We start from the raw sequence: 54,973 nt of genomic DNA, 5'->3' as shown, positions 1-54,973 counted from the left end.
GGTTGAGCTTTTCATTATTATTTTCTTCGATGTTCTGTAAACCCAGAACTTCAAAGACAAATGCAGTCATCAGTTTTTTAAGTTCCTCAAGATCTTCAGCAGAAATACTTTCTTTTCTTTCTTTCAAACTGAAAATAAATTTAACTGCCTCAAAAAGATAAGAAATCAAAATCGGAGAATTGAAATCGTCCGTCAGGGCTTCATAACACTTCTCTTTCCAGTCATTTAGATTGAATACAGACGATTCAGCAGAAATGTTAGGTGAAAGACTGTTCAGAACTTTAACCGCTTCCATCAGGCGCTGAAATCCTTTTTCGCTTGCTGCCATGGCTTCACTGGAAATATCCAGAACGCTTCTGTAATGCGCCTGCAGAAAATTAAAACGTACCACACTCGGATGAAAAGGCTTTTCAAAAAAATCATTCTCACCGGAAACCAGCTCCATCGGGAGGATGTAATTTCCGGTGGATTTGCTCATTCTTTGTCCGTTCATCGTAAGCATGTTGGCGTGAAGCCAGTAATTGACCGGTTCGGTACCGTTGCAGGCCTTTCCCTGAGCTACTTCACATTCATGGTGCGGAAATTTTAAATCCATGCCACCGCCATGAATATCGAACTTTTCTCCAAGATATTTCGTGGACATTGCGGTACATTCCAGATGCCATCCCGGAAAACCTTCTCCCCACGGCGAATTCCACCGCATGATATGCGCCGGAGAAGCTGCTTTCCATAAAGCAAAATCCTGAGGATTCTTCTTTTCGTTCTGCCCGTCCAGATCTCTGGTATTTGCAAATAGTTCTTCGATGTTTCTGCGGGAAAGTTCACCATAATTCAGTCCGCGACTGTTGTATTCCAATACATCAAAATACACAGAACCGTTGCTTTCGTAAGCAAAACCTTTATCGATGAGTTTCTGGGCGAGTTCAATCTGCTCGAGGATATGACCGGTTGCAGTAGGCTCGATCGTAGGCGGAAGAAGATTGAAAGTCTCAAGGACTTTATGAAAATCTACAGTATATTTCTGTACAATCTCCATAGGTTCCAGTTTTTCCAGCCTCGACTGTTTAACGAAACGGTCGTTTTCAACATCGCCGTCGTCGGTCAGGTGACCAGCATCGGTAATGTTTCTGACGTACCTGACTTTATATCCCAAATGCATCAGTGTCCTGTAAATAAAATCAAAAGACATGAAAGTCCGCACGTTTCCGAGGTGCACATTGCTGTAAACCGTGGGTCCGCAAACATACAGCCCGACTGCGTTCTCGTGAATGGGTTTGAAGATTTCCTTTTCTCCGGAAAGTGAATTATATAATTTAAGCGGCATAATCTTTAGGCTTAGTACGGTTCAAATATTTTAGTAATGGAAAGGACCGGATTCAGAATCAGTCCAGTTTTGCATGGCTTCCCACGTAATGCAGGAATTCCTGTCTCGTTATGGGATTTGTTCTGAAGATTCCGCTGAGTTCAGCGGTAATCGTAGAACTTGCGGTATCTTTAATTCCGCGGCAGTTTACACATAAATGCTTTGCGTCAATAATGCAGGCAACATCTTTTGTTCCAAGTGCGGATTTCAGTGCATCCACGATCTGCATCGTTAACCTTTCCTGCACCTGCGGACGTTTCGCATAGTAATCTACAATCCGGTTGATCTTGGAAAGTCCGATAACTTCTCCGTTGGAGATATAGGCAACATGTGCCCTGCCGATGATCGGCAGGAAATGGTGTTCGCAGAACGAATAAACCGTTATATCTTTTTCTACCAGCATTTGCCGGTATTTATATTTGTTGGAAAAAGTGGAAATCCCGGGCTTGTTTTCCGGCAGCAGTCCGCCGAATATCTCATTCACAAACATCTTTGCGACTCTTTTCGGGGAGTCTTTCAGGGAATCATCGGTCATATCCATGCCTAAAGTCTCCATAATCTCATGGAAATGATGGCGGATGAGTTCAATTTTTTCTTCCGGTGATTTCTCGAACGCATCTTTCCGCAGCGGAGTGTGCTCCTTCCCGGTAAAGACATCGTCGTCGTTATCAATAAAATCTGTCATATTCCTTATTAATAATCCCCAAAATTAAGCAATTTTTATGAGTTCAGGGAAATGGATAGTGATCAGCGCGACTCTCATCATCCTTATTGAGATAATATCGGGTCTGCATCCGTTTTATTGAATATTCAGTCTTTTGCAACCCGTATTTTTATTATACATTTGAAATAAAAATAAGAGATTTTGAAAGTTATCCCAGTTAACACCCCTACCCTTGTTGATGAATTCCTAAACTTTCCGGACCGGCTCTATAACGATGATCCCCATTATATCCGTTTTTTAGATACCGATGTTGAAAGTGTTTTTGACCGGAAAAAGAATAAATTTTTCAAAACTGGTGTTTGTGAAAGGTTTCTTTTCACGAACGAAAAGAACGAAACGGTGGGTAAAGTTGCCGTATTTGTGAATGGGAAATACAAACAGAAACAGCCTACAGGCGGTTTCGGCTTTTTCGACTGTATCAACGATCAGAATACGGCGAACTATATCTTTGATTTCTGCAAAAGCTGGCTTCAGGAAAAAGGTATGGAAGCTATGGACGGCCCCATCAACTTCGGCGAAAGGGATAAATTCTGGGGACTTCTTACCGAAGGTTTTGCCGAACCTCTGTACGGAATGAACTATCATCCCCCCTACTATAGCGATCTCTTTAAAAACTATGGTTTCGAAGTATATTTTAACCAGATCTGTTACAGCAGACCTACCCACAGTAAAGTTTCCAGGGTTTTTACGCTGCTGCATGAAAAACACAAACGCAATCCTGCGATTTCTGCAAGAAGGATGACCAAAAGGAAACTTGATAAATTTGCCAAGGATTTCTCTGAGATTTACAACAAAGCCTGGGCAGATCATGGAGAGGGAAAACAGATTGATGAGGGAAAAGCACTCAGGATCTTTCAAAGCATGAAACCGGTGATCAATGAACACATCTCGTGGTTTGTATATGAAAATGAAAAGCCAATTGCCATGTGGATCAATATTCCGGATCTGAACCAATGGTTCAAGTATCTTAAAGGCAAGTTCGGATGGTGGCAGAAGATTAAATTCCTCTGGCTGAAAAAATTCACGAAGAATACAAAGATGGTGGGTCTTGTTTTCGGGGTGGTGCCGGAGTGGCAGAAGAAAGGAATCGAAGGGTATATGATCTGGGAAGGCACGAAACATTTGCGGAAACACACCGATTTTCAGGAAATCGAAATGCAGTGGATCGGCGACTTCAATCCCAAAATGCTGAAGATTGCCGAGAACTTAGATACAAAGGTCACGAGGAAACTGGCAACCTTCCGTTATCTTTTCGACCGGAAAAAAGAATTTGAAAGGCATCCTATCCTGTAGACTTTAAGATATTGCCCCGACATTCGCGGGAAATATTAATTTCATAATTTCGCACCTGAAATATGAATATGATGGCTGAGAAAGAAAGAATGCTCGATGACCAATGGAAGAAATGGGGACCTTATGTAAGCAACCGCCAATGGGGCACGGTGCGCGAGGATTACAGTACCAATGGTAATGCGTGGGACTATACCAACTATCACGGTGCCATCAGCCGGGCTTACCGCTGGAACGAAGACGGAATTGCCGGAATCTGCGACAGCAAACAGCGGCTCTGCTTCGCCTTTTCTTTCTGGAACCGCCGCGATCAAATCATAAAAGAACGTTTCTTCGGCTTAAGCAATCACGAGGGAAACCACGGAGAAGACATCAAGGAAATCTTTTACTACCTGGACAATACCCCAACTCATTCGTACATGAAGATGGTGTACAAGTATCCCATCAATGAGTTCCCTTATGAACAGCTTGTAAACGAGAACGCCGCACGCACAAAAAAAGAAGGGGAATTTGAACTTACTGATACCGGAATCTTTGAGAACAACGCCTATTTTGATATTTTCATCGAATACGCCAAGATCAATCATGACGACTTCCTGATCCGCGTCACGGCAGTAAACAGAAGCAGCACAAAGGCACCTCTCGTTATCCTCCCGACCGTTTGGTACCGCAATAACTGGACCTGGGGCTATGGCGCGTATGAACCTCAACTAAAGTCTTCGTTCAACGGAGTGATCGATATCGACCACAATACCATCTGCATGAAGAAATTCTATGCAAGAGACACTTCCGCTGAAACTTTATTCTGCAACAACGAAACAAATTCGGAGAAGATATTCGGAACTCCGTCCGAAGCAAAGTTCTTTAAAGATGGCATCAACAATTACCTCATCCACGGAACGGAAGATGCGGTGAACCCGGAAAAGTCCGGAACCAAAGCCAGCTTCTTCATTGACGCTGAACTGGAACCCGGCGAAAGCCGCAGTTTCGATTTCAGGCTCAGCCCGCATGAAATGGATGATGCGTTCTTTGATTTTGATGAAATCGTCGCACTCCGGAAACAGGAAGCGGAGGATTTTTATGCAGACATCCAGTGTGACCTGGCCGATGAGGAAGAGAAAAACATCCAGAGACAGGCTTTTGCCGGACTTTTATGGAACAAGCAGTTCTACTATTACAACGTCTCGAAATGGCTGAAAGGCGATCCCAGACAAGAAGCGCCACGCGACTTCAGTCGCCATGTCCGCAATACAGAATGGGAACACATGCAGAACAAAGACATCATTTCCATGCCCGACAAATGGGAATATCCATGGTTTGCGACGTGGGACCTCGCCTTCCACTGCGTACCTTTTGCCCTGCTTGATCCCGGATTTGCCAAGCATCAGCTTAAACTCCTTACCAAAGAATGGTACATTCACCCGAACGGCCAGTTGCCCGCCTACGAGTGGGACTTCAGCGACGTGAATCCGCCGGTGCATGCCTGGTCGACCTTCCGTGTATTTAAAATCGATGAAAAAGCCAATGGCAAGCCTGATCTCCCGTTTTTGGAAAGTGTATTTCAGAAACTGCTCCTGAACTTTACCTGGTGGGTGAACCGCAAGGACAAGAACGGGAACAATGTCTTCGGAGGAGGCTTCCTAGGTCTCGACAATATCGGTGCCTTCGACCGCAATATGGAGTTCAAGAACGGTGACCATCTGGAGCAGGCCGACGGTACCAGCTGGATGGCGATGTTTGCCCTGAACATGATGCGCATCTCCATGGAGCTCGCGCTCTACAACCCAGTTTATGAGGATATGGCCATCAAATTCTTCGAACATTACCTGTACATTGCCGAGGCGATGGAAAATATCGGCGGTGCCAAAGGAGGCCTCTGGAATGAGGAAGACGGCTTTTTCTACGATGTGCTTCAGCTGAATGACGGTGACTCTGTTTCTTTGAAACTCAGAAGCATCGTAGGCCTCATCCCGATGTTTGCAGTAGAGATTATCGACCATGAAATACTGGAGCAACTCCCCAATTTCACCTCGCGTATGCAGTGGATCCTCAAAAACAAACCGGAGCTCGCCAATCTCGTTTCGCATTGGGAGGTAGAGGGTGCCGGCGGAAAACACCTCATGAGCATCTTGCGCAAAACACGCCTGAAAAGAGTTTTGGAAAGAATGGTGGATGAAAAAGAATTTCTGTCCGATTACGGAATCCGCTCGATGTCGAAAATTTATGAAGATGAACCGTATCAGTTTACTGTAGACGGGCAGGAATTTTCGGTAAAATACACTCCGGCAGAGAGCGACAGCCGTATGTTCGGCGGAAACAGCAACTGGCGTGGCCCGATCTGGTTCCCGATCAACTTCCTGATCGTTGAGAGCCTTCAGCGCTTTCATTACTACTATGGCGACCGGATGCAGGTTGAATTCCCGACGAACAGCGGTGAGATGCGAAACCTGGAATATGTCGCCGACAACCTCAGCAGCCGTCTCTGCTCCATCTTCATGAAAGATGAAAACGGAGAGCGTGCCTTCAACGGCGGAAACCGAATGATGAACCATGATGAACACTTTAAAGATTACATTATGTTCAACGAGTACTTCAACGGAGATACCGGCATGGGCATTGGTGCCTCGCACCAGACGGGCTGGACAGCCACTGTAGCCAAACTCCTGAAACCGCGGGTCTCTTAAATAAAATTTGCAGGATCATAAAGTCACCTCTTCTGAGTGCCTTTAAAACTGGGCTTCGGGTGTTTCAGGAAAAGCAAGCTTGCTTTTCCCTAAATCGTCGAGAGGTTTTCCCCAAAAGCAAGCTTGCTTTTTACCAACTCGTCGAAAGGTTTTCAGGAAAAGCAAGCTTGCTTTTGGATAAGTCGTCGGAATTCTTTCCTTAGATGGTTGAGACGGCTTTCAGGAAGCCTTTTCGCCATTTACAAAGACCTCAAAACTGATGCTTACACCCGGTTCGAGGGTTTTGGAGACGGAACAGTATTTTTCGAACGACAGTTCCGCGGATCTCAGCGCCTTTTTCGGATCGATGGTCCCTTCCAGAAAGTATTTAACGAGAATGGTCTTAAAAGGCTTCGCTTCATCCACCTGCACCCTTTCCCCTTCCACTTCCGCAGAAAATCCGGTAATGTCCTGGCGCTGCTTTTTCAGGATCGAGACCATATCGATGCCGCTACAGGCTGCCGTGGCCATGAGCAGGCTTTCCATGGGTGATACGCCTTTGGCGTTGGGCTGTGAAGTATTGTCGAGCAGGATTTTATTGCCGGCAGCGTTGGTGCATTCGAAGAGGTACTCTTCATTGATGCGGTTAATGGATATTTTCATAAGGTGATTTGTTTATCCAAAAATAAGAATAATCAATTCAATTTATTTAATTAATTTTGTGTAAATCAGTTCGATATGCCGGAAATATACAGGTTCTACGGAATGGTAATTTATATGTTTTTCAATGAACAGCCGCCGCCGCATTTTAAAGTAAAATACAATAACTATGAGGCGAATATCCTACTTGAAAACGGACAAATCCTAAACGGCGATCTGCCCAGAAGCAAACTCAGACTCGTTCAGGACTGGATAGAAATTCACAAAACCGAGCTCCGGGAAATGTGGGAAAATAAGAATTTTCTCAATACCATCATCTACAGGGTGACAAAAATACTGGAGATAAAATCGACGGAGATCATATGTGAGATCAACGGTGAAGTAGTTTTCCAATTAGATATTCATCCGCTGCTTAACAAACACCATCATTTAGCAGGAATAGAAAAGCTGAAAAATCAAAAGGTATTTAAAACGGTAGAAATAGGGGAAATGGGTGAACTTCGGTGGAAAAATCTGATATTTCTGAACGGGGAATTCTGGAATTACGACATTTCTCCGGAATTTATTGTTCATCGGGGCAAACGTATTGCTTCCTATAAAACGTAGCTGTTTTTCTTTATAATATTCCTCTCGATTTAATTTCAAGATATTTGTTAATGACCTCAATGCTGAGGTTCTCGGGCAAGGTGTAAACGGTATAAATGCCGTATTTTCTGAGTTCCTGGATAATGAGTTTTTTCTCGAATTCAAACTTTTCAGCAATGATCTCGTCGTAAACTTCCTGCATGTTCTCAGGATTTTTATGGATGAGTTGCTGTAGCTCTGAGTTTCTAAAGAAGACGACAACCAGCAGGTGGTTCCGGGCGATTCCGCGGAGGTATTTCATCTGGCGGTTTACCGCATCGAGCGTTTCAAAATTGGTGAAGAGCAGAATGAGACTTCTTTGTCCAATGCTGAACTTCACATCCTGATACAGCCTGCTGAAATCGCTCTCGAAGAAATTTGTCTGAATATGGTATAAAGCCTCGGAAATCTTCTTCAGCTGACCCGATTTGTTATCGGCCGCTACTTTGTTTTCTGTTTTCTTGGCAAAGGTCATGATTCCGGCGCGGTCGCTTTTCTTCAGAATGATATGGCTCAAAGCCATGGTCGCGTTTACCGAATAATCGAGCAGACTCAGTCCTCCAAACGGCATCTGCATGGTCCTTCCTTTATCAATGACCATATAAATGCGCTGCGCTTTTTCGTCCTGAAATTGGTTCACCATCAGCTGATTCCTTTTGGAAGTGGCTTTCCAGTTGATGGTTCTTACATCGTCGCCAGGCACATATTCCTTGATCTGTTCAAACTCCATTGTATGGCCAATCTTGCGGATTTTCTTCATTCCGCCGAGAAGAAACTCATTCTGCAGTGCCGTGAGTTCATATTTCCTTAAATGGATGAAAGATGGATAACTGGGCAGTACCGCATCCTTTTGAAACGTAAACCTGCGGGACACCAAACCCAGTACCGACTCTACAAAGACGTTGAGGTTCCCGAAGCTGTAGGTTCCCCTTTCTTTTGGCTCCAGGATGTACTCGAACATTACATTCTTCTGTGGCTCTACCTTTCTCTCAATAAGGAAATCGCGCTTCTGGAACTGGAAAGGGATCTCATCAATCACTTTGGCCTGAATGCGGAACGGATAGTTGTTCTTCAGATCGATTTTCACAGAGTTTTGGTCGCCGTTGGAAAATTTTTCGGGCAGAATCCGCTGAGCCTGCAGTGCATTCTTCTGATTGAAAAGCAGAAGATAATCTACCATAATCGCGAGTACCGCCAAAATGAGCAGTCCGTGCGCAAAAACCATCAAGAAAGGAAAGAAAAAAGCCAGGATATAGAGCACTCCCACTCCGAAAAGAGTGAAGAAAAAACGGTTATTGATGTAGAGGTTTTTCATTTTCAGCGATGGCTAGTTGTAGGTTTTAAATTGGGGGAACCTGCTTTTATCTCGGAATCTCAATCGTCTCTAGAATCTGTCTGATGATTTCATCCGCAGTCAAGCCTTCCATTTCTCTTTCCGGAGAAACCATGACTCTGTGACGGAGTACTGCATAACTGGCTTCCTTGATATCTTCGGGCGTTACGAAATCCCTTCCGCGGAGTGCAGCAAAGGACTTGGAAGCCGTCAGCAACGCAAGGCTCGCCCTGGGCGAAGCGCCCAGATAAAGGAACTGATTCTCGCGGGTATTTACGGTGATTTGTGCGATGTATTCCAGAAGATGCGGCTCTACGACAATGCTTTTTACAATATGCTGATAATCTTTCAACTGGGCTGCGGTAATCACCTTCTGCACGGCATCGGTCTTATCCTCCAGTTTGCTCTCATGCTGGTTACGGATGATTTCCACTTCCTGAGAAAGGGTTGGGTAACCTACATTAATCTTGAACAGAAAACGGTCGAGTTGCGCTTCGGGGAGGCGGTAAGTTCCTTCGTGCTCAATAGGGTTCTGGGTAGCAACTACAAGAAAGGGTTCAACCATTTCGTACTGGGTTCCGTCCATGGTAATCTGGCGTTCTTCCATCACTTCAAACAGTGCCGACTGGGTTTTGGCAGGAGAACGGTTGATTTCATCGATGAGAATAAAACTCGAGAATATCGGTCCTTTCTTGAATTCGAATTCACTGTTTTTTACGTTGAATACCGATGTTCCCAAAATATCAGAGGGCATGAGGTCGGGCGTGAACTGTATTCTACTGAAATCCACCTCCACCGTTTTGGCGAGGAGTTTAGCAGTGATGGTCTTGGCAACGCCGGGAACTCCCTCAATCAATACATGACCGTTCGATAAAAGTGCAGCCAAAAGATGTTCAATCATGGATTCCTGACCCACAATCACTTTGCCTATTTCGGTTTTTACCTTCTCCAGGTTTTCCCGAAGTTCCGTCATTTCTATCCTTGAATGGAATTCAGGTTTGGTGTTTTCAGGGATTTCATTTTCAAAGTTTTCCATATTTTTTAGTTTAACGGTGCATCGGATTTTTCATCTCTTCGCTTTCTTCTGTCCTGATGCTGCCCTGTTGTTTTTTATTACTTTAATATTTCGTCCAGAAGCCTGTTCATTTTAATCAGATCTTCTTTCATCACACTGGCGTAAGGATCCTGACCTTTTTTTATCAGCACCACCGCTTCACGGATATTTTCCGGACTTTTTCCGGTTTTCAGATGAAGCAGTTTTTCGAAATGATCATCCAGATTTCGGGTATCAATAAGCAGATCCATCCGGATACGGTTCAGAAAATACTGGGCTTTCTTCGCCATCATATCATGAAAGTCGCCTTCCTGAAGGTATAAATTACCGATGCTTTTCACAAATTCCAACGATTTGTTGTTTAAAGGCTCAATAACAGGAACTATCCTCTGCTTCCGCTTTACATTAAAAACCACAAAAAGCAGTAATCCACCCAAAAGCAGCCACCACGCATAGCGAAGTGCAGGTTTTGAGAGAATAAAGCGCAGTGGCGACGTAGATTTCATGGAAATTTTATTCGCGCCCGAAAACCAAACGGTTTCCCGATCCGGGAGATAAGAGAAAACATGTTCTACATATTTTTCATTCCCCGGTTTCAGCAGATAATAATTGGTAAGGATGAGCGGCTCCGAATGCAGATAAATATGGCCTTTCCCGTGCGGTATTTTAATAAAATTGGCCTGGGCGCCATATCTTCCTTCACGGGTTGTACCCAAAATTTCGTGGTATTTTCCAATTGAAGCAAATCCTTTTCCTGATGGCAGTTTGTCTATAAGTAAAGAATCATTGCTCAGCTTTGTATCAGTAAGCCGGAGAGAATTACGTCCGCCATCATTTACGAATGAATGATCAAAACCGAGTGTATCGGCAATTTTTTTAAGATAAGAATCGGTGATGATGAGCGCATCGGAACCTTCATTCACTGTTTCCAGGATTTTATTGAAGGACTCCTCATCAATCTGCGACTGAATAATTAAAATATTGTGCGACCCTTTTTTCTGTTTTTTATAATAACTGTACGGTGAAAGTTCGGTCCTTGCCAATTTTGAATGGAGAAGTTTACCGGCTTCCTGGCTGAAAACAAAAAGGCCGAAAGGCGTCTTCTCATTCAGGTCAAAATTTTTACGCCAGTCGGTTACCGGCGTTTTATTGAGCTCAAGCAACGCCAGGACCAATAAAACAACGATGAAAATAATGCCGTATAAGCGAAAAGTCTTATTCACAGTTATATTTTAAAATTTTGGAACTGTTCCTTAAAATAATTGTAGTTCACTTCATCAATAACAAACTCGCCGTACCACACGTAATCGAAAATATACACCAGGTCGCGGAAATCATTCTTTATACGAATGTCTTTCAGTTCTTCGGCATAGTCCTTATTTGTTTTTTCGGGATTCCATGCAATGAGTTTTTTATCGGCAAGCATTTTCAGCACCGAAAGAAAACGGTAACGGACAGCGGATCGGTAATCTTTCTGCCTCTCGAATGAATCGATGGTTTCGGGGAAATTAATTTCGTGGATGTTTTCATGAAGGTCACGGTCATCAATTTTTATTTTCCCCTTCTTTTTCCTGAAAAAGTAATTGCCGTTTTTGCCGATTAAAAAACGCACTAAAAAATACAGCACAAAACCAATAATGATTACAGCGAAAAAACGGATGATGTTCTCGGTTAAGGACACCGTCTTTCCGGGATCGATGTTGCCAAATATCGCTTCAACAATTTTCCTGATGAATTTCTTAATTTTTTCAATGAAGGATTCCCTAGGCTTTATAGTCGTATAATCGAATTCGGCACCTCTGTATTGTGAACGGAATTTTTCCTTAAATTGTTTGGGGAAGACGGTATTTTCAGTTGTGGGATTTGCCTGCAGAATGGAGTCAGTTGAATATCCGTCCGGGGAATTGATCACCAGACTGTCGGTTCCATAAATCGGCGGCGGCGGGGATTCCTGAGAAAAACCGAATATGAAAAAAAAGCAGAAAAATAAAGGTATAATCTTATAATTCATGCTGTCCGATCGTGTCGATTTCTGTGAGATCCAGGGTTCTGTGCAAATCGGTTCTGCTGTCATAATACTGAAGTCCTGCATTCACATACATAATGTTCATCAGCAGAAAAGACATCAGGATGGAAACTCCGTATATCATAAAAATGAGAATGCCCATCGTTCCTTCAAAAGGATTCTGAACCGACGAATCATTCTGGGCAACGGTGAATGCTTTAGCGGCGAAAATGACCATTGGAATCATTGTAAATATCGTTGTGATGACCTGAATGACGATGTATATAATGATCGTTGAACCCCAATATTTCCAGAAAGGAGATTTTTCCCTGCCGCTGGGATAGGAAAACTGCGCCCTCATCGCATAACTTAAAGAATCGAAAAACCCCTTCTTCGTGTGAAAATAATCGAACAGCAGAAAATTAACGACATTGACGACCGCAGGAAAAACAAGGAGGAGCAGAAAAAACCCTATCAAAACAAAAATCAGGACATACGAAATTCCGATAATGATTGCTGCAAGTGGAGTGATGATGAAGACCAGGCCGAGAAACAGGATAAAAAACCGTCCGATATTGTTTTTAATATCACCCAGAATTTCATCGGCTCTGATATTTTTATTTCCGGTTTCACTCAGCCTTTTCATGTACAAAACAGGATAGGAATAGGTCACGATTGATACCGCCATGAAAAGTATAAACACCAGCACTGATACTAAGATGAGCATTCCCCGGTTTTCCTCAAAATAAGCCTGAAAATAATAGTTTTGACCCTGTGTATTGGAACCCATCATCTGCGAGAAAAGTTCACCGTACCCGAAAACAAAAGTCACTACCAGAAGAATTAACAACAGTCCATTGATCAGAAGGTAATTCTTGAAATAATTCTTTCCGTGCTCTTTAAAAAAAGCAAACGTGTCGCTAATGAGGGCTCCGAAGTCCCGTTTCTGATAAAATTGCATGGTTTTTTAGTTTTTTTATTGAGACAATATAGGGGTAAATAAAATAGTAGAAGCCGATTACCGAAAACGTTCCGAAAATGATGAAAATATTTACCCATTCAGGCATCTGCAAGGCATATCTTGTTACATAACCTTCGATGATTCCGGCAACTATAGTAAAGGGAACTGTACTCAGAAAGATTTTAAAAGCATCTTTAAAGCCCAGTTTAAAAGACTGAAATCGGGAAAAAGTTTTAGGAAAAAGAATGGATGCTCCCAGAATGAGGCCGGCCATTGCTTCCACCACCATGCTGAAGATTTCGAAAACGCCGTGAAGCCAGATTCCTCTTGCACTTTCCTTCAATGCGCCATGCTCATGAAAAAAATACTGGAATGAACCGAGCATGATGCAGTTCTGCATGAGCGCAAACAGCGTTCCTATTCCGCCGAAAACCCCGTAAACAAAAAGAATTGCGCCAACTTTTAGATTGTTGAATATAATGAACACCGAAGTGCCCCAATTTGTACCCTGCTGATAAACGCCAACTGCATTTGCTGATTCTATATTTTCAATGGTTTTGTTTACATAGTCTTCTCCCAAAATAATGTTGACAAACTCCTTGTCGTAATAGGCAGAGATAAAACCAATCAAAGTAAACAGGATAAAAAAAGCAAATGCATAAAAAAGGTATCTTCTGTACTGGTAAACGAGGAGTGGAACCTCGGTTCTGTAGAAATAGAAAATCCTGTTCTGTTCCGCACGTTTCGTTTTATAAATTTTCTGAAAAATGCGCGCAGAAAGGTGATTCAGGTAAACGGTAGTCTTGCTTTTGGGGTAATAGGTCTGGGCAAAAGACAGGTCATTTACCAGATTAATGTACAGCGACGACAGGTCATCAGGATTTTTTTTGACTTTTCCTTCGACAACCTGCTCGATTCCGAACCATTTTTCTTTATTTTGTTTGATGAATGCCACCTCTCTCATACGATGCTAAAATAATAAAAATATGTCGCTCATCGCCATCAATACTTCACAAAATGTAAATATTAACTTCAATACCGCGAGTATCGGAGAAAGAATCCTTGCTTTCATCATTGATATGCTTATTAAAGGGGCCTATCTGCTGTTTGTTTACCAGATTTTCTTCCGCCTTTTTGATCTGGGAAAAGTGCTCGATGGCCTTGACAGTTTTTCCATCGGCGCTGTGCTGATCCTTCTGACCTTACCAATTCATATTTATACTTTAGTAACAGAAAGTTTGTTCGAAGGACAGACCTTCGGTAAAAAAATCGTGAAAATAAAGGTGGTGAAAATTGATGGCTTTCAGGCGAGTTTCGGAGACTATCTGATCCGGTGGTTCTTCAGACTTGTGGATGTTTTTTCAAATTCGGGAGTCGTGGGAATTATCAGCATGATTGTTTCAAAAAACAACCAGAGACTGGGTGATATTGCATCCGGAAGCGCGGTAATTTCACTTAAAAACCAGATCAACATTTCCCATACCATTCTGGAAAACCTTCAGGATGATTATGTGCCGGTATTTCCGCAGGTTCTGGCGCTCACTGATAATGACGTTAGGATTATTAAGGAAAATTACCAAAAGGCCCTGAAAACTAACGACAGACAAGTCATTAGTAAACTTTCCAATAAAATCAAAGAAATTCTTAAACTGGAGGTGGATGACCGGGAATTTACAGAAAGACGGTTTATTACAGTAATCATAAAAGACTATAATTTCTATACCGGGAAAAACATTTAAAATATTTTATGTACATTTAGGTATCTAAAAAAGTACGATAATGAAATATGACAACAATAAATCAGGAAACGGAGGGGTTATTACGCTGAATAATGAAACGGATGAAGTTGGCAGACTGACGTATACCATATTTCCGGAGGAAAATAAAATGATCATTTCCTTTGTTTTGGTTCATCCCAAATTTGAAGGCCGAGGAATGGGCAAATATCTGGTAGAGGAAGCACTGAAATTTGCGAGAGAGAACAACTGGAAGGTTTATCCGCACTGTTCGTATGCCAGAAGCGTCATGAACAGGATGAACGATGTAGAGGATATCCTGCTGCAACGATAAATGAAAAGCTCAAAGAAATCTTTGAGCTTTTTGCATTTTGAATTAAAGGCTTTCCATTAATTCATCTGTAATTTCCATATTGTGATAGACATTCTGTACGTCGTCATCTTCCTCAAAACGGTCGAGCATTTTCATGTTAGCTTTAAACTGTTCTTCGGTAACTTCTTTGGTATTGTTGGCAATTCTCTGGAGTTCCGCACTCTTTACTTCTATACCCAGTTCATCAAGTTTATGGGAAAGGGCTCCGAAATCCTCGAACGCAGTCGTTAACATGACTTCCTCATCATCACTGTCGATTTCCTCGGCACCTCCATCAATCATTTCCATTTCGAAATCATCCCAATCCATTTTAATCTTTGACTTATCGAGGGAGAATATCCCTTTACGGTCAAAAACAAAGGCGAGTTCACCGTTTTTCCCTAAGTTACCGTCGAATTTATTGAAAATCGCTCTAACATTTGCGACAGTTCTGGTCGTATTGTTAGTAGTACATTCCACGAAAAATGCTACACCACCCTGTCCGTAACCTTCATAATTAATCTCTTCATAGTTCTCTGCATCGGCACCGCTTGCTTTTTTGATTGCTCTTTCTACATTGTCTTTCGGCATGTTTGCACCTTTTGCATTCTGAATGCATCTTCTCAGTGCAGGGTTAGTGTCCGGATCCGGCCCACCGGCTTTCACTGCCAGTGCGATGTCTTTACCAATTTTTGAAAACGTTTTGGCCATTTTATCCCAGCGGGCCATCTTTGATGCTTTTCTGTATTCGAATGCGCGTCCCATAATTATTTATTTTATGACAGCAAAAATACAAATTTGTACATAAAAAAACACCCTCGAAATGAGGGTGTTTAAATATTTAGAAAAATGTATTATTTTCTTTTCTTAGCCGGAGCTTTTACTGGAACGTCAGACTTCTGATAAGTTGACCACTCAGTTGCATCTTCGATCGCTCTTACAACAACTTTTCTGTCTTGTTGTCTTTCTGCATCTGAAGCGCTTTCCGAAATTACAGCTTTCGCTTCACCAACACCAATTGACTTAAGTGCACTTGCGTCAACACCTCTTGCATCTAAAGCAGCAACTACAGCAGCAGCTCTTCTTCTTGAAAGGTCTAGGTTATATGCCTCAGAACCTTTTTTATCAGTTTGACCTTCTAGTAAATAATTACCTCCGTCGTTTTTGATAATTGTAGAAGCAGCATCTAATCTTGAAGCTGACTCAGCCTTGATTGTAGCTTTGTTGAAATCAAAATAGATATTTTTCAATTCTCCTTCCACTTCAATAGCAGTTTGTGTTTTAGGTTTAGGACAACCGTTGTATTGAGCTAATCCAGGAACTGTAGGACAAGCATCATCTTTATCAAGGATACCGTCTCCGTCTGTATCTGGCCAAGGACAACCATTGTTTTCAGCTGGACCTGCAACTGTAGGACAAGCATCATCTTTATCTACGATACCGTCTCCGTCTGTATCTGGCCAAGGACAACCTTGGTTTTCAACTGGACCGGCAACCTCTGGACATTGATCATCTTTGTCTGGAATTCCGTCACCGTCAGTATCAGGACATCCCTGGAACTCAGGTAAACCTGGTGTATCCGGACATAAATCATCTTTATCTAAGATACCATCTTTATCTCTGTCTCTCTGTCCGAATCTGAACAATAGAGAAGCACCTGCCTGCCAGAAGTTAGCTGCAGTAGATTTGTCAGTAGGGGTGGATACATAATCTCCCTGAACACCAACACCGAAACTTTTAGTAATCCAGAAATTAGATCCGATACCAGTTGCAAGAGTAAAGTGGTTAGCACCAATATTTTCTCCATCTGCATTTATAGCAGCAGCAACACCTGAATAATCATGTCTAAGATAGTTAGCCCCAACTCTTACATATGGGTCAAACCAAGACTCTTCATTCCAAAGCATATTCGCTTTCCACTGAAGACCTAGTCCTGTCATCAACATGAATTCTTTACCCATGCCCAATTTCTTGTTATCCACGTTTCCAACTGTTGTTTGCCAGTCAATAACCAAACCTTTCATCAGGTTTCTTGCTACAGTAAGTTTGGATAATGGTGGAGTTATCGTAAAGTTATTGATACTGTACAATTCTCCCATGTCTTTACCGCCGAAAGCAGTAGAAAAAACATCGCCTACTTTTCCTCCAGCCGCTACGTGATTTTCCGCGTGAGCACCCACCCCGATAAGCCACGGGTTAGTGGTAGTCTGTGCGAATACAGTAGAGGCAACAGTTAGTGCCAATGCTGAAATTCCTAATTTTAGATTTTTCATAGAATTAAATGATTAAATAATTGATATTGCAAAATAAATATAAATTTTCTTTATAAACAAAGTTTTTTGGTGTTTTTTTAACTTTTCTTTAATATTCTGTCGAGATTTCTTTTATTTTCTCTGTCTTTTATACTTTCCCTCTTGTCGAAGAGTTTTTTTCCTCTGGCTAAAGCGATCAAAACCTTTGCCTTACCATTATTATTGATATATAGTTTTAATGGGATAATTGTATTGCCCGCATCTTTAAGCTTTTTCTCAAATTTCTGCAGTTCTCTTTTATGCAGTAGCAGTTTTCGTTCCCTTTTTGTTTTATGGTTGTAAAAAGTTCCAAGCTTATATTCATCAATCATCATATTAATGATATACAGCTCTCCGTCTATAAACTGGCAAAAAGACTCAGTAATACTGGCTTTAGAGGAACGCAGTGATTTAATTTCAGTTCCGGTAAGCACCATTCCCGCCTCCGTTTCTTCCAGAAGTTCATATTCAAAACGTGCGCGCTTATTAAGGATCGTAACTGATTTTTCTATTTTCATAAGATGTCTGCCGACGGGTAGTGATTTCTTAAATTTATGACAACGAATATTAAAATCTCTTAAATTCTGACCGTGATATTTCAAGCGGATCTTCCAAACAAGGATTTCTGGGATTATATAAAACCCGAATTCTTTTCGTATTTTTGCAGCAAATTTACAAAACTATATGTTAACAGTATCTAATTTATCATTACAATTCGGGAAAAGAGTTCTGTTTGATGATGTAAACATCATGTTTACCAAAGGGAACTGCTACGGAATTATCGGTGCAAACGGTGCCGGAAAATCCACTTTCCTTAAAATACTCACCGGCAAACAGGATCCAACTACAGGAAATATATCACTTGAACCTGGCAAAAGAATGTCGGTACTGGAGCAGGATCACTTTGCTTACGACAGTTACACCGTTCTGGATACCGTTTTAAGAGGAAACAAAAAACTTTTTGATATTAAAGAGGAAATGGATGCGCTCTACGCAAAAGAGGATTTCTCAGATGCAGACGGTATTAAAGCGGGAGAACTCGGCGTAATTTATGACGAAATGGGCGGCTGGAATTCTGAATCGGATGCCATGACCATGCTTTCAAACGTTGGAATTAAGGACGAAATGCATTACCAGATGATGGGAGAGCTCGAGAATCAGAACAAAGTAAAAGTTCTTCTTGCTCAGGCCCTGTTCGGAAATCCGGATGTACTGATTCTGGATGAGCCTACGAATGACCTTGACATCGAAACCATTGCATGGCTCGAAGATTTCCTTGCGGATTACGAAAACACCGTGATTGTAGTATCACATGACCGTCACTTCCTTGATACAGTCTGTACGAATATTGCCGATTTGGATTACTCTAAATTGAACCTGTACACTGGAAACTACTCTTTCTGGTATCAGGCGTCGCAATTAGCCACCCGTCAGCGTCAGCAGGCGAATAAAAAAGCAGAAGAAAAGAAAAAAGAACTTCAGGACTTCATTGCAAGATTTTCATCCAACGTAGCAAAAGCAAAACAGGCCACCGCTCGTAAGAAAATGATCGATAAACTGAATATCGAAGACATCAAGCCTACTTCCAGACGTTATCCGGCGATTATTTTCGACACTGAAAGGGAAGCCGGAGATCAAATTCTGGAAATCAAGGATCTTGAAAAAACGAAAGACGGCGAACTTTTATTCTCCAATGTCAATCTTAATCTGAAAAAAGGTGATAAAGTCGCTATCCTTTCCAAAAACAGTTTGGCAATTACAGAGTTTTTTGAGATTCTGGGCGGAAATACGCAGGCAGATAAAGGCACATTTAACTGGGGAATAACCACCAACCAGTCTTATATGCCTTTGGACAATACCAGTTTCTTTCAGGAAGACATTAATTTAGTCGATTGGCTCCGTCAGTACACCAAAAATGATGATGAGCGTCACGAAGAATACATGCGAGGATTCTTAGGGAAAATGCTTTTCTCCGGAGATGAAGCTTTAAAATCATGTACCGTTCTTTCGGGAGGGGAAAAAATGCGCTGCATGTTCTCAAGAATGATGCTGCAGCGGGCCAACGTCCTTCTTCTTGATGAACCTACCAATCACCTGGATCTGGAGAGTATTACGACTTTGAACAATTCCCTCACCAGTTTCAAAGGAACTCTGCTTTTGGCTTCTCATGACCACGAAATGCTTGAAACGGTCTGTAACAGGATAATTGAACTGACTCCAAAAGGAATCATTGACCGTGAAATGACCTACGATGAATACCTGGCTGATAAAAAAGTAAAAGAACTTCAGGAGCAAATGTATTCCTAAACAGGAAGACTCACTCTGATAATTAATATAACCGCTCAATTTATGAGCGGTTTTATTTTTTTATAGATTAAATAAAAAACCTTTCAATGGGATTGAAAGGTTTTGATGAAAAAATTTATTTAACGTTTTAAACGATGAAGAGCCCTGCAATTGCAGCTGCGTCGGTTCCTGATAGCACTTCATCATAAGCCGCAGATCCTGCCGCAGCGCCAAAAAGAGCAGCTGTATTAAATCCTGCTTGGTTCGTGTTACCTTCACCGGCATACACTGCATCGGTTGCTGCTGGCATGTTTCCACCGTTTGAAAGCTCTATCCATCCTTTATTCATTCTCATTCTTCTAACCTGAGACGCATGTCTTGCTTCCACGGAATGAATCTGTAACGCTGCCTGCAAAATGGCTTTGTTGGATGCCACATTTCCGGCCTGTCCTTTATAAGCTCTAACGCCCGTATCCTCAAAAGCCTGAGCTAGAACCAAAAACTGCTGATAATCTGTGAAAGGCTGGAAATTTCCACCCGCAGTAAAGTCGAATGTCGGTTTGGCTACGGGAGTGGTTCCAAGTGAAGTGATGGCCGCTTTTAAGAAAGCAACATGAGCGGTTTCATGTTTACCGATCTGTGTGAAGACGACTTTATCGGCCACTGGAATTAAACTTCCGGCTGCAAGGCCTGTTGCATAATATTCATCTTCAAGATATTCTAAAGTTAATGCCAATTGCAAAGCATCAATTAACGGAGTAGCGAGTGCAAAAGAACTGGTGGAAGCGTTGGTTGTTTCTGCTTTAGCGGAAGTAGCCATAAAAGACCCCAATCCTAACGGTATACTTGCAATGGCTGCTTTTTTTCCAAAATTCGAAATTTCAGTAAGGCTTCCGGAACGGGACGTCATATTGGTGAAAAATTGATCATCCGACAGTTTATCTAATATTTTAAGTAAGTTCATAATGTTATTTTTTGAAATTAAAAATTAAGGAAAAATTAACCGATATTCTGCTCTTTCCACGTGAACGGAGTTTTAAAGAAACCACCAGCAGCCATTACGATATCCTTTGGTTCTTTTGCAAGGTCTAGTCCGTTTACATCAATCACATCATCTCCGGAAAAATCCGCTGATCCCGGATTGATGATATTCCGGATTGCAGAGGCGTGTCTTGCTTCCACCGAAACAATTTTCCCGGCGATTACTAAATAATCGAGATTGGTAATGTATTTTCCGGCTCCATTGTAAGCTGCAACACCGGTATCTTCCAGTGCTTTTGCTGTTGCCAGAACCGAATTTCTGTTATTGAAATCCACTCCGTCATATTTAAATTCCAGAGTTGGAAGGACATGGCTTGTCGCCCCACTGATCGCGGCTTTAAAGAAATCCCTGTGTACAACTTCGTGGTGGTAAAGATCCGTGAAAAGTTCTTGTTCTGCCATTGAAATACCTGCGTAGAAATTATTTACCACTTTGGTATAAAAATCAGCTTCAAGCTGTTCCAAAGCGTAGGCATAATTCAGAATTCCGACATCACCATTACCCAGATCGAAGACCCCGTCGTTCATATTCGTGTAATTATCATCGCGGCAGCCGGCTAAAGTAAGACCTGCAACCACAAGACCTACCCCACCGAGTTTTAAGAAATTTCTTCTGTTGGTATCCAAAGTTGCCCCTTTGTTCGATACATTAATCGTTTTTTCCATAATATTGATTTTTTAATGATTAGTGGTCACTTAATTCTAACTACGAGTAAACCGAAAATTCAGATTTGCATTTTTTGAAAATAAGTGTAAGTCATTCATTAAGTGGTTTAAAATCAATACAATAAATTTTAGCAACATTCTTAAAAATTGAATTTATTTTCGTTTTTATTAATAGGTTTTGAATGAAAATGCCATCTGATTGAAAATAATAATTGAGAAAACCGGAATTCACTTCTGAAATTTCAATCCTATTTTTCAGGTTTTAAAATCAGGAAATTGAGGAAAAAACCTGATAATTTTTCCTATTTTTGTAAAATGAGTCAAAAATGGATCTATAAACCCGAACCCGATGAAGATATCGTGGACGGCATCAGCTCGTCACTCGGTTTTGGAACATTTGAATCCAAAATCCTGGTTCTCAGGGGGATTGACAATTATCAGAAAGCACGGGAATTCTTTAAACCCAACCTTAACGATATTCACAATCCTTTCTTAATGAAAGACATGCAGCTTGCCGTAGACCGAATTGCGACAGCAATTGAAAACGGGCAGAAAATTCTTGTATACGGTGATTACGACGTTGATGGTACCACCGCTGTAGCCCTCATGTATCTGTATTTAAGTAAAATTGTAGATAAAAAATACCTTGATTTTTATATTCCGGACCGGAATTCTGAAGGATATGGAATATCCAATGAAGGAATTGAATTTGCGAAACTCAACGGCTTCTCACTCATTATTGCACTGGACTGCGGAATCAAGGCACTGGATAAGATTGAATATGCGAAAAGTCTTGACGTAGATTTCATCATCTGCGATCACCACCTACCCGGTGAACAGATCCCGGACGCAGTGGCCGTTCTGGATCCTAAAAGAAGAGACTGCCGTTATCCGTTCAAAGAACTTTCTGGGTGCGGAGTTGGTTTTAAGCTTTGTCAGGGTCTTAACACCATTTACAAAATTCCTGAAGCCGAACTTTTTGAACTTACCGATTTACTCGCGATTTCAATCGCTGCCGATATTGTTTCAATGACCGGCGAAAACCGCGTTCTTGCAAAACAGGGCCTGAAGATTCTAAGAAAATCCAGAAATCTGGGTTTGAGGATGCTGATTCCGGAGGATAAACTGGCGACTTTTGAAATATCGAATATCGTTTTTGAAATCGCGCCCAAAATAAATGCCGCAGGAAGAATTTCTCAGGGAAAAGCCGCGGTGGAATTGATGGTATCAGATAATCTGAAGCAGGCGCAGCAGATTGTCAGCGATATTATCACCCTCAACGATTCCCGCCGCGAAATGGATATGAGCAGCACGACTGAAGCGTTACTTCAGGTAGAAGCCACCGGTCAGCTTAATAATTATACTACAATCGTTTACGGTTCCGGCTGGAACAAAGGGGTGATCGGAATTGTGGCCTCAAGACTCACCGAAACCTATTATAAACCAACTCTGGTTTTCACGGACGGCAACAACGGAGAAATGGTGGCGTCCGCGAGGTCGGTTGCTGATTTTGATGTGCACGACGCGTTGGAAACCTGTTCAGATTTTTTCCTGAAATTCGGTGGACACCCTGCTGCAGCCGGACTTTCGATGGAAAAAGATAAATTTGACCAATTCAGGGCAAGGTTTGAGAAGGTGGTTTCAGAAAAAATTCAGGAACATCAGAAGGAACCGAGCATCACGATTGATTCAATTGTTGACATTGATGATTTGAACAAGGACTTCTTTAATTTCCACCGGAAACTTGCACCGTTCGGGCCGCACAATATGAAACCCGTTCTGGTCCTTAAAAATCAGAAAGTTGCAGGGTATGTGAAAACAATGGGCAAAGATGAAGGCCATCTGAAATTTTACATCAAACAGGAGTCTACCGGCAGAAATATTGAGTGCCTTGGTTTCAAACTGGGAAAATATGCGGATCTTTTCCGGGAAAAATCCTTTGACATTGCTTTTACTGCCGAAGAAAATCATTGGAAAGGCAATGTAACATACTTTCTGAACATCCGCGATGTAAAATTTCTGGACTAACCCTAAATCATTCATTAAAACTCATCCAATTCCTATTTTCTGAATTCTTTATGAAAAAAATCGGACTGTTTTTCGGAAGTTTCAATCCCATTCATATCGGCCATTTAATTTTGGCGAATTATATTCTGGAAAATTCAGATATGGAGGAACTGTGGTTTGTCGTGAGTCCTCAGAATCCATTCAAAGAAAAAAAATCATTGCTGAAGGACCACAACCGGCTTGATATGGTGCAGCTGGCGGTTAAAAATTACCCGAAAATGCGGGCATCGAATGTGGAATTTTCGCTGCCACAGCCAAGTTATACCATTGACACTTTAACTTACCTTCACGAAAAATATCCGGAATATACGTTTGCTCTGATCATGGGCGAAGACAATCTGGACGGACTCGCCAAATGGAAAAACTCAGACAAACTGATTAAAAACCATCAGATCATTGTGTATCCCCGAACTTTTGCAGGCGAAAAAAAAGAACATCAATATCTGCAGCACGAAAATATTTCCCTTATCAATGCGCCGGTTATTGAACTTTCGGCAACGGAAATCCGGGAGATGATCAAAAAAGGGAAAAATGTCCGCCCAATGCTTCCTCCTGAAGTTTTTGAATATCTGGACGGAAGTAATTTTTACAAATAAAACAATATGAACTTCATCGATAAATTTTTCGCAAAATATCCTCAGGAAAAAATCATGAACTGGTTTAAAAAGGTGTGCCTCATTGAAGGAATCACCTGTTTCCTGCTTTACCTGATCGCCATTCCGCTGAAACGTTATTACCCGGAAGAGAATTTCGCACTGATTTTCATCATCATCATCGGAAATATCCACGGACTATTTTTTACGCTGTATCTTCTGCTTTTGCTTCCTGCAAGAGAAATTTACAGTTGGGATGATGAGGATTTTGTTTTTGCGCTGCTTTCGGCTTTCTTTCCTTTCGCAACCATTTGGGTCGACAAAAAACTGGCGCGTTTCGACCGGGAATAAGCAGTTAATTACAGACAATTAATAATCAGAGCAGAAATTTCTGCTCTTTTTTTGTTTCATGATGTAACATTTCTGTGTTCACTGGTGTCTAATTAATCGAGGTCAGAAAATTAATTTAAAATTTTTTAAACTGATAACCAGATCGTTAAATGTTAAAATTAAATTTATTCACTACTTTGTATTGCATATTACTAAATTATTAACATATCTTTGCAATGTAATATTCAAGTAAAAACTAAAACCACAAAAAACTCATTACAGAAGAAAAGAAAGAGGCGAAAAACTGATAACCAAGTCACAAAACTAAAACCGGCTTCTTTCTTTTTCTTTTCAAAAAAAATTAAATCATGAAAAAACTAATCATTTCCCTGTCGCTTCTTTCCGGTGTCGTCGTTTTTGCGCAGGAAAAACAGGCCGATTCCGAAAAGGTTCAGGAAATCAAATCAGTAACGATGACCAAAAAGGTTTTCAAAAAACTCAGCGACCGTTTTGTGTACGATGTTGCAGCATCGCCGGTTGCCAAAGGGAACACCACATTTGATCTTTTGAAACAGACTCCATTGCTGTCTTCAACGGACGACAGTACACTGAAAATTGCAGGGAAAAGCAATGCCATTATTTATATTGACGGAAGAAAATCCAATCTTGACGCCGAATCGATGGCGCAGTTCCTGAAAAACACTCCGGCTGAAAATATTCAGAGAATAGAAGTGATTACGATGCCCGGAAGCGAATTTCAGGCGGAAGCCTCCGACGGGATCATCAATATCGTCCTGAAGAAAAAAATGACAAACGGACTTAACGGCAATATGAGGATGGCAAGTTCTGTAAACAAGTTTGTGAACAGTTCTGCAAGTTTTTCCGCCAACTACAGAAAAGACAAACTCGGAATTGCCGCAAATTTATACGGGAGCGACAATATTCAGCCCCAATCCTATGTCTTACGGAACGGAAGCAGTACTGCAACCAATGAATCTGTTGGCGATATTAACGATCCGAACAAAAATTTAGGCGGTTATCTGAATATCGATTATCAGCTAAACGACAACTCAAGTATGGCGCTGTCCTGGAACACTTCAGCGAACAGAAGTTATGATTCCAGTATCAGTCTCTTCAATACGATCAGGAATCTGAATGCCGACAATGTTTGGGAAACCGAATATACCCAATCACGGAACCTGGAAGATGCGCGTTCTTACAACAATAATTTCAACCTGAATTACGAACTGAAAACCGACAGTTTGGGAAGCAAACTGAATCTGAACGCTGCTTATCTTAATTTTAAAAGATTTCAGGCTACTGACAACAACACATTCCAGTCCACGGCAAACGGTATTGACGGGCAACGGCTCCAGTATGTGTATCAAAACCTGCCTCAGCTCATCAATAATTTCTCAGGAATGGCAGATTACATTCAGAAATTCAAGAAAGACCTGACTGTTTCAGTCGGTGGGAACTTCAACAAGACCAAAACGGATAATGATACCAAAAACATTACCTCTGACTATATTTACAATGCCAACGGCACTTTGAACCGTATCGAAAACACTTCCACACCCAATCATTTCCTATACGATGAAAACATCTTCGGAATGTACCTCACGGTTGAGAAAAAACTTTCTGAAAAATTCTCCGGGAAATTAGGGTCGCGTTATGAAATTACCAAAAGTACAGGAACCTCCGACAATGCTCAGGATCCAAGCCTCAGAAGAATTGAAAGAGATTACAGCAATATTCTTCCTTATCTGAGCCTTAACTATGCCATCAATGATAAAAATAATATTTCCTATGCCTTCTCCAGCAGAATGAGAAGACCGAGTTTCTGGGAAATCAATCCGGTTAAAAATATCCTGACAGAGAACAACTACACCCAAAACAATCCTTTTGTAAAAGCTTCGTCTACCTACAACCAGGAACTGACGTATATGTTTAAAAATTCCTATTTCCTTATCCTCAGTCACTCACTTTTCAAAGATGTCATTACGCAGGTGCCTTTGCAGAGAACCATGGAAAAATTAAGAGTTAATGCAGACGGAACTCCGGTTCTGGATCCGAACGGAAACCAGATCATCGATAAATTCCAGCAGCTGCGGTACATCAGAACGAATTTTGGAGACAAGCAGGAAATGGCAGCAATGATCGGAATGCAGAAATCCTTTTTCAAACAGGCACTTACAACCAATTTCAATATCGGAGTTCAGCACAACAGAAACAAAGGAAGCCTGAGCGTTGATCCTACGACCGGAGATGTTTTCCCAACATATGCGAACAATACGAATTCTACGAGTTTTGTTGTACAGACCAATAACAACATCAGGTTAGACGAGAAAAAAACATGGTTTGCAGGCGTAAATTTCTTTTATGTGGACAAGCAGCAGATTGAACTCGGAATGTTGAGAAACCTTTCAAGCCTGGACCTGAGCATCAAAAAAATATGGAACGACTGGACTTTCAGCGTTAATGTAAATGATCTTTTAAGAACAAACGTTGTAGAAATCGAAGATTATCAGGCAAACGGAAATTATAATTATGTAAAGAATGACAGCTACCGACAAAGCATCGGAGCCAGCATTGTGTACAACTTCGGGAACCAGAAAGTAAAAAAAATAAGAAACATAGAAAATGCATCAGATGAAATAAAATCCAGAACGAGATAAGTAAAACTACATATCTAAATTAAATTTTTGTTAAGAAAAGCCACAGCAATTGCTGTGGCTTTTCGATTGTAGGGATTTTATTTCTTAAACTTAATTCTTCGGTAAAAAAACTTCAGCCAGCATGCATCTTGCGCTGCCGCCGCCGTTTACTTCAATCGTATTTAAATCCGAATAAATAATTTCGCAATATTTACCGATCTTTTGAATTTGTTCTTCTGTTAATGATCTGTAAGCAGTTTGGCTCATGATCAGAAATTTCTCACCGTTGTTGTTTTGAACCTGAAGCATGTTTCCGGCGAACTGCTGCAACTGCTCTTCAGTGATCTCAATGATTTCCTTGCCGGTAGATTTAATGACTTCCTGCACTTTTTCGCGCTCCAGTTCATCATCAATACATTCCAGACAAATCACCACAAACTGATTAGCAACACACATCATCACATTCGTGTGATAAATCGGAAGCCGTTGTTCATTTACAGTTTGAAAGGAGTGAAAAACCACCGGTGTAAAACCGAATTCTGTACAGAATTTACGGAAAAGTTCTTCGTCCAGCCGCAGTGAAACAGAACCGTACGCGATTTTATGATCGTGATCGAAAATCATACTGCCTGTGCCTTCCAGAAATTTCTCTTCGTTTTCGAAATGCGAAAAATCATCAATTTCCTTGATTCCGAAACCTTCATTTTTGAGGGTTTCCAAAATATCCCGGCGGCGCTCCACTCTTCTGTTCGGAGCGAACATTGGGTACAGAACCACCGTTCCGTCGCTGTGGAAGCTCACCCAGTTATTCGGGAAAATAGAATCCGGTGAATGGGGCTCCAGTGTGTCTTTAACGGTAATAACGTTGATTCCTTTATTTCTGAGTTTTTCGGCAAAATTGGTGAATTCTTCCAGTGCTTTCTGTTGGATGTCGGCCTCTTTCTGCTCTACCTGAAAATAATTATTCTTGGCGGTCTGCGCGTTGTATCCGAAGGCAATCGGTTCAACCATCAGAACAGTACTAGCTGTTTGCATGAACGGTAGTTTTGTTTAGTATTAATCTGCTATTGAACAAAATTACTTAAATTTATAGACAATAAAAAGACTCATGTTAGAAATTGCCTGTTTTGAGATCACTTCTGCTGAAATTGCCCTGAAATCAATGGCAGACCGGATCGAATTCTGCCACAATATAGAAGCCGGCGGTACGACGCCCGATTTTCACGAATTCTTATATCTGAAAAGGAATTATAAAACGCCTATCTACGTGATGATCCGGCCGACAGGTGGTTCCTTTTTTCACTCAGAAGCGGAATTCACAGAAATGAAGACCAGCATCATCACTTTCCGGGAAGCCGGTGCAGACGGGTTTGTTTTCGGCATCCTGGATGCGCACAACGAAATTGATGTTGAGAAAAATGCCGAGCTTCTGACCCTTGCCGGCAACACGCCCTGTACTTTTCACCGTGCTTTCGACCGCACCAAAGACCTGAATAGATCCATTGAAATTTTAATACAGCTGGGTTTTAAAAGCGTGCTGACTTCCGGCGGTAAATCCTCTGCTATGGAAGGAAAGGAAAATCTTAAAGACCTCGTCGCCAAATATTCAGATCAGATCGAGATCCTCATCGGCGGTGGCGTGCGTTCAGAAAACATTGCTGAACTCAGAGAATTCACGGGCGGAACGAGCTTTCACTCTTCGGCAATACTCAAGTATAACACGTGGGCGACTGATGATGAAATTAAAAAACTGAAAAGATTGAGCATCTGAATCCTGCCAATCTCTTATTCCCGGACCAGAGGTAAGGTTGAACATCTCAGCAAACCACCCATTTTGGATATCTCCCGGTACGGGATCTCTTCCACCGTCATGCCCCACTCATTGCGCAGGTGATTGTTCATTCGGGTAAAGGACCGGTCTGAAACCACAATTTCAGGAGAGATGGAGAATATATTGGGATTCATTTCGAACATTTCCTGCTGCGTGACATGGAAGCAGTTTTCCTCCCCAAAGATGTCGATGAGCAGGCGGTAATCGCTTTCATCCACGAAACCGTCTTTATAAATAATGCATTTGTCTTTGCCGATGGGATTAAAGGTACAGTCCAGGTGCAGGATTCCCTCGAACGGATTGGTATCGTTCTTTTTCAGTTCAAGATCAATAATCCGCTTCTTCGGAAAGTATTCCTTCAGGATCTCAATGGCGTATTCATTGGTTCTGGCAGTCTTGAAATTCCGGTAATCTTCAGAAAAACAGGTACCGATGAAGAGGAAGTCGTTCCATACAATTACGTCGCCCCCCTCGATATGAGCGGAATCCGGAAGGTTGATGATCTTCTTCCAGCCCACCCTTGCAAAGATTTTCCGGTACGCATCCTGCTCATTGTACCGTTCCTGGATGATGTTGGAAATGATCATCTTATCCTCGATTACAAAAGCGACATCGCGCGCAAAGACCTGGTTGTATCCTTCGATCATGTGCGGACGGAAGACTTCTACGCCATGCTTCTTCAGCACGTTTTCAAATTCCGTCATCTCATGAACGATGTCTTCTTCCTTCGGATAGATTCCGTTCTGAAGGGAATGGTAGGACTTGGCGTCGTAACTTTCTTCAAGAGAATGGGCAGGTCCCATGGAATTAGGCATTCCGAGGACCACCGATTTTAGAAGGCCTGTTTCGTTGTTGATGTTTAACTTCATAAAAGTAGATGATTACAAATATAAACAAACGGCGCATACGGTGAAAATTTTGGGCAGGTTATTCCAAACGCAAACCGGGCCCTTCAACAACAGCAGCCTTATCATCGTGAAACGGCAAGCCTGTCATTGAACCGGCACAAGGCAGGGACATTGAACTCATACAGCAGGAAGCCTGGTTCCGCCCGGTATCAGGCACTTTTTTCTCCGTTAAAGGTGGCTGTACACAGCACTTAAAAAAGAAATGTATTATCTTTAAATAAAAATATCATGAACAGCACTGCCCACCACGATGAACGTATCTCGAAAATGACTTTCGCGTCGGTTTATCCGCATTACGTGGTAAAAGTTGAGAAAAAAGGACGGACCAAAGAAGAACTCCATCAGGTCATTGAATGGCTGACCGGCTATAATGAGAAAAATATTCAGGCTCAAATTGGAAAGAAATCGACTTTTGAAGAGTTCTTCGGCGAGGCCAACTTAAATCCGAATGCGAGGCTGATCACCGGTACCATCTGCGGCTACCGCGTGGAAGAACTCGAAAACCCTTTGACCCAAAAGGTGAGATACCTGGACAAACTTGTGGATGAACTCGCGAAAGGACAGAAAATGGAAAAGATATTACGGGCTGAATAATGTGACCTGCAAATCCTTCAGTTCCCGGGTCTTCCTTTCAAAAAAAATCCTCCCAATTGGGAGGATTTGTATATATCCGCAGGAATTATCTTGCGCTTAAATCGATATAGTCGCGTTTTGTAGCGCCCTGGTATACCTGTCTCGGTCTTCCGATCGGGTCGTTGTGAAGTCGCATTTCTTTCCACTGCGAGATCCAGCCCGGAAGTCTTCCCAATGCGAACATTACGGTAAACATTTCGGTTGGAACTCCCAAAGCGCGGTAAATGATTCCGGAATAGAAATCTACGTTCGGGTAAAGCTTTCTGCTTACGAAGTATTCATCTTCCAGTGCTACTCTTTCAAGCTGCATGGCGATGTCCAAAGCTTTATCCTCAATTCCGAGTGAGTTCAGAATATCGTCTGCCGCTTTCTTGATGATGGTAGCTCTTGGGTCGAAGTTTTTGTAAACACGGTGTCCGAAGCCCATCAAACGGAAGTTATCGTCTTTGTTTTTGGCTTTTTCAACATATTTTGCCACGTCTCCTCCATCCTGCTCGATCATTTCAAGCATTTCGATCACTGCCTGGTTGGCACCACCGTGAAGCGGGCCCCAAAGAGCGGAAATACCTGCGGAAACCGAAGCAAAAAGGCCTGTATGTGCAGAACCCACCATTCTTACAGTAGAGGTTGAACAGTTCTGTTCGTGATCTGCATGAAGCATCAGTAATTTATCCAAAGCGCCTACAACAACGGGATCCAGTTCGAATTCCACATTCGGACGTCTGAAACACATTTTGTAGAAGTTCTCCACATAATTCAGGCTGTTGTCTCCATGGTTGATGGAAAGACCCAGTTTCTTTCTATACGTCCACGCACAAAGGTGAGAGAACTTAGCGATCAGCATTTCTGCAGCATGGTCGAGGTCTTCTTTTGAAGAAACATCAACTGCTTTCGGGTTAAATGCCGTTAAAGCAGAAGTTAATGAAGAAAGCACTCCCATAGGGTGAGCTGAGCGTGGGAACACGTCCAGAATCTTCTTCATTTCGTCGGCCACGAAATTATATTTCTTGATTCCGCCTTCAAAATTTGCGAACTGGTCTTTATTCGGAAGTTCGCCCTGAAGCAAAAGATACATCACTTCGGTGAAGTTTGATTTTTCAGCGATCTGTTCAATCGGGTAACCTCTGTAATACAGTTCACCGTTGTCTCCATCAAGGTAAGTGATGTCGCTTAAGGTGGCACCTGTATTTTTATATCCAAGGTCCAATGTAATCAAACCGGTCTGGTCTCTTAATTTAGAAATATCGATTCCTCTGTCACCGATCGTGCTATCTATGATTGGATATTCAAAAGCTTTTCCGTCATAGTTCAATACAACTTTGTTATCTGACATTATTTTTAATTTTTTACTAATTTATGAATATTGATAGAGAGCGGCAAGTGATTAATGCCGATACTCATTAATTTTATCTATGATCTCTTTACTTTAAAAGTATCCATTCCGGGAAAGATTGCCGATTCACCTAACGCTTCTTCAATTCTTAAAAGCTGGTTGTATTTCGCCATCCGGTCTGAACGGGAAGCTGAACCGGTCTTGATCTGACCGCAGTTCATGGCAACTGCCAAATCGGCGATCGTAGCATCTTCGGTTTCCCCTGAACGGTGAGACATTACTGAAGTGTAGCGGTTGTGCTGTGCCATCTGCACGGCAGCCATCGTTTCTGAAAGGGTACCGATCTGGTTTACTTTCACTAAAATTGAGTTGGCGATACCTTCGTTAATTCCTCTTGAAAGCCTTTCCACATTCGTTACGAATAAATCGTCGCCTACAAGCTGCACCCTGTCACCGATTTTATCAGTAAGCATTTTCCAGCCAGCCCAGTCATCTTCATGCATCCCATCTTCAATGGAGATGATCGGATATTTTGAAGCCAATTCTGCAAGATATGAAACCTGTTCACTGCTGCTGAACTGTGCTGATTCAGGATTCTGGAATTTCCTGTAATCGTAAGTTCCATCCTTGTAAAATTCTGAAGCGGCACAGTCCAAGGCGATCATTACATCGTCACCCGGTTTGTAACCGGCTTTTTCGATGGCCTGAAGCAAAGTATCAAGTGCATCCTCAGTTCCCGCGAATTTCGGAGCAAAACCACCTTCATCACCTACTGCAGTTGATAAACCTCTGGAGTGAAGAATGGATTTCAGACTGTGAAAAATCTCGGTTCCTTTCCTCAAAGCATGAGAAAAGGAATCTGCTTTTACGGGCATCACCATAAATTCCTGGAAAGCGATGGGCGCATCGGAATGCGAACCGCCATTGATGACATTCATCATGGGAACAGGAAGGGTGTTTGCATTTACACCACCCACATATTTATAAAGCGGCATTTTCAGTTCTGTAGCTGCTGCTTTGGCTGCTGCCAGGGAAACGCCCAAAATTGCGTTTGCGCCTAAACTGCTTTTATTTTTTGTCCCGTCGAGTTCGATCATGATCTGATCGATGAAATTCTGGTCATACACCGGAAGTCCCACCAACTCGGGAGCAATTACTTCTCTTACATTTTCCACTGCTTTCAGTACTCCTTTGCCCATATAATCGGAACCGCCATCGCGCAGTTCAACCGCTTCGTGTTCGCCTGTAGACGCTCCTGAAGGAACGGCTGCACGGCCCATTGCACCGCTTTCGGTGAATACATCAACTTCAATTGTAGGATTTCCGCGGGAATCAAGGATCTGTCTGGCTTCAATGTAAGAAATGTAACTCATTTTTAATTTTTTGGGTTATTGTAATGGAGTACAAATTTAGTTAAAATTGAATAAATTCACGGGCATTCCGCTGAGGATTTTAGTGTGGTTTGCGTTAAATTATCGTTAATTATAGATGATTTTCAGATTTCTGAAAACAAATCGTAAATTTACCTGACCAAAAAATCACTGATCATGAAAAAATTAATTTACCTTGCTTCTGCTGTTGTGCTGAGCTTTACTTTAAGCTGCAAAAAAAATCCTGTAAAAACCGAAGCAACGGTTTCCACTTCTGCTGAAACCGGGAAAACCTTACGGTATGTTGGCGATGACGGCTCCTCAGCCTTGGTCACTTTCAGCAAAACCGATAAAGGTAACACCATCAGCATCCGCAGCAATAACAAAACCATCAACCTTCCGGAAAAGAAAGTAACCCCGGATGGTACTGTTTACGGAAATTACGATATCGAAGCAAAATCTGCTGATTCAATTATTACGATTACGCAGGGAACGAATGTGATTTCTCTGAAAAAGGCGAGAGGACAGTAGAAGGCGCCAAGAGCCAAGGAAAAAGTTAAAAGGGCCAAGGCAAGAGAGGAAAGAAAAAGGTGAAAGAATAAGAGAGAAGTTGAAATGTGTTTCCAGCTCCAAATTATGTGATAGATTATCGAGAGATTACAAAAAATATTAAAAAATTCTCTCAATAAGTTACAAAAAATTTCAAAACAAAAAGCCGGTCAGATTCTGACCGGCTTTTTTAGTTATAACTGAAAGTATTAATCAGTTTTGTTCTGTGTGGTTTCAACACCGTCTCCAGTGGATTCCTCAGATTTTGATTCTTCTTTTGCAGGAGTTTCAGTTGCTTCAGCAGTAACTGCTTCAGTTTTCTTTGCTCCGGAAGCTCTTCTGCTTCTTCTTGTCGCTTTTTTCTCTTCTTCGTTCGGGTTGTAGATATCATTGAAATCAACCAGTTCGATCATTGCCATATCGGCAGCATCACCCTGACGGAATCCTGTTTTGATGATTCTTGTATACCCACCGTTTCTTTCTGCAATTTTAGGAGCAACTGTTCTGAATAATTCAGTAACTGCTTCTTTACTCTGCAAATAAGAGAAAACTGTTCTTCTGTTGTGTGTTGTATCTTCTTTTGACTTCGTCAAGATAGGTTCAACATATACTCTCAAAGCTTTTGCTTTGGCAACAGTAGTGTTGATTCTTTTATGCTCAATAAGAGAACAAGCCATATTAGAAAGCAAAGCGCTTCTGTGTGAAGTCGTTCTTCCTAAGTGATTGAATTTTTTACCGTGTCTCATTGTTTTTTATTTATCAGCGTCTAATTTATATTTTGCAACGTCGAAACCGAAGTTAAGACCTTTTGCGTGCACTAATTCTTCTAATTCTGTTAAAGATTTTTTACCGAAATTTCTGAATTTCATCAAATCAGACTTACTGTAAGAAACCAGTTCACCTAAAGTTTCAACTTCTGCAGCTTTCAGACAGTTCAGGGCTCTTACAGAAAGATCCATGTCTGCCAGTTTAGATTTCAAAAGCTGTCTGGTGTGTAAAGTTTCCTCATCGTACTGGATGGAAGCCTTAACCGCTTCAGTTTCCAAAGTAATTCTCTCGTCGGAGAATAACATGAAATGATAAATCAATATCTTGGAAGCTTCAGTTAATGCATTCTGAGGACTGATGGAACCATCAGTTTCAATATCCAGAACCAGTTTTTCGTAGTCTGTTTTTTGCTCTACACGATAATTTTCAATCGAGTACTGTACTTTCTTGATTGGGGTAAAGATAGAATCGATTGCAATGGTTCCAACGGGAGCATTTGCTGATTTATTCTGTTCTGAAGGAACATAACCTCTTCCTTTTTCAATAGTGAAGGTAATCTCGAAATTTACGTCTTTCGTAGTGTTGCAGATGACCAGATCAGGATTAAGCACTTCGAAACCGGTAATTGATTTTCCCAAATCACCCGCAGTAATCTGCGACTGACCTGAAATTTTAGCGGTAACCTGTTCGCTTGCCTGATTTTCGTCCTGAGCTCTGAGGCGCAATTGCTTCAAGTTCAGAATGATTTCAGTAACATCTTCAATAACACCCGGAATGGTAGAAAACTCGTGCTCTACACCTTCAATTTTGATAGATGAAATAGCATATCCTTCCAGAGAAGAAAGCAACACTCTTCTCAATGCATTACCGATGGTAAGACCAAATCCTGATTCCAAAGGTCTGAATTCGAACTGACCTTTAAAATTATCGGAGTTTAATAGTATTACTTTATCGGGTTTTATGAATTGTAAAATTGCCATATTGTTGGGTTGAGCAAAAAATTTGATTAATTATTTAGAGTAAAGTTCCACGATAAGCTGTTCTTTGATATCTTCCGGAATCTGAATTCTTTCCGGGGCGGATACGAAAGTACCTTCTTTTTTCTCATCGTTGAATTGTAACCAATCATAATTTGCTTTTCGAGCAAGAGAATCAGCAATAATTTCAAGAGATTTTGATTTCTCTCTGATTGCGATTACATCTCCGGCTTTAACCAAATATGATGGGATGTTTACCAGTTCTCCGTTTACGGTGATGTGTCTGTGAGAAACCAACTGTCTTGCTCCTGCTCTGGTTTTTGAATAACCGAAACGGTACACAACGTTGTCTAATCTAGATTCACATAACTGTAAAAGAACTTCACCTGTAACTCCTTTTGCTCTTTGCGCTTTTTCGTATAAGTTAGCAAATTGTCTTTCCAAAATACCGTAAGTGTATTTTGCTTTCTGCTTTTCCATTAACTGGACAGCATATTCAGACTTCTTTGATCCTCTTCTTTTGTTAACACCATGTTGTCCTGGTGGTTGGTTTTTTCTTTTCTCGAAGGCTTTGTCGTCTCCGTAGATTGCAGCACCAAATTTTCTTGCAATCTTGGTTTTTGGTCCAATATATCTTGCCATAATGGGTAATTTCTAAAAATTATACTCTTCTTCTTTTAGGTGGTCTACAGCCGTTGTGTGGCATTGGAGTCACATCTACGATTTCGCTGACTTCAATTCCTGAATTGTGGATGGTTCTGATGGCAGATTCTCTACCAGCACCAGGACCCTTCACAAACACCTTCACTCTTCTGAGCCCAGCATCGTGAGCTACGGTTGAGCAATTTTCTGCAGCCATTTGAGCTGCGAATGGAGTATTCTTTTTAGAACCTCTGAATCCCATTTTTCCGGCAGATGCCCAAGAGATTACTTCTCCGCTTTTATTTGTCAAAGAAATAATAATATTATTGAAAGTCGCCTGGATGTGTGCTTCACCAATTGCTTCAACTTTTACTTTTCTCTTTTTAACTGTTTTCGTTTGTTTTGCCATAATAAATTCTAAAGATTATTTACTTGCTTTTTTCTTGTTAGCAACAGTTTTTCTCTTTCCTTTTCGGGTTCTAGAATTGTTTTTTGTTCTTTGGCCTCTTAAAGGTAATCCCAGTCTGTGACGTATTCCTCGTTGGCATCCTATGTCCATCAATCGCTTGATGTTCAATTGCACTTCAGAACGCAGTTCACCTTCCACTTTGATGTTTTCGGTGATGTAGTTTCTGATTGCTGCCAATTCATCGTCATTCCATTCGTTGACTTTCTTGTCTTCGCTGATTCCAGCGTTCTTCAAAATTCCAGACGCAGTACTTCTACCTACACCATAGATGTAAGTAAGTCCGATTACGCCTCTTTTGTTTTTTGGTAAATCAATACCTGAAATTCTCGCCATAATTTAGCCTTGTCTTTGTTTAAATTTTGGGTTCTTTTTGTTGATTACAAACAGAACGCCTTTTCTGCGAACGATTTTGCAATCAGCACTTCTTTTTTTAATAGATGCTCTAACTTTCATTTGATTTGGGTTAATTTTCCAACGGTTAGATGAAATCCCTGCGATCGCATCCCCTTTTGTTTAAATATTTTAAATGATGAATAAAATCTGACGATTTTATTTTGTTTTCTATATAAGAATTTCCAGATTGCTCCGAAATTAATATCTAAAAGTAATCCTACCTTTTGACAAGTCATAGGGAGACATTTCCAGTCTCACTTTATCTCCAGGCAAAAGCTTAATGTAATGCATTCTCATCTTTCCGGAAATATGAGCGATAAGGATATGCCCGTTCTCCAGTTCTACACGAAACTGGGCATTCGAAAGTGCTTCCGTGATGACACCATCCTGCTCAATATGTTTTTGTTTTGCCATTTATATGATTAAACGTTTGATGTTCTGGATAGTTTCGACTGCATTAAGCCATCATAATGGTGATTCAGCAAATACGTATTGATTTGTTGAATCGTATCCAAGATCACTCCAACCATGATTAACAGGGATGTACCCCCGAAAAACAGGGCAAACCTGTCCGTTTGAACAATGCTTCCGTATACTAATGCCGGAAGGACTGCAAAGATAGCCAAAAATATTGAACCGGGCAATGTAATTTTGGACAAAATATCGTCCAGGAAATCAGCGGTTTCCTTCCCGGGTCTAACCTTCGGAATAAGGCCTCCATTTCTTTTCAAATCATCCGCCATCTGATTTACCGGAATTGTAATCGCGGTATAAAAGAAAGAGAAGATAACGATCAGAAGTGCAAACAATACATTGTACTGCCAGCTGAAGACATTCTTAAATCCTGCAAGGAAGGTATTGGAATCATCTACTTTGGTAAGCAAACCGGGTACAAACATCAGTGCCTGCGCAAAGATGATTGGCATTACACCTGCTGCATTTACTTTAAGCGGAATCCACTGACGTGCTCCTTCCATAAGGTTTTTGCTGGCGCCACCTCTTGCCTGAGCTCTGCTCACATACTGAATTGGAATCTTTCTGACGGCTACGGATAGCATAATTGCCAAAAGCACTACCACCATCCAGAATAAAACTTCAATCAGGATCATTATTGTCCCTAACCCACCTTTTCCTGTTTGCGTAGCAATTTCCTGGATGAAAGAGGTTGGCAAATCTGCCAAAATCCCTACCATGATCAGGATTGAGATACCGTTTCCGATTCCTTTATCGGTAATTTTTTCACCGAGCCACATTGCAAATACAGATCCTGCAACCAAAATCACAATACTCGGAAGCCAGAACATAATGGAGTTCGGGTCAATAAAGTAAGCGGAATGAAACTGCTCATATGGCAGGAACATTTGGGTGATAGAGGTTAAATATGACGGAGCCTGCACCAGACACACTGCGATGGTTAACCATCTTGTAATCTGATTCAGGGTGTTTCTGCCACTTTCGCCATCTTTCTGAAGTTTCTGCAGATAAGGAATTGCCATTCCCATCAGCTGAACTATAATCGATGCCGAAATGTAGGGCATAATACCGAGCGCCATAACAGAAGCCCTGCTGAATGCACCACCTGTAAACGACGAAAGCAAACCAAGAAGACCTGCTCCCTGCTTGTTACCGCCCTGTTTCTGATAGTTTTCCAAAAGGCTTCCTACTTCTGCCATATTAATGGCAGGCAAGGAAATATAAGATGCGAACCTATACACTAGAATCAACCCAAGTGTAAAAAGAATTTTTTCTCTTAATTCTTTAAGACTCCAAATATTTTTTAGGGTTTGTATAAATTCTTTCATTCGTAATAATTATAGAGTAATTGCTTTACCACCTGCTTTAGCGATTGCTTCTTCAGCTGACTTTGTGAATTTGTGTGCAGAAACTGAAACTCCTGTTTTCAATTCGCCTCTACCCATGATCTTTACGATTTCGTTTTTCTTAGCCAATCCGTTTTCAACCAAAATTTCTTTAGTAATTTCAGTGATATTTTTGGTATCTGCTAAATTCTGAAGCGTATCAATATTGATTGCTCTGTATTCTTTTCTGTTTACATTCGTAAAACCGAATTTAGGAAGTCTTCTTTGCAAAGGCATCTGTCCACCTTCGAAACCAATCTTCTGAGAATATCCGGCTCTGGCCTGCTGACCATTATGTCCTTTCCCTGCTGTACCACCTTTTCCACTACCTTGTCCTCTACCAATTCTCTTGGTACTGTGCGTAGAACCTGCTGCAGGTCTAATATTATTTAAATTCATTATTTTTAGATTTGAGAGTTTAAAAGAAGAAATAAGAGACGATCTATAAAAGTCTCTTACCTCTTTTTCTGTTTTCTATTTTACCACTTCTACGAGGTGAGATACCGCAGATACCATTCCTAAGATAGAAGGAGTATCGTCATGTTCCACAACCTGGTGAAGTTTTTTTAATCCTAATGCTTCAAGCGTTCTTTTTTGGGTTTTTGTTCTGCCAATAGCGCTTTTTACTTGTTTTACTGAAATTTTTGCCATTGTTTTATATTAACCGTTAAACACTTTGCTTAATGAAACACCTCTTAATTTTGCGATATCTTCAGGTCTTCTGATATCCAACAACGCTTTGAAAGTAGCTTTCACTACATTGTGCGGGTTAGAAGATCCTTTGGATTTCGACAGAATATCATGTACACCTGCCGACTCCAATACCGCTCTTACTGCACCACCGGCAATTAATCCGGTACCGTGTGAAGCTGGTCTCAAGAAGATATCAGCACCACCGTATCTTGCAGAAGACTGGTGAGGAATGGTATGGTTTACTACAGGAACTTTCACTAAATTCTTCTTTGCGTCTTCCACTGCTTTTGCGATTGCTGAAGCAACTTCTTTAGATTTACCCAAACCGAAACCTACGGTTCCTGCTTCGTCACCTACAACAACAATTGCTGAAAATCCGAAAGCACGACCCCCTTTGGTTACTTTGGTTACTCTGTTTACCGAAACAAGACGATCCTTAAGTTCTAATCCTCCCGGTTTTACTTTTTCTATATTATCTAGTCCTAACATGTTTTCCGAAATTTAATGATTAGAATTTAAGTCCGGCTTCTCTGGCTCCATCAGCAAGAGCTTTCACTCTTCCGTGATATACAAACCCGTTTCTGTCGAACACAATATTTTCAATACCTGCAGCTTTAGCTTTCTCAGCGATTGCTTTACCTACTGCGGCAGAAATTTCCACTTTTGTACCTTTAGAATCTACTCCTTTCTCTCTGGAAGAAGCAGAAGCCAAAGTTTTACCGTCTTTATCGTCGATCAACTGAGCGTAAATTTCTTTATTACTTTTGTAAACAGATAATCTTGGTAATTCTGAAGAGCCGGAGATTTTCCCTCTTACTCTTCTTTTAATTCTATTTCTTTTTTCTACTTTGCTTAGTGCCATTTTCTTAAGTTTTAAAATTAAGCAGATTTACCAGCTTTACGTCTAACAATTTCTCCAACGAATCGAACTCCTTTTCCTTTGTACGGTTCCGGTTTTCTGAAAGATCTGATCTTTGCAGCCACCATTCCTAAAAGTTGTTTGTCGAAAGAAGATAAGGTAATGATTGGGTTCTTACCTTTTTCAGTCAAGGTTTCTACTGTGATTTCTTTTGGAAGATCCAGTACAATACCGTGAGAGAATCCTAAAGCCAGCTCAAGACGGTTGCCTTGGTTTGATGCTCTGTATCCTACTCCTACAAGTTCAAGTTGTTTGGTCCACCCGGTGGCAGTTCCTTGAATCATGTTATTGATTAACGCTCTGTAAAGACCGTGTAATGCTTTGTGTTGTTTTGATTCGGAAGGTCTATCGAAAGTAAGTATTCCGTCTTCCTGTTTCAGAGTGATTCCTTCGCTAATTTGCTGTGTAAGTTCTCCTTTCGGGCCCTTCACGGTTACCAAACCTTCTTTTTCGGATACAGTAACATTAGCAGGAATTTCTATAATTGATTTACCAATTCTTGACATTTTCCTATAATTAAAAATTAATAAACATAGCAGATTACTTCTCCACCAACTTTTTCTTGTCTGGCTTTTTTATCAGTCATTACTCCTCTAGAAGTTGAGATGATAGCCACTCCCAAACCGTTCAGTACTCTTGGAAGGTCACCTGAACCTTTGTACTGTCTCAAACCTGGTCTTGAAGCTCTTTGGATGCTTTTAATAGCCGGTTTGCTGGTTTGTTTGTCATACTTTAAAGCGATTTTGATATTTCCCTGAACAGCGTGATCTTCGAACTTGAAGTTCAAAATATACCCCTGATCAAATAAAATTTTCGTAATCTCCTTTTTGATTTTCGATGCAGGAATGTCCACCACTTTGTGGCCTGCGCTTTGAGCGTTCCTTACTCTGGTTAGGAAATCTGAAATTGGATCTGTTACCATTTTTCTTTTTTGTTGTTATTGGTTAATGACAATTAGTTTTTATGGGCTTTAAGCTTTAGGCTGTAAGCAATATGCAAAAAATGCTTACTGCTTACCGCTTATTGCGTAAGGGCACATAAACTTTACTGCCTCGATTGTTCTAAATTTGTTACCAACTGGCTTTTTTAACACCCGGGATAAGACCTTTGTTGGCCATTTCTCTGAAGGTTACTCTCGAAAGTCCGAAAGTTCTCATGTATCCTCTTGGTCTTCCTGTTAATTTACATCTGTTGTGTAATCTTACCGGTGAAGCGTCTTTAGGCAATAGCTGCAATCCTGCGTAATCTCCGGCTTCTTTCAAAGCTTTTCTTTTCTCAGCATATTTTGCTACTGTAGCTTCTCTTTTGCGCTCACGCGCTTTCATTGATTCTTTAGCCATCTTTTAGTTCTTTTTGAAAGGTAAACCGAAGTGCGTTAATAATGATTTTGCTTCTTTATCTGTTTTCGCAGAAGTTACGAAAGTAATGTCCATCCCCTGGATTTTCTTTACTTTGTCGATTACGATTTCAGGAAAAATGATCTGCTCAGTAATTCCTAAATTGTAATTTCCTCTTCCGTCGAAACCGTCAGCTTTGATACCGTTGAAATCTCTGATTCGCGGTAAAGCTGAAGAAGTAAGTCTGTCTAAGAACTCATACATTTGTGTAGCTCTTAAAGTCACTCTTGCTCCAACAGGCATTCCTTTTCTCAGTTTGAAAGCGGCCTCATCTTTTTTGGAGATGGTACCTACTGCTTTTTGACCGGTGATTGCGGTTAGTTCTTCAACTGCATAATCCACAATTTTTTTATCGGCTGTAGCAGCTCCTAAACCTTGTGAAATAACGATTTTCTGCAATTTAGGTACCTGCATAACAGATTTGTACCCAAATTCTTCCATCATCGCAGGAATAATCTGTTCGTTATATATTTTCTTTGGTCTTACTATATATTCCATCGTCTTTTTAATTATAAAGTTTCACCGGTTGATTTGGCAACTCTCACTTTTTTATCACCTTCCGTTTTGCTTCCTGTTTTTGTTGCTTTACCGTCTTTATCGATAAGCATAACATTGGAAATATGGATAGATGCTTCTTTCTCTACAATTCCGCCTTGTGGGTTTCCTGCTGAAGGTTTGGTATGTTTTTTAACGATATTCAATCCTGCAACAATTACTCTGGCGTCTTTGCCTTCTTTTCTGATCACTTCAATAACTTCACCTTTCTTTCCTTTAATTTCTTTCTTTCCGGTAGTGATGATGACGTTATCTCCTCTTTTGATTTTTAACTTTGACATTTTCTGTAAATTTTAAAATTAAAGTACTTCAGGAGCTAATGAAATGACTTTCATATATTCTTTATCTCTCAGTTCACGGGCAACGGGTCCGAAAACACGTGTTCCTCTCATTTCGCCGGCTGCATTCAGAAGAACACAAGCATTATCGTCGAATTTGATGTATGAACCGTCTTTTCTGCGGACAGCTTTTTTGGTTCTTACAACAACTGCTTTAGAAACAGTACCTTTTTTAGCGGTTCCCTGTGGCGTAGAATCTTTGATAGTCACTACGATTTTATCACCAACTGAAGCATATCTTCTTCTGGTTCCTCCCAGAACTCTGATAACAAGTACTTCTTTGGCACCTGTGTTATCAGCAACTTTTAATCTTGATTCGGTTTGTAACATTACTTAGCTTTTTCAATGATTCGTACTAATCTCCATCTTTTACTTTTACTTAAAGGTCTTGTTTCAGTAATTAAAACTGTATCGCCTTCAGTACACTCGTTGTTCTCGTCGTGTGCGGTATATTTTTTCGTCTTTAGAACGAATTTACCGTACATTGGGTGTTTTACTCTGGTAGTTTCACTTACAACAATGGTCTTTTCCATTTTATTGCTGGAAACAATTCCGATTCTTTCTTTTCTTAAATTTCTATCCATGATAAAATGAAATTCTTATTGTTGTTTTAGTGTTAATTCAGTTTCAAGTCTTGCGATTGTTTTTCTCAAGTCTTTGATCTGAATAGGATTTTCAATCGGGCTGATTCTGTGGGACAATTTCAGTTTATTGAAATCTGCCTTTACTTCAGCTAATTTGTTTTGGATATCTCCTGCGCTTAGATTTTTGATGTCAGCTTTTTTCATAATAATTAAGATTATTGAGGTTGAACAAAATCGTTAGCGACTACAAATTTCGTCGTTACAGGAAGTTTCTGAGCAGCAAGACGCAATGCCTCTTTTGCCACTTCGTACGGTACCCCTCCTACTTCAAACAATATTTTACCAGGTTTCACTACGGACACCCAATATTCCACGGCACCTTTACCTTTCCCCATCCTTACTTCGGCTGGTTTCTTGGTAATCGGTTTATCCGGAAATACTTTGATCCATAACTGACCTTCTCTTTTCATATATCTTGTCGCAGCAATACGCGCTGCTTCAATTTGTCTTGCAGTGATCCAAGCGCCTTCATTGGCTTTGATCCCGAAAGTTCCGTAAGCGAGTTGATTCCCTCTTTGGGCAATCCCCTTCATCTTCATCTTATGAACTTTACGGAATTTGGTTCTTTTTGGTTGTAACATAATTTCTAGGAATTTTAGATTTTAGATTTTAGCTTTTAAAAAAGTAACGGTCATTTAAAACTGTCCTCTAAAATTTCATTAATTATTTTCTATCTCTTGGTCTTCTGTCTCCTCTGTCGTTACGGTCGTTGCGGTCATTTCTGTCGCCTCTTCCACCTGCAGGTGCTTTTTTCTGTTGTCCTACTAACGGGGAAAGATCTCTTCTACCGTAAACTTCACCTTTCATGATCCAAACTTTTACGCCCAATTTACCGTACTGAGTAAGTGCTTCACCGATATGGTAATCGATATCTGCTCTGAAGGTTGACAATGGGATTCTTCCGTCTTTGAAAGATTCGCTTCTTGCCATCTCCGCTCCGTTCAGTCTTCCTGAAATCTGTACTTTGATTCCTTCAGCTCCCATTCTCATGGTGCTTTGAATGGCCATTTTCACGGCTCTTCTGTAAGAAATTCTGTTTTCGATCTGTTTTGCGATGCTGTCTGCAACCAATACTGCGTCTAATTCAGGTCTTTTGATTTCGAAGATGTTGATCTGGATGTCCTTATCGGTGATCTTTTTCAGTTCTTCTTTCAATTTATCAACTTCCTGACCTCCTTTTCCGATGATTAATCCCGGTCTGGCTGTAGTGATTGTTACTGTTACTAATTTAAGGGTTCTTTCAATATATATTTTTGAAATACCGCCTTTAGATAATCTTGCTTCAAGGTATCTTCTGATTTTGTAATCTTCAGCGATTCTGTCGCCGTAGTTTTTACCACCAAACCAGTTTGAATCCCATCCTCTGATGATACCTAATCTGTTACCAATTGGATTTGTCTTCTGTCCCATACCTTGATTATTTAATGTCTTTAGTACCTAAGATTAATGTGATGTGGTTGGATCTTTTTCTGATTCTGTGACCTCTTCCCTGCGGAGCCGGTCTCAGTCTCTTCAACTGTCTTGCACTATCAACCATAATTTCTTTTACGATTAAATTTGCTTCTTCAATATCCGCACCTTCATTTTTCAACTGCCAGTTGGCCATTGCAGAAAGTAAAACTTTTTCTAACTTGTTAGAAGCGTCTTTTTTCGAAAATTTAAGGATTGCCAAAGCTTTGTCAACTTCAACTCCTCTGATGATATCAGCAACCAATCTCATCTTTCTTGGAGAAGACGGGCAATCATTATGCAACGATTTTGCCACATCCTGGTTTGCTATTTTACGTGCCAATGCACTTTCTCTTTTTCTTGATCCCATGATTATCTACCTCCTTTATTTTTGTTACCACCGTGACCTCTGAAAGATCTTGTCGGAGAAAATTCGCCTAGCTTGTGTCCTACCATGTTTTCAGTTACATATACGGGGATAAAAGATTTCCCGTTGTGTACTGCGATAGTCTGTCCTACGAAGTCTGGAGAAATCATTGATGCTCTGGACCAAGTTTTAATTACCGTCTTTTTATTAGACTCTATATTTGCCTGAACCTTTTTATCTAAAGTATGATGAATGAAAGGTCCTTTTTTAAGTGATCTTGACATAATTATTTTCTTTTAGATATAATAAATCGGTTAGACGCTTTGTTTTTCTTTCTTGTTTTGTATCCTTTTGCAGGCATACCGTTTCTTGATCTTGGATGACCTCCGGAAGATTTTCCTTCACCACCACCCATCGGGTGATCTACAGGGTTCATTACTACCGGTCTTGTTCTTGGTCTTCTGCCCAACCATCTGCTTCTACCTGCTTTACCTGAAACGGTAAGCTGGTGATCTGAGTTGGAAACGGATCCGATCATGGCCATACATTCAGTAAGGATCATTCTTGATTCTCCTGAAGGCAATTTAATGATGGCGTATTTACCGTCTCTTGAAGTCAGCTGTGCGGATGAACCTGCACTTCTCGCCATAACAGCTCCCTGACCTGGTCTCAATTCGATACAAGAAACAACAGTTCCCAAAGGAATGTTTTTCAGTTTCATTGCATTCCCAACATTTGGTTCTGCGGTTTCCGAAGAAATCACTTTCTGGTCTACTTTAATACCGTTTGGAGCGATGATGTATCTCTTCTCTCCGTCTGTATATTCCAATAGAGCGATAAAAGCGGTTCTGTTCGGATCATACTCTACAGTTTTTACCGTTGCTTCAACATCGAATTTATTTCTCTTGAAGTCGATAATTCTGTATTTTTGTTTGTGTCCACCTCCGGTGTAACGCATGGTCATTTTACCAGTATTGTTACGACCACCTGACTTACTAATACCAACGGTTAGAGACTTCTCTGGTTTGTTGGTAGTAATTTCCTCAAAGTTGTTAACAACTCTGAATCTCTGTCCCGGGGTGATAGGTTTTAATTTTCTAACAGACATTACTATTGATATTTAATTAATTCGTTGCAAAAATATCAATCACTTCACCTTCAGCAAGTGAAACGACTGCTTTTTTCAATTTGTTGGTTTTCCCAACCTGTAATCCTTTTTTGGTGTGTTTCGAAGAAACTTTAGGAGCGTAAATCATTGTTCTTACGTCTGCTACTTTTACACCGTAAGCAACTTCAACCGCTTTTTTAATCTGGATTTTATTCGCTTTAGTATTCACTAAAAAAGAATAAGCACCTCTTAAATCGGTAAGATAGTTGGCCTTTTCTGAAATGATGGGTTTAATAATAATCGACATGATTTATTTTCTTAAGTTTTCCTGAAATTTTTCGATAGCACCTTCTAAAAATACAATCTCGCCTGCATGTACCAAGTCATAAGAACTGATCTCGTTATAAGTCAATACTTTAGTTTTCGGTAAATTTCTTGAGGACAGATATACGTTTTTATTAGCTTCCGGAAGAATGTAAAGGGATTTTTTGCCTTCGAATCCTAGGGTATTGTTCAGTGTGATAAAATCTTTGGTTTTAGGAGCATCAAAGTTGAATGCTTCCAGAACTTTAATTGAATTATCTCTCATTTTCTGAGAAAGTACTGATTTTTTTGCTAATCTTTTCAAAGCTTTGTTCAGTTTGAAACGGTAGTCTCTTGGTTTTGGACCAAAAACTCTACCTCCACCTCTAAAGGTTGGCGACTTGATATCACCATATCTTGCAGAACCTGAACCTTTCTGTTTTTTCAACTTTTTAGTTGAACCAACGATTTCGCTTCTTTCTTTTGATTTATGTGTTCCCTGACGCTGAGCAGCAAGGAATTGTTTCACTTCTAAGTAAACCGCGTGCTGGTTAGGCTCAATTCCAAAAATGGCTTCGTCTAACTGAACTGTTCTTCCGGTTTCTTTTCCTGATGTATTGAATACTACTAGTTCCATTTTCTGATAATTACATAAGAATTTTTCGCTCCCGGAACAGCACCTTTTACTACTAAAAGATTTTGTTCTTCATCTACTCTTAACACTTGAAGGTTTGAAACAGTAACCTGCTTACCACCCATTCTACCTGCCATACGCATTCCTTTGAATACTCTTGACGGGTCGGAACCTGCACCAATGGAACCTGGGGCTCTCAATCTGTTGTGCTGTCCGTGAGTTGCCTGCATTACCCCAGCAAAGTTGTGTCTTTTAACAACCCCCTGGAAACCTTTACCTTTTGAAGTACCTGTAACGTCAACAAATTCGCCTTGAGCGAACAGATTAACTTTTACTTCATCTCCAACGCTTAATTTGTCTACGAATTCATGATAGAATTCAACCAATTTAGCTTTTGGAGCAGAACCCGCCTTTTTGAAATGGCCGGCTAACGCTTTACCAACGTTCTTTTCACTCTTGTCATCGAAACCAAGCTGAGCAGCTTTATACCCATCTTTTTCTATGGTTCTGACCTGTAAAACCGAGCAAGGACCAGCCTGAATAACTGTACACGGCATGTTTTTGCCGTTTTCGTCAAACAGGGAAGTCATCCCGATTTTTTTACCAATAATACCTGACATTATTTATATATATTATTTAATATTCACGTTTTTCAATCAAAGTTTCGGTGATTTCTATTTCTGAAATAGGCATACTTCTTCCCTAAATTGAGTGTGCAAATGTAAGAAGTTTTTTTGAATTGACAAACAGAGAGTTAAAAATAATTTGAAGATTTAACAAAAAAACTCCAGCACGGGCTGAAGTTTACATTATTTCGTTAATTACTGAATTTTAGATGCCATCTCTCTCGATTTCCTGCTCAATTTTCAGGTTTCTCATTTTCAGTTCCTGGTTGTCTTCGGCCGCATCGATTGAGTGGGACATATGGAGGTCGTTATCTTTCTCTGCAAGATCCGCGAGCTTTTCATAATACCGGTGGAGTTTATCCAGTTCCTTTTCTGTGAGGTCCTCAATGTCCACAATCCTGTTGCTGGCTTTTTCGTGCGCGGCAATCAGTTCATTGAGTTTGATCTGTATGGCTTTGGAATCCTTGTTCTGTGCTTTTTGGATGAGGAAAACCATCAGAAAAGTAATAATGGTGGTTCCGGTATTGATGACCATCTGCCAGGTTTCAGAAAATTTAAAAATGGGTCCCGTTGCTGCCCAAATGATGACGAGGATAGAGGCTCCGATAAATGCTGCGGCACTTCCGGTAAAGGTACTCGCCCAGTTGGCAAAATTATCAAAGAAACTTTTTTTGTGTTCTGTTTCCATTTTATGAATTTACTTTAAATTGAAATTTATTCACCATTCCCTGACAAATATTGTGCTAAAGTATTTTAGCTTTTTAAAAACCCCTATTTAAGTTTCCTGCGTTAGAATTACAAAAAAATCCCTCTTCTTGCGAAAAGGGATCTGATATTACAATAAGGCCTGTAAAGAATTAAATTTAAACATCTCAATTACTAATTAAGAATGTAATCAAATTGCTTTTTACCCCTTTTTAAAACTAATTTCACCGGTTTTTTGGCTTCTTGTACATAGCTTATTACTTTACAATATTGTTCTGCATCAATATCAGCGGTGTTGATTGAATCGATGCTGATAATCTGGTCGTGAAGTTTTAGCATTTTGTTGGTCGGCTCATCCCAAAAGAAACACACTTCTATCTCCCTGCTGTTCTTTTCCGATTTACAAATTTTGATTTTTCGTAACGGTTCTGCTTTAGTACTCTTCTCATTTTTGGCAAATGCAATTTCATCAGTCAAGAAATTAAAAATAAAACCGTTTTGAAGAATTATGCCATTGCCTATATTTGGAAGGACTTTAGGAGCTAAAATTACTTCATATTCACTAAAATCAATATTTCCTAAGCTAAGGCTTTCTAGGCGGGCTTTCTTTAATTCCACCTTTTGGCTGCCATTGATTGTTGTAACCAGATTTCCTCTGCCTTTTGTGGAATTGTAATATGTACCAAAACCAAAATTATTGATATAAATGTAATTCGGAAAAATAAATGTACCAAAATGTCCAGTATCAATAAGTGCCAGAAACTTATAGTCATTCACTTTCATTTCTACAAGTGGTATACTACCAGCCCATTTTACCGATGTTGGTTCATTGTAACCTTCATAAGTGAAAGGTTTCTGAGAAAAAAATAATTTATTTTCCTTTTTTACAAATTTCCAGTTCAACTTTTTAAGTACGTTAGCACCAATAATTCCGTCTAATTTTGAACAATTGTTTTTAAATAGTTGGGACAAATCACTTTTAATAAAAGCAAAATCTGACAATTGATTTTCACCAATTTTGAAATCGAGATAAAACAAATCCTTTTCCTCCTCATTTCCCAATGGATCCTTTATCTTTATTTTTTCTTTACGCTCAACTATATTCGCATTTTTAAAACTCTGATTATTTAGTATAGAAACAGAGGCCCCTGTATCCACCAGAAATGTATAATCTTTACTATTAATATTTATTATTAACAATAAGCCATTTGCATTATCCTCTAGTGAAATGTATTCTATGTTATCGACTAATTTCACACCTCCATCATTTAAATAAGCAAGATTAGTTGCAGTTTGTGTAAAATACAAATTTGAAATGAAAAGAAATAATAAAATATAAAGTATGTTATTCATAATATATGTTTACAATTTTTCTACAATCGTTATGATTGCCGCTACTTAACCTAAAGCGGAACCTATGGCTTGAAGATTGGTAGTCGTACCCGGTGCATCACCATTTGCATCTGAATTTAGCCAATTCCAAAAATTGCTTAGATGACAGCCAATTTGACACCACTTACAAGATCCCGATTTGTCCATTGCTACATAACTCTCACTTAATCCAAATAATTACAATGAACCTTTTTCAAAATCAACTTCTTTTATATCAGTGACTTGTGCCTCTAAATTATTTCTTTAAATATAATTCAGAGCTTCACTCATTCTATGCCCACTAACATCCTCATCACTCACATGATTGGAAATAATATTATAAGCTTCAAAAAGCAAAGCATCTCCTGCCTGAGTAATATTATTCAAATTGTTTTCTGGGTCTAACGCATCTTTAAATTGTGGATATGTCATACCTTCAGAATAATATGCCCTTATTCCATTAACAAAACTCACCATATCCAATCTTATTGACTCCGACGCTAAATTCAAATCTACATCATCTTCAACTGCAGTTGTTAATACATATATGTTGAAATTACCTCCGGAGAAAATTGTTCTCCGATTATTATCTCCCGGCTACATGAGGTTAGCAGGACCAAACCAAATAACGAAGTCTTGAATACGTGACCCCAAAACTTAGCAATAATAAATTTTTTCATAATACATTGTTTTTGTTGGTTAATGTCTCACGAATCTAAATCTATGCAAATTTTTTATGACAAATGTCAGGTTTTTTATCAATTTAGAATTAATCTAAAAAAAATCCCTCTTCTATCGAAAAGGGATTTTTATTTTGTAATCTGGAAATCCAGAAGCAATTTAATTTTATGGATAATTTGTTCCAACCGTTGTGGACTTCGAACAGTTTGTAGAATTATCTGTACAAGGTGTACAGTAATAATAGCCATCACTTCCCAGTTTAGGATTACATCCGCTTGGACATCCTGAGCAGGTGGTTGTGCCTCCTGAATCATTAAAATCATATATGAATGAACTTTGCATTAACTGTAGCCTGTGAGCTACTTTCACCGTATTATCTTCATTTCTACCCAAAACATAATAATATTCCTTTCCGGAATCAGAACGATCCGACTTTATCTGATAGTCGATAAGTATTGCAGCATTATTCTGAGCTTTTAATGTACTACTAAAATGAGTTTTTACTTTTTGAAACTCATCTGTTAGCCTAATTGTACCGTCAGAACTAATAGTTGCAACAGTAATCTGGGAATAACAAAAAAACCCAATAAGCATGGCAAAAAATCCCGTAACTTTTTTCATAATACATAAATTTAATTGGTTAAAGTCTCACGAATCTAAATCTAAATCTATGCAAATTTTTTATGACAAATGTCAGGTTTTTTTATCAATTTAGAATTAATCTAAAAATCCCTCTTCTTTCGAAAAGGGATTGTAAATAATTAATTTTCAGCTTCGGTGATTTCCCACTCAAATATCTGTTCCACTCCAAAACGCTTTCGCTCTTCTACTTTAACTTTCAAATCAGGCGGAAGGGCAGCCCGAGTTTTAGCAAAAACAGCATTTATCTCAGCTTCCTTCATTTCTACAAAGTCCCTCATTTTTATATTTTCCTTATTTAAAAATTGTGGTTTGTACCCTATTTTTTCTTTTGAATCGACATCAATGCTTTCTGCCCTCCATATATCGTACGGTTTTCCTTCAACACGGATATCCAAAATAAGACCAGGTAAGCCAAAGAACTTAAAAGGACCAGCACTTATAGGTATTTCATGAGTAAAATAAGCAACTATTTTCGAACCCCTGAAGATGGCCTCCGCTTTAATACAATTATAACCTAGAATTTTTTTAGTCTCTTTTTCCAGAACCGTCCATATAGGCTTAGGAACCTTATCATAAATAAAATAGTCTTTTATATTTACGTATGATGTAAAGAAAAAATCTCTTGCGGGATCATCATTCAAATCACTAACGAAATATTCTTTTGAAATTTTCCGGGTGTTTTTAGCAACAGCGACAATATTTCCTTCCGCCATATTTTTATTGAACGTTATGATAGAATCCTGAATAGAGATCACTTGGGTTCCATTAATATAGAGATTTTCATAAAGAGTAGCGATTGGAGATCGAACATTTAAATACTTCACATGTATCTGTTGAGAATCAAATTTATTCCAAAACAGACACAATAGAAATAATAATAATTTATTCATCATAATTTAAAAAAAAGAAGATATTTGAAATAAGATAAGCTTAAGAATCATTCTTATGTCAACCAATATCCCGCAATCACTAAAGTCAATTTCACTGCGCTTTGATATCTTTGACAGCTCTGAAGATCGGGTTGATCCGAACTAAAATATTGAGAGCCAGTTATATATCCACCAGCGTCATAATAAACTACAAAAACTCCACATTCTTGAACCGAAATAAATTTATCGCAATTTAATTCAGTCTTTTTTTCGTTCAGCTTTGTTTCAACTGAACTCTTTGCACTCAAAAAACCAGCAGCTGCAAATGCTGCTAATAAAATAATTTTTTTCATGATACATAAATTTGTTGGTTAATGTCCCACGAATCTAAATCTAAATCTATCCAAATTTTTTATGACAAATATCATGTTTTACATAAATTTAGAATTAATCTAAACAAAAATCCCTCTTCTTTCGAAAAGGGATTTTTTATTATTCAAAGTATTTTGGAACGGCTCTTCGGCTTCGCTCAGAGACCGTACCATCATCACACTTTAATTTCTACATCAACTCCAGACGGAAGCTCTAATTTCATCAGGGCATCAACCGTTTTGGAAGAAGAAGAGTAGATGTCCATCAATCGCTTGTGGGCAGAAAGCTGGAACTGTTCTCTTGCTTTTTTGTTTACGTGCGGAGATCTTAGTACGGTAAAGATTCTCTTGTTCGTTGGCAATGGGATTGGTCCGTTTACAACAGCGCCAGTCGCTTTTACCGTTCTTACGATTTTCTCAGCAGATTTGTCTACCAAATTATAATCGTACGATTTTAATTTTATTCTGATTCTTTGTGACATTTTAATACAATTTAAAGATTAACCTTTTGCTTTGGCAATAATTGCTTCTGCAACGTTTGTAGGAGCCGCCTCATACTTCTCGAATTCCATAGAAGAAGTTGCTCTTCCGGAAGAAAGTGTTCTGAGCGTAGTTACATATCCAAACATTTCAGAAAGCGGAACGAATCCTTTAATTACTTTCGCATTGTTTCTATCATCCATCCCGTTTACGGTACCTCTTCTTTTGTTAAGGTCACCTACGATGTCTCCCATGTATTCTTCTGGAGTTACCACTTCAATTTTCATGATTGGTTCCATGATTACCGGTTTTGCTTTTCTACCCGCTTCTTTGAATCCTAATTTCGCAGCCAATTCAAAAGAAAGGGCATCAGAATCTACCGGGTGGAAAGATCCATCTTTCAAAGTAACTTTAATCCCTTCAACTTCAAAACCAGCCAAAGGACCGTTTTTCATTGCTGCTTTAAATCCTTTTTCAATAGAAGGAACAAATTCTTTTGGAACGTTTCCACCTTTGATTTCATTGATGAATTCTAAGCCGGGTTTATTGTCATCTGCAGGTTCTAGTACAAATACAATATCTGCAAATTTACCACGACCACCTGATTGTTTTTTGTAAACTTCTCTGTGATTGGCAGCCAATGTAAGATTTTCTTTGTATTCTACCTGAGGTTCTCCCTGATTTACTTCTACTTTGAATTCTCTTCTCATACGATCTACAAGAATGTCAAGGTGAAGTTCACCCATTCCGGAGATAATCGTTTGACCAGAAGCTTCGTCAGTTTTAACCTGGAAAGTAGGATCTTCTTCAGCTAATTTAGCCAAAGCGTTCCCCATTTTATCCTGGTCAGCTTTCGTTTTCGGCTCAACAGCGATACCAATTACCGGATCCGGGAAAACCATCGATTCTAGAACGATTGGGTTTTTCTCATCACACATTGTATCACCAGTTTTGATGGATTTGAAACCTACCGCTGCACCAATATCTCCTGCTTCAATATAATCTACAGGATTTTGCTTATTAGCATGCATTTGGTAAATTCTGGAGATTCTTTCCTTATCTCCTGAACGGGTGTTCAAGATGTAAGAACCTGCATCCAGTCTTCCAGAATATGCTCTGAAGAATGCCAATCTTCCTACGAAAGGATCGGTAGCAATCTTAAATGCCAAAGCCGCGAAAGGCTCTTTTACATCTGGTTTTCTTGTAACCTCAAGATCTGTTCTTGGGTCTGTACCTTTGATATCATCTTTATCTAATGGCGAAGGCAAATATTTACATACTGCATCCAACATGAACTGTACTCCTTTATTCTTGAATGAAGAACCACAAGTCATTGGGATAATAGATAAATCGATAGTCGCTTTTCTAAGAGCTTCATTAATTTCGTCTTCTGAAATTGAATCTGGATCTTCGAAGAATTTCTCCATCAAAGTATCATCATAATCAGCAACAGCTTCAACTAATTTTTCTCTGTATTCCAGAACTTCCGCTTTCATGTCTTCAGGAATTGGCACTACTTCAAAAGTAGCTCCTTGTCCTGCTTCGTCCCAAACGATTGCTCTGTTTTTAATTAAGTCAACAACACCTTTGAAATCTTCTTCAGCACCGATTGGTAAAACGATTGGAACGGCATTGGATCCTAACATTGTCTTAACCTGGTTTACCACGTTAAGGAAGTCAGCACCTTGACGGTCCATTTTGTTTACGAATCCCATTCTTGCTACTTTGTAGTTGTCGGCAAGTCTCCAGTTTGTTTCAGACTGAGGCTCAACTCCATCTACTGCAGAGAAAAGGAATACCAATCCATCCAATACTCTCAAAGAACGGTTTACTTCTACGGTGAAGTCAACGTGTCCAGGTGTATCGATAATGTTGAAGTGGTAAGGTTTGCTTTCCGGTAATTTTTTACCTTGGTCTGTAGGGAAATTCCAAGAACAAGTAGTTGCAGCAGAAGTAATGGTAATTCCTCTTTCTGCTTCCTGCTCCATCCAGTCCATTGTAGAAGCACCATCGTGAACTTCCCCAATTTTGTGATTAACCCCTGTATAGAATAAAATTCTTTCTGTAGTCGTGGTTTTACCTGCATCAATGTGAGCGGCGATACCAATGTTTCTAGTAAATTTAAGATCTCTACTCATTACAGATTAGAATTTAAAGTGAGAAAATGCTTTGTTTGCTTCAGCCATTCTGTGAGTGTCTGTTTTCTTTTTGTAAGCAGCACCTTCTTCTTTTGCAGCAGCGATTACTTCAGTAGCCAATTTCTGAGCCATTGATTTGTCGTTTCTTGCTGTTGAATATTTGATTAACCATTTCATTGCCATAGAAATTTTTCTGTCGGCTCTGATTGGCATTGGAATCTGAAAGTTAGCACCACCGATTCTTCTTGAACGCAC

Annotated in this window: 68 protein-coding genes (2 of these 68 running past the window's edge); 13 read left to right on the top strand and 55 right to left on the bottom strand. The window is 40.1% G+C overall.

What is annotated here, in order from left to right; translation table 11 throughout:
- A protein-coding gene (gene cysS / locus FUA25_RS10570) for a cysteine--tRNA ligase (protein ID WP_147756872.1) crosses the window boundary here: on the bottom strand, positions 1–1,324 show its 5' portion. It extends 146 nt beyond the left edge of the window; the window shows 1,324 of its 1,470 coding nt (coding positions 1–1,324); the start codon lies at positions 1,322–1,324; its stop codon lies off the left edge, out of view.
- 58 nt (positions 1,325–1,382) lie between these two features.
- A complete protein-coding gene (gene folE, locus FUA25_RS10565) occupies positions 1,383–2,048 on the bottom strand; it encodes a GTP cyclohydrolase I FolE (protein ID WP_147756871.1) in 666 nt (221 codons plus the stop codon).
- Between the two features lie 180 nt (positions 2,049–2,228).
- Between folE and FUA25_RS10560 the strand changes: the two genes are divergently transcribed.
- Both FUA25_RS10560 and FUA25_RS10555 read left to right on the top strand, forming a co-directional pair.
- The gene (locus FUA25_RS10560; protein WP_147756870.1) at positions 2,229–3,380 is read left to right on the top strand and encodes a hypothetical protein; all 1,152 of its coding nucleotides are present in this window, start codon (positions 2,229–2,231) and stop codon (positions 3,378–3,380) included.
- A 68-nt stretch (positions 3,381–3,448) separates the two neighbouring features.
- The gene (locus FUA25_RS10555) at positions 3,449–6,061 is read left to right on the top strand and encodes an MGH1-like glycoside hydrolase domain-containing protein (protein WP_147756869.1); all 2,613 of its coding nucleotides are present in this window, start codon (positions 3,449–3,451) and stop codon (positions 6,059–6,061) included.
- A gap of 219 nt (positions 6,062–6,280) precedes the next feature.
- Here the strand turns inward: FUA25_RS10555 and FUA25_RS10550 are convergent, their stop codons facing one another.
- Positions 6,281–6,703, bottom strand: a complete 423-nt coding sequence (locus FUA25_RS10550) for an OsmC family protein (protein ID WP_147756868.1) — start codon at positions 6,701–6,703, stop codon at positions 6,281–6,283.
- A 75-nt stretch (positions 6,704–6,778) separates the two neighbouring features.
- On the opposite strand from FUA25_RS10550, the gene FUA25_RS10545 reads away from it, so the two are divergent.
- Positions 6,779–7,306: a DUF4160 domain-containing protein gene (locus FUA25_RS10545; RefSeq protein ID WP_147756867.1), complete on the top strand. Its 528-nt coding sequence runs from the start codon at positions 6,779–6,781 to the stop codon at positions 7,304–7,306.
- 10 nt (positions 7,307–7,316) lie between these two features.
- Here FUA25_RS10545 and FUA25_RS10540 read toward each other — a convergent pair whose 3' ends face one another.
- The 6 genes from FUA25_RS10540 to FUA25_RS10515 form a co-directional block, all read right to left on the bottom strand.
- A complete protein-coding gene (locus FUA25_RS10540; protein WP_147756866.1) occupies positions 7,317–8,639 on the bottom strand; it encodes a DUF58 domain-containing protein in 1,323 nt (440 codons plus the stop codon).
- Between the two features lie 46 nt (positions 8,640–8,685).
- A complete protein-coding gene (locus FUA25_RS10535) occupies positions 8,686–9,693 on the bottom strand; it encodes an AAA family ATPase (protein WP_147756865.1) in 1,008 nt (335 codons plus the stop codon).
- Positions 9,694–9,770: 77 nt separating this feature from the next.
- Positions 9,771–10,934 (bottom strand): DUF4350 domain-containing protein, encoded by a 1,164-nt coding sequence (locus tag FUA25_RS10530; RefSeq protein ID WP_147756864.1) that lies wholly within the window; start codon positions 10,932–10,934, stop codon positions 9,771–9,773.
- Between the two features lie 2 nt (positions 10,935–10,936).
- Positions 10,937–11,722 (bottom strand): DUF4129 domain-containing protein, encoded by a 786-nt coding sequence (locus FUA25_RS10525; RefSeq protein ID WP_147756863.1) that lies wholly within the window; start codon positions 11,720–11,722, stop codon positions 10,937–10,939.
- Entirely contained in the window at positions 11,712–12,677 is a 966-nt protein-coding gene (locus FUA25_RS10520; protein ID WP_147756862.1) for a DUF4013 domain-containing protein, read from the bottom strand. Before FUA25_RS10520 ends, FUA25_RS10525 begins: the two co-directional genes overlap by 11 nt.
- Positions 12,637–13,641 carry a stage II sporulation protein M gene (locus FUA25_RS10515; protein ID WP_147756861.1) on the bottom strand — a complete coding sequence of 335 codons (1,005 nt, stop codon included), beginning with the start codon at positions 13,639–13,641 and terminating at the stop codon, positions 12,637–12,639. Before FUA25_RS10515 ends, FUA25_RS10520 begins: the two co-directional genes overlap by 41 nt.
- Positions 13,642–13,663: 22 nt before the next feature.
- Here FUA25_RS10515 and FUA25_RS10510 point away from each other — a divergent pair, with 22 nt between their 5' ends.
- Both FUA25_RS10510 and FUA25_RS10505 read left to right on the top strand, forming a co-directional pair.
- Complete coding sequence (locus tag FUA25_RS10510) at positions 13,664–14,416, top strand: RDD family protein (protein WP_147756860.1); 753 nt, start codon at positions 13,664–13,666, stop codon at positions 14,414–14,416.
- Positions 14,417–14,456: 40 nt separating this feature from the next.
- Positions 14,457–14,747 carry a GNAT family N-acetyltransferase gene (locus FUA25_RS10505; RefSeq protein WP_147756859.1) on the top strand — a complete coding sequence of 97 codons (291 nt, stop codon included), beginning with the start codon at positions 14,457–14,459 and terminating at the stop codon, positions 14,745–14,747.
- 42 nt (positions 14,748–14,789) lie between these two features.
- Here the strand turns inward: FUA25_RS10505 and FUA25_RS10500 are convergent, their stop codons facing one another.
- The 3 genes from FUA25_RS10500 to smpB all read right to left on the bottom strand — a co-directional run bounded on the left by FUA25_RS10500 (position 14,790) and on the right by smpB (position 17,574).
- The gene (locus tag FUA25_RS10500) at positions 14,790–15,530 is read right to left on the bottom strand and encodes a YebC/PmpR family DNA-binding transcriptional regulator (RefSeq protein ID WP_147756858.1); all 741 of its coding nucleotides are present in this window, start codon (positions 15,528–15,530) and stop codon (positions 14,790–14,792) included.
- A gap of 89 nt (positions 15,531–15,619) precedes the next feature.
- Complete coding sequence (locus tag FUA25_RS10495; protein ID WP_147756857.1) at positions 15,620–17,038, bottom strand: OmpA family protein; 1,419 nt, start codon at positions 17,036–17,038, stop codon at positions 15,620–15,622.
- A gap of 77 nt (positions 17,039–17,115) precedes the next feature.
- Positions 17,116–17,574: an SsrA-binding protein SmpB gene (gene smpB, locus FUA25_RS10490; RefSeq protein WP_147756856.1), complete on the bottom strand. Its 459-nt coding sequence runs from the start codon at positions 17,572–17,574 to the stop codon at positions 17,116–17,118.
- Between the two features lie 166 nt (positions 17,575–17,740).
- On the opposite strand from smpB, the gene FUA25_RS10485 reads away from it, so the two are divergent.
- The gene (locus FUA25_RS10485) at positions 17,741–19,363 is read left to right on the top strand and encodes an ABC-F family ATP-binding cassette domain-containing protein (protein WP_147756855.1); all 1,623 of its coding nucleotides are present in this window, start codon (positions 17,741–17,743) and stop codon (positions 19,361–19,363) included.
- Positions 19,364–19,490: 127 nt separating this feature from the next.
- Here FUA25_RS10485 and FUA25_RS10480 read toward each other — a convergent pair whose 3' ends face one another.
- Both FUA25_RS10480 and FUA25_RS10475 read right to left on the bottom strand, forming a co-directional pair.
- Positions 19,491–20,306 (bottom strand): ferritin-like domain-containing protein, encoded by an 816-nt coding sequence (locus tag FUA25_RS10480; RefSeq protein ID WP_147756854.1) that lies wholly within the window; start codon positions 20,304–20,306, stop codon positions 19,491–19,493.
- A gap of 35 nt (positions 20,307–20,341) precedes the next feature.
- Positions 20,342–21,049, bottom strand: a complete 708-nt coding sequence (locus FUA25_RS10475; RefSeq protein ID WP_147756853.1) for a ferritin-like domain-containing protein — start codon at positions 21,047–21,049, stop codon at positions 20,342–20,344.
- 315 nt (positions 21,050–21,364) lie between these two features.
- Between FUA25_RS10475 and recJ the strand changes: the two genes are divergently transcribed.
- The 4 genes from recJ to FUA25_RS10455 all read left to right on the top strand — a co-directional run bounded on the left by recJ (position 21,365) and on the right by FUA25_RS10455 (position 26,717).
- Complete coding sequence (recJ, locus tag FUA25_RS10470; protein WP_147756852.1) at positions 21,365–23,077, top strand: single-stranded-DNA-specific exonuclease RecJ; 1,713 nt, start codon at positions 21,365–21,367, stop codon at positions 23,075–23,077.
- A gap of 50 nt (positions 23,078–23,127) precedes the next feature.
- A complete protein-coding gene (gene nadD, locus FUA25_RS10465) occupies positions 23,128–23,712 on the top strand; it encodes a nicotinate (nicotinamide) nucleotide adenylyltransferase (RefSeq protein WP_147756851.1) in 585 nt (194 codons plus the stop codon).
- A 6-nt stretch (positions 23,713–23,718) separates the two neighbouring features.
- On the top strand, positions 23,719–24,060 hold the full coding sequence (locus FUA25_RS10460; RefSeq protein WP_147756850.1) for a DUF3817 domain-containing protein: 342 nt from the start codon (positions 23,719–23,721) through the stop codon (positions 24,058–24,060).
- Positions 24,061–24,407: 347 nt separating this feature from the next.
- Positions 24,408–26,717: an outer membrane beta-barrel family protein gene (locus FUA25_RS10455; RefSeq protein WP_147756849.1), complete on the top strand. Its 2,310-nt coding sequence runs from the start codon at positions 24,408–24,410 to the stop codon at positions 26,715–26,717.
- Positions 26,718–26,807: 90 nt separating this feature from the next.
- On the opposite strand, the gene ctlX is transcribed toward FUA25_RS10455, so the two are convergent.
- Positions 26,808–27,731, bottom strand: a complete 924-nt coding sequence (ctlX, locus tag FUA25_RS10450; RefSeq protein WP_147756848.1) for a citrulline utilization hydrolase CtlX — start codon at positions 27,729–27,731, stop codon at positions 26,808–26,810.
- Between the two features lie 73 nt (positions 27,732–27,804).
- On the opposite strand from ctlX, the gene FUA25_RS10445 reads away from it, so the two are divergent.
- On the top strand, positions 27,805–28,467 hold the full coding sequence (locus FUA25_RS10445) for a copper homeostasis protein CutC (RefSeq protein WP_147756847.1): 663 nt from the start codon (positions 27,805–27,807) through the stop codon (positions 28,465–28,467).
- A 14-nt stretch (positions 28,468–28,481) separates the two neighbouring features.
- Here the strand turns inward: FUA25_RS10445 and FUA25_RS10440 are convergent, their stop codons facing one another.
- Complete coding sequence (locus tag FUA25_RS10440) at positions 28,482–29,396, bottom strand: dimethylarginine dimethylaminohydrolase family protein (RefSeq protein WP_147756846.1); 915 nt, start codon at positions 29,394–29,396, stop codon at positions 28,482–28,484.
- A 267-nt stretch (positions 29,397–29,663) separates the two neighbouring features.
- Between FUA25_RS10440 and FUA25_RS10435 the strand changes: the two genes are divergently transcribed.
- Positions 29,664–30,029, top strand: a complete 366-nt coding sequence (locus FUA25_RS10435) for a DUF2200 domain-containing protein (RefSeq protein ID WP_147756845.1) — start codon at positions 29,664–29,666, stop codon at positions 30,027–30,029.
- Between the two features lie 85 nt (positions 30,030–30,114).
- On the opposite strand, the gene FUA25_RS10430 is transcribed toward FUA25_RS10435, so the two are convergent.
- Positions 30,115–31,401, bottom strand: a complete 1,287-nt coding sequence (locus FUA25_RS10430; RefSeq protein ID WP_147756844.1) for a citrate synthase — start codon at positions 31,399–31,401, stop codon at positions 30,115–30,117.
- A gap of 77 nt (positions 31,402–31,478) precedes the next feature.
- Positions 31,479–32,774, bottom strand: a complete 1,296-nt coding sequence (gene eno, locus FUA25_RS10425) for a phosphopyruvate hydratase (RefSeq protein ID WP_147756843.1) — start codon at positions 32,772–32,774, stop codon at positions 31,479–31,481.
- A 174-nt stretch (positions 32,775–32,948) separates the two neighbouring features.
- On the opposite strand from eno, the gene FUA25_RS10420 reads away from it, so the two are divergent.
- Positions 32,949–33,302: a hypothetical protein gene (locus FUA25_RS10420; protein WP_147756842.1), complete on the top strand. Its 354-nt coding sequence runs from the start codon at positions 32,949–32,951 to the stop codon at positions 33,300–33,302.
- Positions 33,303–33,529: 227 nt separating this feature from the next.
- On the opposite strand, the gene rplQ is transcribed toward FUA25_RS10420, so the two are convergent.
- The 37 genes from rplQ to rpsG form a co-directional block, all read right to left on the bottom strand.
- Positions 33,530–34,066: a 50S ribosomal protein L17 gene (rplQ, locus tag FUA25_RS10415; RefSeq protein ID WP_147756841.1), complete on the bottom strand. Its 537-nt coding sequence runs from the start codon at positions 34,064–34,066 to the stop codon at positions 33,530–33,532.
- Between the two features lie 6 nt (positions 34,067–34,072).
- Entirely contained in the window at positions 34,073–35,068 is a 996-nt protein-coding gene (locus tag FUA25_RS10410) for a DNA-directed RNA polymerase subunit alpha (protein WP_147756840.1), read from the bottom strand.
- 30 nt (positions 35,069–35,098) lie between these two features.
- Entirely contained in the window at positions 35,099–35,707 is a 609-nt protein-coding gene (rpsD, locus tag FUA25_RS10405; protein ID WP_147756839.1) for a 30S ribosomal protein S4, read from the bottom strand.
- A 19-nt stretch (positions 35,708–35,726) separates the two neighbouring features.
- A complete protein-coding gene (rpsK, locus tag FUA25_RS10400; protein WP_147756838.1) occupies positions 35,727–36,116 on the bottom strand; it encodes a 30S ribosomal protein S11 in 390 nt (129 codons plus the stop codon).
- A gap of 15 nt (positions 36,117–36,131) precedes the next feature.
- A complete protein-coding gene (gene rpsM, locus FUA25_RS10395; protein WP_147756837.1) occupies positions 36,132–36,509 on the bottom strand; it encodes a 30S ribosomal protein S13 in 378 nt (125 codons plus the stop codon).
- A 3-nt stretch (positions 36,510–36,512) separates the two neighbouring features.
- Complete coding sequence (rpmJ, locus tag FUA25_RS10390) at positions 36,513–36,629, bottom strand: 50S ribosomal protein L36 (RefSeq protein WP_007839480.1); 117 nt, start codon at positions 36,627–36,629, stop codon at positions 36,513–36,515.
- 138 nt (positions 36,630–36,767) lie between these two features.
- Positions 36,768–36,983 carry a translation initiation factor IF-1 gene (gene infA / locus FUA25_RS10385; protein WP_147756836.1) on the bottom strand — a complete coding sequence of 72 codons (216 nt, stop codon included), beginning with the start codon at positions 36,981–36,983 and terminating at the stop codon, positions 36,768–36,770.
- Between the two features lie 8 nt (positions 36,984–36,991).
- Complete coding sequence (gene secY, locus FUA25_RS10380) at positions 36,992–38,371, bottom strand: preprotein translocase subunit SecY (protein ID WP_147756835.1); 1,380 nt, start codon at positions 38,369–38,371, stop codon at positions 36,992–36,994.
- A gap of 9 nt (positions 38,372–38,380) precedes the next feature.
- Complete coding sequence (gene rplO, locus FUA25_RS10375) at positions 38,381–38,827, bottom strand: 50S ribosomal protein L15 (RefSeq protein WP_147756834.1); 447 nt, start codon at positions 38,825–38,827, stop codon at positions 38,381–38,383.
- 75 nt (positions 38,828–38,902) lie between these two features.
- Positions 38,903–39,079, bottom strand: coding sequence for a 50S ribosomal protein L30 (gene rpmD / locus FUA25_RS10370; protein WP_147756833.1), 177 nt, complete (start codon positions 39,077–39,079; stop codon positions 38,903–38,905).
- Between the two features lie 9 nt (positions 39,080–39,088).
- Positions 39,089–39,610 carry a 30S ribosomal protein S5 gene (rpsE, locus tag FUA25_RS10365; RefSeq protein ID WP_147756832.1) on the bottom strand — a complete coding sequence of 174 codons (522 nt, stop codon included), beginning with the start codon at positions 39,608–39,610 and terminating at the stop codon, positions 39,089–39,091.
- Between the two features lie 19 nt (positions 39,611–39,629).
- Complete coding sequence (gene rplR, locus FUA25_RS10360; RefSeq protein WP_147756831.1) at positions 39,630–39,983, bottom strand: 50S ribosomal protein L18; 354 nt, start codon at positions 39,981–39,983, stop codon at positions 39,630–39,632.
- Positions 39,984–40,000: 17 nt separating this feature from the next.
- On the bottom strand, positions 40,001–40,546 hold the full coding sequence (gene rplF / locus FUA25_RS10355) for a 50S ribosomal protein L6 (protein WP_147756830.1): 546 nt from the start codon (positions 40,544–40,546) through the stop codon (positions 40,001–40,003).
- A gap of 17 nt (positions 40,547–40,563) precedes the next feature.
- Complete coding sequence (gene rpsH / locus FUA25_RS10350; RefSeq protein ID WP_147756829.1) at positions 40,564–40,962, bottom strand: 30S ribosomal protein S8; 399 nt, start codon at positions 40,960–40,962, stop codon at positions 40,564–40,566.
- Positions 40,963–41,110: 148 nt separating this feature from the next.
- On the bottom strand, positions 41,111–41,380 hold the full coding sequence (gene rpsN / locus FUA25_RS10345; protein WP_039341538.1) for a 30S ribosomal protein S14: 270 nt from the start codon (positions 41,378–41,380) through the stop codon (positions 41,111–41,113).
- Between the two features lie 3 nt (positions 41,381–41,383).
- Complete coding sequence (gene rplE / locus FUA25_RS10340; RefSeq protein ID WP_147756828.1) at positions 41,384–41,935, bottom strand: 50S ribosomal protein L5; 552 nt, start codon at positions 41,933–41,935, stop codon at positions 41,384–41,386.
- An 11-nt stretch (positions 41,936–41,946) separates the two neighbouring features.
- Positions 41,947–42,273, bottom strand: a complete 327-nt coding sequence (gene rplX, locus FUA25_RS10335) for a 50S ribosomal protein L24 (RefSeq protein WP_147756827.1) — start codon at positions 42,271–42,273, stop codon at positions 41,947–41,949.
- An 18-nt stretch (positions 42,274–42,291) separates the two neighbouring features.
- The gene (rplN, locus tag FUA25_RS10330) at positions 42,292–42,660 is read right to left on the bottom strand and encodes a 50S ribosomal protein L14 (RefSeq protein WP_147756826.1); all 369 of its coding nucleotides are present in this window, start codon (positions 42,658–42,660) and stop codon (positions 42,292–42,294) included.
- Complete coding sequence (gene rpsQ / locus FUA25_RS10325; protein ID WP_088263399.1) at positions 42,660–42,917, bottom strand: 30S ribosomal protein S17; 258 nt, start codon at positions 42,915–42,917, stop codon at positions 42,660–42,662. The genes rplN and rpsQ overlap by 1 nt, the downstream gene beginning before the upstream one ends.
- A gap of 12 nt (positions 42,918–42,929) precedes the next feature.
- Positions 42,930–43,118, bottom strand: a complete 189-nt coding sequence (gene rpmC, locus FUA25_RS10320; RefSeq protein ID WP_147756825.1) for a 50S ribosomal protein L29 — start codon at positions 43,116–43,118, stop codon at positions 42,930–42,932.
- An 11-nt stretch (positions 43,119–43,129) separates the two neighbouring features.
- Positions 43,130–43,555, bottom strand: a complete 426-nt coding sequence (gene rplP / locus FUA25_RS10315; RefSeq protein WP_147756824.1) for a 50S ribosomal protein L16 — start codon at positions 43,553–43,555, stop codon at positions 43,130–43,132.
- A gap of 82 nt (positions 43,556–43,637) precedes the next feature.
- Entirely contained in the window at positions 43,638–44,384 is a 747-nt protein-coding gene (gene rpsC, locus FUA25_RS10310; protein ID WP_147756823.1) for a 30S ribosomal protein S3, read from the bottom strand.
- Positions 44,385–44,391: 7 nt separating this feature from the next.
- The gene (rplV, locus tag FUA25_RS10305) at positions 44,392–44,793 is read right to left on the bottom strand and encodes a 50S ribosomal protein L22 (protein ID WP_147756822.1); all 402 of its coding nucleotides are present in this window, start codon (positions 44,791–44,793) and stop codon (positions 44,392–44,394) included.
- 2 nt (positions 44,794–44,795) lie between these two features.
- On the bottom strand, positions 44,796–45,074 hold the full coding sequence (rpsS, locus tag FUA25_RS10300; protein WP_147756821.1) for a 30S ribosomal protein S19: 279 nt from the start codon (positions 45,072–45,074) through the stop codon (positions 44,796–44,798).
- Between the two features lie 2 nt (positions 45,075–45,076).
- Positions 45,077–45,898: a 50S ribosomal protein L2 gene (gene rplB, locus FUA25_RS10295; RefSeq protein ID WP_147756820.1), complete on the bottom strand. Its 822-nt coding sequence runs from the start codon at positions 45,896–45,898 to the stop codon at positions 45,077–45,079.
- A 16-nt stretch (positions 45,899–45,914) separates the two neighbouring features.
- Positions 45,915–46,205, bottom strand: a complete 291-nt coding sequence (rplW, locus tag FUA25_RS10290; RefSeq protein WP_147756819.1) for a 50S ribosomal protein L23 — start codon at positions 46,203–46,205, stop codon at positions 45,915–45,917.
- Positions 46,206–46,208: 3 nt separating this feature from the next.
- Positions 46,209–46,838: a 50S ribosomal protein L4 gene (gene rplD / locus FUA25_RS10285; RefSeq protein ID WP_147756818.1), complete on the bottom strand. Its 630-nt coding sequence runs from the start codon at positions 46,836–46,838 to the stop codon at positions 46,209–46,211.
- Positions 46,829–47,455: a 50S ribosomal protein L3 gene (gene rplC, locus FUA25_RS10280; RefSeq protein WP_147756817.1), complete on the bottom strand. Its 627-nt coding sequence runs from the start codon at positions 47,453–47,455 to the stop codon at positions 46,829–46,831. The genes rplD and rplC overlap by 10 nt, the downstream gene beginning before the upstream one ends.
- A 211-nt stretch (positions 47,456–47,666) precedes the next feature.
- Entirely contained in the window at positions 47,667–48,149 is a 483-nt protein-coding gene (locus tag FUA25_RS10275) for a low affinity iron permease family protein (RefSeq protein ID WP_147756816.1), read from the bottom strand.
- Between the two features lie 191 nt (positions 48,150–48,340).
- Positions 48,341–49,519, bottom strand: a complete 1,179-nt coding sequence (locus FUA25_RS10270) for an aspartyl protease family protein (RefSeq protein ID WP_147756815.1) — start codon at positions 49,517–49,519, stop codon at positions 48,341–48,343.
- Positions 49,520–49,801: 282 nt separating this feature from the next.
- Positions 49,802–50,014, bottom strand: a complete 213-nt coding sequence (locus tag FUA25_RS10265; protein WP_147756814.1) for a hypothetical protein — start codon at positions 50,012–50,014, stop codon at positions 49,802–49,804.
- A gap of 369 nt (positions 50,015–50,383) precedes the next feature.
- Positions 50,384–50,839 carry a hypothetical protein gene (locus FUA25_RS10260; RefSeq protein ID WP_147756813.1) on the bottom strand — a complete coding sequence of 152 codons (456 nt, stop codon included), beginning with the start codon at positions 50,837–50,839 and terminating at the stop codon, positions 50,384–50,386.
- A gap of 140 nt (positions 50,840–50,979) precedes the next feature.
- Positions 50,980–51,753, bottom strand: a complete 774-nt coding sequence (locus FUA25_RS10255) for a GLPGLI family protein (RefSeq protein ID WP_147756812.1) — start codon at positions 51,751–51,753, stop codon at positions 50,980–50,982.
- A gap of 50 nt (positions 51,754–51,803) precedes the next feature.
- Positions 51,804–52,082, bottom strand: coding sequence for a hypothetical protein (locus FUA25_RS10250; RefSeq protein ID WP_147756811.1), 279 nt, complete (start codon positions 52,080–52,082; stop codon positions 51,804–51,806).
- Between the two features lie 194 nt (positions 52,083–52,276).
- A complete protein-coding gene (gene rpsJ, locus FUA25_RS10245) occupies positions 52,277–52,582 on the bottom strand; it encodes a 30S ribosomal protein S10 (RefSeq protein WP_031503579.1) in 306 nt (101 codons plus the stop codon).
- Positions 52,583–52,600: 18 nt separating this feature from the next.
- The gene (gene fusA, locus FUA25_RS10240) at positions 52,601–54,718 is read right to left on the bottom strand and encodes an elongation factor G (protein WP_147756810.1); all 2,118 of its coding nucleotides are present in this window, start codon (positions 54,716–54,718) and stop codon (positions 52,601–52,603) included.
- Positions 54,719–54,724: 6 nt separating this feature from the next.
- Positions 54,725–54,973, bottom strand: partial view of a 30S ribosomal protein S7 gene (rpsG, locus tag FUA25_RS10235; RefSeq protein ID WP_147756809.1) — the 3' portion only. Its footprint extends 228 nt past the window's final position; the window shows 249 of its 477 coding nt (coding positions 229–477); its start codon lies beyond the right edge, outside the window; it ends in the stop codon at positions 54,725–54,727.

The sequence above is a fragment of the Chryseobacterium sp. genome, from assembly GCF_008014695.1.
Taxonomy (GTDB): Bacteria; Bacteroidota; Bacteroidia; order Flavobacteriales; family Weeksellaceae; genus Kaistella.
This window is presented reverse-complemented; position numbering and strand designations above follow the sequence as displayed.

Excerpts from the sequence above, each read along its gene's own strand:
- rpsE (WP_147756832.1), bottom strand. The coding sequence starts at position 39,610 with ATGTTAGGACTAGATAATATAGAAAAAGTAAAACCGGGAGGATTAGAA.
- rplN (WP_147756826.1), bottom strand. The coding sequence starts at position 42,660 with ATGTTACAAACCGAATCAAGATTAAAAGTTGCTGATAACACAGGTGCC.
- rplB (WP_147756820.1), bottom strand. The coding sequence starts at position 45,898 with ATGTCTGTTAGAAAATTAAAACCTATCACCCCGGGACAGAGATTCAGA.
- rpsK (WP_147756838.1), bottom strand. The coding sequence starts at position 36,116 with ATGGCAAAACAAACGAAAACAGTTAAAAAGAGAAAAGTAAAAGTTGAA.
- rpmJ (WP_007839480.1), bottom strand. The coding sequence starts at position 36,629 with ATGAAAGTTAGAGCATCTATTAAAAAAAGAAGTGCTGATTGCAAAATC.
- recJ (WP_147756852.1), top strand. The coding sequence starts at position 21,365 with ATGAGTCAAAAATGGATCTATAAACCCGAACCCGATGAAGATATCGTG.
- FUA25_RS10510 (WP_147756860.1), top strand. The coding sequence starts at position 13,664 with ATGTCGCTCATCGCCATCAATACTTCACAAAATGTAAATATTAACTTC.
- FUA25_RS10475 (WP_147756853.1), bottom strand. The coding sequence starts at position 21,049 with ATGGAAAAAACGATTAATGTATCGAACAAAGGGGCAACTTTGGATACC.
- FUA25_RS10420 (WP_147756842.1), top strand. The coding sequence starts at position 32,949 with ATGAAAAAATTAATTTACCTTGCTTCTGCTGTTGTGCTGAGCTTTACT.
- rplC (WP_147756817.1), bottom strand. The coding sequence starts at position 47,455 with ATGTCAGGTATTATTGGTAAAAAAATCGGGATGACTTCCCTGTTTGAC.
- rpsD (WP_147756839.1), bottom strand. The coding sequence starts at position 35,707 with ATGGCAAGATATATTGGACCAAAAACCAAGATTGCAAGAAAATTTGGT.
- FUA25_RS10265 (WP_147756814.1), bottom strand. The coding sequence starts at position 50,014 with ATGGTGAGTTTTGTTAATGGAATAAGGGCATATTATTCTGAAGGTATG.
- FUA25_RS10535 (WP_147756865.1), bottom strand. The coding sequence starts at position 9,693 with ATGGAAAACTTTGAAAATGAAATCCCTGAAAACACCAAACCTGAATTC.
- FUA25_RS10505 (WP_147756859.1), top strand. The coding sequence starts at position 14,457 with ATGAAATATGACAACAATAAATCAGGAAACGGAGGGGTTATTACGCTG.
- rpsN (WP_039341538.1), bottom strand. The coding sequence starts at position 41,380 with ATGGCTAAAGAATCAATGAAAGCGCGTGAGCGCAAAAGAGAAGCTACA.
- rpmC (WP_147756825.1), bottom strand. The coding sequence starts at position 43,118 with ATGAAAAAAGCTGACATCAAAAATCTAAGCGCAGGAGATATCCAAAAC.
- rplF (WP_147756830.1), bottom strand. The coding sequence starts at position 40,546 with ATGTCAAGAATTGGTAAATCAATTATAGAAATTCCTGCTAATGTTACT.
- FUA25_RS10540 (WP_147756866.1), bottom strand. The coding sequence starts at position 8,639 with ATGAAAAACCTCTACATCAATAACCGTTTTTTCTTCACTCTTTTCGGA.
- FUA25_RS10460 (WP_147756850.1), top strand. The coding sequence starts at position 23,719 with ATGAACTTCATCGATAAATTTTTCGCAAAATATCCTCAGGAAAAAATC.
- rpmD (WP_147756833.1), bottom strand. The coding sequence starts at position 39,079 with ATGGCAAAAATTTCAGTAAAACAAGTAAAAAGCGCTATTGGCAGAACA.
- rplD (WP_147756818.1), bottom strand. The coding sequence starts at position 46,838 with ATGGAACTAGTAGTATTCAATACATCAGGAAAAGAAACCGGAAGAACA.
- FUA25_RS10255 (WP_147756812.1), bottom strand. The coding sequence starts at position 51,753 with ATGATGAATAAATTATTATTATTTCTATTGTGTCTGTTTTGGAATAAA.
- FUA25_RS10260 (WP_147756813.1), bottom strand. The coding sequence starts at position 50,839 with ATGAAAAAAGTTACGGGATTTTTTGCCATGCTTATTGGGTTTTTTTGT.
- rplW (WP_147756819.1), bottom strand. The coding sequence starts at position 46,205 with ATGTCGATTATTATTAAACCCATCATTTCAGAAAAGGCCAACTATCTT.
- rplE (WP_147756828.1), bottom strand. The coding sequence starts at position 41,935 with ATGGAATATATAGTAAGACCAAAGAAAATATATAACGAACAGATTATT.
- rpsJ (WP_031503579.1), bottom strand. The coding sequence starts at position 52,582 with ATGTCACAAAGAATCAGAATAAAATTAAAATCGTACGATTATAATTTG.
- FUA25_RS10545 (WP_147756867.1), top strand. The coding sequence starts at position 6,779 with ATGCCGGAAATATACAGGTTCTACGGAATGGTAATTTATATGTTTTTC.
- rplR (WP_147756831.1), bottom strand. The coding sequence starts at position 39,983 with ATGGCACTAAGCAAAGTAGAAAAAAGAAATAGAATTAAAAGAAGAGTA.
- FUA25_RS10430 (WP_147756844.1), bottom strand. The coding sequence starts at position 31,401 with ATGTCAGATAACAAAGTTGTATTGAACTATGACGGAAAAGCTTTTGAA.
- rplQ (WP_147756841.1), bottom strand. The coding sequence starts at position 34,066 with ATGAGACACGGTAAAAAATTCAATCACTTAGGAAGAACGACTTCACAC.
- rplV (WP_147756822.1), bottom strand. The coding sequence starts at position 44,793 with ATGGGATCAAGAAAAAGAGAAAGTGCATTGGCACGTAAAATAGCAAAC.
- FUA25_RS10520 (WP_147756862.1), bottom strand. The coding sequence starts at position 12,677 with ATGCAATTTTATCAGAAACGGGACTTCGGAGCCCTCATTAGCGACACG.
- rplX (WP_147756827.1), bottom strand. The coding sequence starts at position 42,273 with ATGTCAAAGTTAAAAATCAAAAGAGGAGATAACGTCATCATCACTACC.
- FUA25_RS10550 (WP_147756868.1), bottom strand. The coding sequence starts at position 6,703 with ATGAAAATATCCATTAACCGCATCAATGAAGAGTACCTCTTCGAATGC.
- rpsH (WP_147756829.1), bottom strand. The coding sequence starts at position 40,962 with ATGGTAACAGATCCAATTTCAGATTTCCTAACCAGAGTAAGGAACGCT.
- rpsM (WP_147756837.1), bottom strand. The coding sequence starts at position 36,509 with ATGGCGAGAATTTCAGGTATTGATTTACCAAAAAACAAAAGAGGCGTA.
- FUA25_RS10410 (WP_147756840.1), bottom strand. The coding sequence starts at position 35,068 with ATGGCAATTTTACAATTCATAAAACCCGATAAAGTAATACTATTAAAC.
- ctlX (WP_147756848.1), bottom strand. The coding sequence starts at position 27,731 with ATGCAAACAGCTAGTACTGTTCTGATGGTTGAACCGATTGCCTTCGGA.
- FUA25_RS10485 (WP_147756855.1), top strand. The coding sequence starts at position 17,741 with ATGTTAACAGTATCTAATTTATCATTACAATTCGGGAAAAGAGTTCTG.
- FUA25_RS10445 (WP_147756847.1), top strand. The coding sequence starts at position 27,805 with ATGTTAGAAATTGCCTGTTTTGAGATCACTTCTGCTGAAATTGCCCTG.
- FUA25_RS10500 (WP_147756858.1), bottom strand. The coding sequence starts at position 15,530 with ATGGGACGCGCATTCGAATACAGAAAAGCATCAAAGATGGCCCGCTGG.
- FUA25_RS10435 (WP_147756845.1), top strand. The coding sequence starts at position 29,664 with ATGAACAGCACTGCCCACCACGATGAACGTATCTCGAAAATGACTTTC.
- rpsC (WP_147756823.1), bottom strand. The coding sequence starts at position 44,384 with ATGGGACAGAAGACAAATCCAATTGGTAACAGATTAGGTATCATCAGA.
- FUA25_RS10250 (WP_147756811.1), bottom strand. The coding sequence starts at position 52,082 with ATGAAAAAAATTATTTTATTAGCAGCATTTGCAGCTGCTGGTTTTTTG.
- secY (WP_147756835.1), bottom strand. The coding sequence starts at position 38,371 with ATGAAAGAATTTATACAAACCCTAAAAAATATTTGGAGTCTTAAAGAA.
- FUA25_RS10440 (WP_147756846.1), bottom strand. The coding sequence starts at position 29,396 with ATGAAGTTAAACATCAACAACGAAACAGGCCTTCTAAAATCGGTGGTC.
- folE (WP_147756871.1), bottom strand. The coding sequence starts at position 2,048 with ATGACAGATTTTATTGATAACGACGACGATGTCTTTACCGGGAAGGAG.
- nadD (WP_147756851.1), top strand. The coding sequence starts at position 23,128 with ATGAAAAAAATCGGACTGTTTTTCGGAAGTTTCAATCCCATTCATATC.
- FUA25_RS10270 (WP_147756815.1), bottom strand. The coding sequence starts at position 49,519 with ATGAATAACATACTTTATATTTTATTATTTCTTTTCATTTCAAATTTG.
- infA (WP_147756836.1), bottom strand. The coding sequence starts at position 36,983 with ATGGCAAAACAAAAACATATTGAGCAGGATGGTGTCATCACGGAAGCA.
- FUA25_RS10555 (WP_147756869.1), top strand. The coding sequence starts at position 3,449 with ATGATGGCTGAGAAAGAAAGAATGCTCGATGACCAATGGAAGAAATGG.
- FUA25_RS10275 (WP_147756816.1), bottom strand. The coding sequence starts at position 48,149 with ATGGAAACAGAACACAAAAAAAGTTTCTTTGATAATTTTGCCAACTGG.
- rpsS (WP_147756821.1), bottom strand. The coding sequence starts at position 45,074 with ATGTCAAGATCACTTAAAAAAGGACCTTTCATTCATCATACTTTAGAT.
- fusA (WP_147756810.1), bottom strand. The coding sequence starts at position 54,718 with ATGAGTAGAGATCTTAAATTTACTAGAAACATTGGTATCGCCGCTCAC.
- FUA25_RS10515 (WP_147756861.1), bottom strand. The coding sequence starts at position 13,641 with ATGAGAGAGGTGGCATTCATCAAACAAAATAAAGAAAAATGGTTCGGA.
- smpB (WP_147756856.1), bottom strand. The coding sequence starts at position 17,574 with ATGAAAATAGAAAAATCAGTTACGATCCTTAATAAGCGCGCACGTTTT.
- rplP (WP_147756824.1), bottom strand. The coding sequence starts at position 43,555 with ATGTTACAACCAAAAAGAACCAAATTCCGTAAAGTTCATAAGATGAAG.
- rplO (WP_147756834.1), bottom strand. The coding sequence starts at position 38,827 with ATGAATTTAAATAATATTAGACCTGCAGCAGGTTCTACGCACAGTACC.
- FUA25_RS10495 (WP_147756857.1), bottom strand. The coding sequence starts at position 17,038 with ATGAAAAATCTAAAATTAGGAATTTCAGCATTGGCACTAACTGTTGCC.
- FUA25_RS10455 (WP_147756849.1), top strand. The coding sequence starts at position 24,408 with ATGAAAAAACTAATCATTTCCCTGTCGCTTCTTTCCGGTGTCGTCGTT.
- FUA25_RS10480 (WP_147756854.1), bottom strand. The coding sequence starts at position 20,306 with ATGAACTTACTTAAAATATTAGATAAACTGTCGGATGATCAATTTTTC.
- eno (WP_147756843.1), bottom strand. The coding sequence starts at position 32,774 with ATGAGTTACATTTCTTACATTGAAGCCAGACAGATCCTTGATTCCCGC.
- FUA25_RS10525 (WP_147756863.1), bottom strand. The coding sequence starts at position 11,722 with ATGAATTATAAGATTATACCTTTATTTTTCTGCTTTTTTTTCATATTC.